Here is a 55,772-nt window from a genome sequence, read left to right on the forward strand (position 1 = left end):
GACGGTCACGATCACCCCCAGCACCGTCGCCGCGATGATCTGCGAGACCACGACCACGGTGAGCGCGGGCGTGCGCCGCGTCAGCAGACCGCCCCCGAAGTCGGCCAGTCCCCACAGGAGGCTGGTGGCCAGGGCGAACAACGCGGTCATGGGTGCCTCGCAGTACAGTGCGGTGAACAAGTGGGTGCACTCCACCGTAGTGCAGGATGCTCGACTACGTCATACAAAATATTGGACGGAATGTGACTGACCTCGATCAGCTGACGCAGTCCCTCGCGCGCAACCTCAAGCGCTGGCGCGGTGAGCGCGGCTTCACCCTGGACGCGCTGGCCGCCCGCGCGGGAGTCAGCCGGGGCATGATCATCCAGATCGAGCAGGCCCGCACCAACCCGAGCGTCGGCACCACGGTCAAGCTCGCCGACGCGCTCGGCATCAGCATCACCACGCTGCTCGACTACGAACAGGGCTCCCCGGTCCGCATGGTCCCCGCCGACCAGGCCGTACGCATGTGGTCCACCGAGGCGGGCAGCGCCACCACGCTGCTGGTCGGCACGGAGGCCCGCGGCCCCCTCGAACTCTGGTCCTGGCGGCTGATGCCCGGCGACGGCAGCCGGTCGGACCCGCACCCCGAGGGCACGGTGGAACTGCTCCACGTCACCGCCGGCACCCTCACCCTCGTCGTCGACGACACCCCGTACGCCGTGCCCGCCGGCACCTCCGCCACCTTCGAGGCGCACCACCCGCACGCGTACCGCAACGAGGGCACCGAACCGGTCGAACTCACCATGGCCGTCAGCATTCCGCCCGTCAGATGAGACGCCGCACACCCCCGCGCACGCCGCTGTTAGCGTGACGCGCATGCGCGCACCCATCGGCTCCTTCGAGAACGCCAGCCCCGCCGTCGACCGTCAGGACCTGCTCACCGCCCCGGTGGCCGAGGCGGTGCGCACCGGCTGGGGAGGCATCACCCCCGACCAGGTCCTGCACGTCGACACCGACCCGGAGATCGCCGACACCGCGGTCTTCGTCGCGCACCACGGAGCCGATCTGCTGGAGCGCTCGGCGAACTGCGTCGTCCTGTCGGGCAAGCGCGCCGGAGAGGTCACGCTCGGCGCCTGCGTCGTCCTGTCGCACTCCCGCGTCGACGTGAACGGCGTCGCCCGCAAGCACCTCGGCCTGCGCAAGGCACGCTTCGCCTCGATGGATACGGCCGTCGGCGAGACCGGCATGGAGTACGGCGGCATCACGCCCGTCGGGCTCCCTGCCTCCTGGCCGCTGCTGATCGACTCCGCCGTCGTGGACGAGGAGTGGGTCCTGATCGGCAGCGGCTCGCGCCGGGGCAAGCTCATCGTGACCGGCAAGGCGCTGGCCGCACTGCCGGGCGCCGTGGTTCTCGAAGGGCTGGGTGTCCGGGCCCCCGAAGCGTCCTAGCCGAGGCGCGGGATCTCGATGGCGGGGCAGCGATTCATCACCATGTCCAGCCCGGCCGCCCGGGTGCGCTCGTACGCCTTCTCGTCGATCACACCGAGCTGGAACCAGACGGCTCGCGCGCCGATGGCGGCCGCCTCGTCGGCCACCGCACCGGCCAGGTCGCTGTTGACGAAGACGTCCACCACGTCCACCGGGAACGGTATGTCCGCCAGCGAGGCGTACCCCTGCTCGCCGTGGACCCGTTCCGCCTTCGGGTGCACCGGCACCACACGCTTGCCGAAGCGCTGCAGCACCTCGGCGACCCCGTAGGCGGCGCGGGCACGGTTGCCGGACAGCCCCACCACGGCCCAGGTGTCGCCGGTGTCTTCCAGAATCCTGCGGATCGTCTCCGTGTCTGCGTCCATGATCCGCACAACCGGCGGCCCGCTCCGGCCATTCCCGCGAGGAAGCATAGGGTGGCGGGATGCAGGAGCAGTACCGGACCGTCGCCCGCGCGGGCGTCCACGAGAGCGAGATCAACCGCTCCCGCTTCCTCTGCGCGCTCGCCCCTGCCGCCACCGAGGAGGAGGCACAGGAGTTCGTCGCCCGCGTCCGCAAGGAGCATCCGACCGCCACCCACAACTGCTACGCGTACGTCATCGGCGCCGACGCCTCCGTGCAGAAGGCCAGTGACGACGGCGAGCCCGGCGGCACCGCCGGTGTCCCGATGCTCCAGATGCTGACGCGCCGCGAGGTCTGCTACGTCGTCGCCGTCGTCACCCGCTACTACGGCGGCGTGAAGCTGGGCGCCGGCGGACTGATCCGGGCATACGGGGGAGTGGTCGGCGAGGCGCTCGACGCACTCGGCACCCGCACCCGCCGCCGCTTCCGGCTCGCCACCGTCACGGTCGGCCACCAGCGGGCGGGCCGGCTGGAGAACGAACTGCGGGCCACCGGACGGACCGTGCGCGCGGTCCGGTACGCCGCCGACGTGACCATCGAGATCGGGCTGCCGGACGCCGAGGTCGAGGAGTTCCGCCGCTGGCTGGCCGACGCCACGGCGGGCGAGGCACGCGTGGAACTGGGCGGCGAGGCGTACGACGACGCGTGACCCGGCCGGTCACGGACCCGGCGGGACTTCACGGACGCGCCCTCGGTCCCCCGGCGTGATGGGACACTGTGGGACGTGAGGGCACAGGGGCGGAGGAAGCGCATGCGGACCGGAGCCGGGTCTTGAGGATTCTGCACACATCGGACTGGCACCTGGGCCGGTCGTTCCACCGGGTCCCCCTGCTCGAAGCGCAGGCCGCCTTCCTCGATCACCTGGTGGCCACCGTCCGCGAGCACGAGGTCGACGCCGTCGTCGTGGCGGGTGACGTGTACGACAGAGCGGTGCCCCCGCTCGGCGCCGTGCAGCTCTTCGACGACGCCCTCCACCGCCTGGCCGGCGCCGGGGTGCCCACCGTGATGATCTCCGGCAACCACGACTCGGCCCGCCGGCTCGGTGTCGGCGCCGGGCTCATCGGCCGGGCCGGCATCCACCTGCGCACCGACCCCGCGCACTGCGCCACCCCCGTCGTGCTCGCCGACGCGCACGGGGACGTGGCGTTCTACGGGCTTCCGTACCTGGAACCGGCCCTGGTCAAGGACACCCTGCGGGCCGAGCGCGCCGGGCACAAGGCCGTGCTGACCGCCGCCATGGACCGGGTCCGCGCCGACCTCGCCGCGCGCCCGGACTCCACCCGGTCCGTCGTCCTCGCCCACGCCTTCGTCGCCGGCGGCGAACCCAGCGACAGCGAACGCGACATCACCGTCGGCGGCGTCGCCTCGGTCCCCGCCGGAGTCTTCGACGGCGTCGACTACGTGGCCCTCGGCCACCTCCACGGCTGCCAGGCCGTCACCGACCGGGTCAGGTACTCGGGCTCCCCGCTCGCCTACTCCTTCTCCGAGTCCGCCCACCGCAAGACCATGTGGCTCATCGACCTGGACGCCTCGGGCGCCGTCACCGCAGAGCGCGTCGACTGCCCGGTGCCCCGCCGCCTCGCCCGGCTGCGCGGCCGGCTCGACGAACTGCTGAACGACCCCGCGCTCGACCGCCACGAGGACGCCTGGGTGGAGGCCACCCTGACCGACCCGGTCCGCCCCGCCGACCCCATGGCCCGGCTCACCGAACGCTTCCCGCACACCCTCGGCCTCGTCTTCGAACCGGAGCGGGCGCCCGACGACCCGGACATCTCGTACGCCCGCCGCCTGCGCGGCCGCGACGACCAGAGCATCGCGGAGGACTTCGTGGCCCACGTACGCGGCGGCTGCGGGACCGACGCACAGGAACGGGCGGTGCTGCGCGGCGCCTTCGACCACGTTCGGGTCGACGACGGCGTCCGCGAGGTGAACCGGTGAGGCTCCATACCCTCCGCATCACCGCGTTCGGCCCCTTCGGCGCCACCGAGGAGATCGATTTCGACGCGCTCTCCTCCGCCGGCCTCTTCCTGCTGCACGGACCGACCGGCGCCGGGAAGACCTCCGTCCTGGACGCCGTCTGCTACGCCCTGTACGGGGCGGTCCCCGGCGCCCGCCAGAGCCCCGGCACCTCGCTGCGCAGCGACCACGCCGCGGCGGACCTGCCGACCGAGGTGCGACTCGACCTCACCGTCGGCGGGCGCAGGCTGGAGATCACCCGGCGCCCCGCCCAGCCCCGCCCCAAGAAACGCGGCGGCGGCCACACCACGGAGAAGGCGCAGAGCTGGCTGCGTGGGTACGACCCCGACGACGGCTGGCAGGCGCTGAGCCGGTCGCACCAGGAGATCGGTGAGGAGATCACCCAGCTCGTCGGGATGAGCCGGGAGCAGTTCTGCCAGGTGGTGCTGCTGCCGCAGGGCGACTTCGCACGCTTCCTGCGCGCCGATGCCGAGGCCCGCGGCCGGCTTCTCGGCCGGCTCTTCGACACCCGCCGCTTCGCGGCCGTCGAGGACCGCCTGGCCGAGCTGCGCCGGACGGCCGAGGCACAGGTCAAGGCCGGTGACGACCAGATCCTCGGACTCGCCCAGCGCATCGCCCAGGCGGCGGGCCCCGCCGCGCGCGAACTCGGCCTGCCGGACGTCCAGCCGGGCGACCCCGGCCTCGCGGACGCGGTCCTCGGCTGGGCCGCGACCGCCCGCAGCGGCGCCCGCGAACGGCTCGACATCGCCGCGTCGGTCCTCGCCACGGCCGAGCACCGGCACGCCGACGCCCACCGCGCCCTGGACACCGAACGGGAACTCGCCGCGCTCCAGGAGCGGTACGCCGAGACCCGGCGCCGGGCCGACGCCGTGGAGACCGGCCGCGCCGCGCACGAGGGTGCGCTCGAACGCCTCGCGCGGGCCCGCAAGGCGGACCTCGTGGCCCCGGCGCTGGAGCTGCGCGAGGCGGCGGAGCGCGCGTACCGGCAGGCGCGCGAGGCCCGGGACCGTGCCGGGGACCGGCTGCCGGAGACCCTGGCCGACGCGGGCGCCGAACAGCTGGCGGGCCTGGAACACCGGCTCCGCGAGGAACGGGGCGGCCTCGAATCCGCGCGCCGCGCCGAGCGGCGCAGTGCCGAGATCGACGACGAGCGCGCCGCCCTGGAGCGACAGGCCGGGGCCGACGACGCACTGGTTCGTGACACCGAGGGCTGGTTGGCCGGCTGGGAGACCACCCGCCAGGACCTCCAGGCCCGACTCGACGCGGCGCTGGAGGCCGCGACCCGTACCGAACTGCTGGCCAGGCGCCTCGATCCGGCCCGCCGCCGCCTCGACGCGGCCCGCCGCCGGGACACCCTGGCGGCGCAGGTGACAACCGCCGGACTGCGGCTCGCCGACGCCCGCGAACACGCCCTCGGTACCCATGAGCACTGGCTCGACCTGCGCGAGCGCCGGCTGCGCGGCATCGCGGCCGAACTCGCCGCGCAACTGGCCGCCGGTGAGCCCTGCGCGGTCTGCGGCGCGACGGACCACCCGGCCCCGGCCCGCACCGGCGACGGCCATGTCGACCGGGCGACGGAGGAGGCGGCCGAACGCACGCACCGCGGCGCGGAGCAGGCCCGCGCGGACGCCGAGCAGGCCCTCGCGGTGGTCCGCGAACGCCACGCGACGGCTCGTGCGGAGGCGGCGGGGGCCGCCGGAACGGCGGACGGCGGGACGGACCCGGCCGGCGCCACCGGTGCGGCGACGGGTCCGGACGCCACCGGGCAGGCCGACGACGTGACCTCCGTCTCCACCGGGGCAGGGGACAGCGCCGATTCCGGCGTGGCGCCGACCGTCGCCGCGCTCGCCGCCCTCGTCGACGCCCTGGCCGGCGAGCACGCGGAGGCGTACCGGACCGCAGCCGGGGCGCACGCCGCGCGGGAGGCGCTGGCGGCGGCCGAGCGTGAGCAGCGCCGGCGCGCCGAGGACCGGCAGCGGGCCGAGCAGCGCGCCGCCGCCCGCACCTCGCGGCGCGAGTCGCTGGACGCCGAACGGGCCGCGCTCGACGAGGTCCTGGACCGGGCACGCGGCGGGTACGCGAGCGTCGCCGAGCACGCCGCCGTCCTGCAGCGACGGGTCGACCTGCTGGTCGAGGCGGCCGGCGCGGTGCGCGAGGAGGAGAGCGCGGCGGCACGGCTCAAGGAGGCCGACGACCGCCTCGCGGACGCAGCGTTCCGGGCCGGTTTCGAGACCCCGGAGGCCGCCGCCGCGACGCTGCTCGACGACGCGGGGCAGCGTACGCTCCAGCACCGGATCGACGCCTGGCAGGCCGAGGCGGCAGCGGTCGCGGACCGGCTGGCCGAGACCGCGGCCCGGGACGCCGCCGCGCGTCCGGCCGCCGCCCCGGACGCGGCGCGGGAGGCGTTCGACCGGGCCGAGCGCGCGCTGCGCGAGGCCGCGGCGGGACTCGACGCCGCCCGGGAACGCTGCGCCGAACTCGCCAGGCTCTCGCGCCGGGTGGCGGACGAGGTGCGCGCGCTGGGACCGGTGCGCGAGGAGTACGAACGGGTCGCCCGGCTGGCCGGGCTCACCGCCGGCACCTCGGCGGACAACGCGCGCAAGATGCGGCTGGAGTCGTACGTACTGGCCGCCCGGCTGGAACAGGTCGCGGCGGCGGCCACCGCCCGGCTGAGCCGTATGTCGGCGGGCCGCTACCAGCTCGTCCACTCCGACGCCCGTACCGGCGCCCGCAGATCGGGGCTCGGCCTGCACGTCATCGACGCCTGGACCGGTCGGGAGCGCGACACGGCCACGCTCTCCGGCGGCGAGACGTTCTTCGCCTCGCTCGCCCTGGCGCTCGGCCTCGCCGACGTCGTCACCGACGAGGCGGGCGGCGTACGCCTCGACACCCTGTTCATCGACGAGGGGTTCGGCAGCCTCGACGACCAGACGCTCGACGAAGTGCTCGACGTGCTCGACTCGCTGCGGGAACGGGACCGCAGCGTCGGCATCGTCAGCCACGTCGCGGATCTGCGCCGCCGCATCCCTGCCCAGCTCCAGGTGGTGAAGGAACGGCACGGATCGGCCGTGCGCCTCCGGGCGGAGGCCAACGGGCTCAGCGACTGATGGCGCGCCCCGGCAGGGGCGAGGAGTAGACGACGCTGGTGGTGACGGAACCGAGCGCGCCGATCTTCCCGGAGACGGTCTCCAGATGGCTCATGGAGCGGGCCGTCACCTTCAGCACGAAGCAGTCGTCGCCGGTGACGTGATGGGCCTCCACGACCTCCGGCGTGGTCTCCAACAGGTCGTGGAACGGCTTGTAGTTGCCGTTCGGGTACCGCAGCCGTACGAAGGCGAGGATCGGCAGCCCGAGCCGTTCCGGATCGACCACGGCCGCGTACCCGCTGATGACCCCGGCCTCCTCCAGCCGGCGGACCCGCTCGGTCACAGCGCTCGGCGACATGGCCACCGCACGCGCGAGCTCCGCGAACGAGGCCCGGCCCTCCCGTTGCAGCACGTCGAGAATGCGCCAGTCGGTGGCGTCCGGGGAATAGTCGCTCATGGGGACAGGGAACCGTGGATTCCCCGGCGGATCAACCCAGGTACCGGGGATCCCGCCTTCCGGGCCTGGCCGGACGATCATAGGTTTTCCGGCATGAGTCCTCAGCCCGGCGCCCTCGCCGACCACCCCGTCCTGCGCGTTCCGCCCGCCGCCCCGGCCGACGCCGTCGCCTACTTCGGCGCCTCGCTCGCCTTCCACGCCGACGTCTCGGACGTCGCGGCGGCCCTCGCCGCCGGCGGCGACCCCGGCTTCGTCCTGCTCGACTCCCGGTCCACCGAGTCCTGGGACCAGGGACACATCCCGGGCGCGGTGCACCTGCCGACCGCGCTCATCGCCGAGCAGGCGCCCCGGCTCCTCGACCCGGCGGTGCCGGTGGTCACGTACTGCTGGGGCCCCGGCTGCAACGGCGCCACTCGCGCAGCCCTCGCCCTGGCCGGACTCGGTTACCGCGTGAAGGAGATGCTGGGCGGCTTCGAGTACTGGGCGCGCGAGGGCTTCCCGTACGAGACCTGGCAGGGCGAGGAGCGGCGCGCGGCCGACCCGCTCACCGCCCCGGCCGGCACCGACGACTGCGGTTGCTGACGACCGCCGGTCCCCGGACACACCGTCCGGGGACCGGCAGCCGAGGGCTCAGAGCTTCGACAGCTCGTCGACCAGGTCGTCCAGGCCCAGCGGGCCCTGGGACAGGGCAGCCATGTGCCACGCCTTGAGGTCGAAGGCGTCGCCGTGCGCGGTCCGGGCGTTCTCCCGGCCCAGCAGCCAGGCGCGTTCACCGAGCTTGTAGCCGATCGCCTGGCCCGGCATCGACAGGTAGCGGGTCAGCTCGCTCTCCACGAAGTCGGCGGGCCTGCCGCTGTGGTTGCCGAAGAACTCCTGGGCCAGCTCCGGCGTCCACCGCTCACCCGGGTGGAACGGCGAATCGGCCGGGATCTCCAGACCCACGTGCATGCCGATGTCCACGATCACCCGGCAGGCACGCATCATCTGCGCGTCCAGGTAGCCGAGCCGGCGCTCCGGGTCAGGCAGGAAGCCCAGCTCGTCCATCAGCCGCTCCGCGTACAGCGCCCAGCCCTCGGCGTTGGCGCTGACGATGCCGATGGACGCCTGGTAGCGCGACAGGCTCTCCGCCACGTGCGCCCACTGCGCGAGCTGGAGGTGATGACCGGGAACGCCCTCGTGGTACCAGGTGGACACCAGGTCGTACACCGGGAAGCGGGTCTCGCCCATCGTCGGCAGCCAGGTGCGCCCGGGGCGGGAGAAGTCCTCGGAGGGGCCCGTGTAGTACGGAGCGGCCGCGCCGCCGGGCGGGGCGATCCGGGACTCCACCCGGCGGACCCGCTCGGCCAGCTCGAAGTGCGTCCCGTCCAGTGCGTCGATCGCCTCGTCCATCAGGCCCTGCAGCCACGCCTGGACCTCGTCGACGCCCTCGATGTGCTTGCCGTGCACATCGAGATGGGCCAGCGCCTCCCAGGGGCCCGCGCCCGGCAGCACCTTCGTTGCCTCGGTCTTCATCTCGGCCAGCAGCCGGTGGTATTCGGACCAGCCGTACGCGTATGCCTCGTCGAGATCGAGGTCGGTGCCGTTGAAGTAGCGCGACCAGCGGGCATACCGCTCACGGCCCACCGTGTCCGGCTCGCCCTCGATCGCGGGGGCGTACACCTCGCGCATCCAGCGCCGCAGCTCGTCCAGGGCGCCGGCGGCCTGCGCGGCGGCCTCGTCCAGGTCCGTGCGCAGGGCGTCCGGGCCGGCGGCGGCGAAGTCCTGGAAGAAGCCCTTCGTGCCGTCCCCGACCCACTCGTCGAGCTGGCCGACGAAGGTGGCCGTGGCACGCGGACCGCCGTACAGCTTGCGCTCCAGACCGAGCGCCAGGGACTCCTGGTAACCGGCGAGCGCCGCCGGGACCGCCCGCAGCCGCTCGACGACGGCCGCCCAGTCCTCGTCCGTCTCGGTGGGCGTCACCGTGAACACCTCACGGATCGAGTGGGCCGGGGAGTGCAGGTTGGAAACGGCGCGCAGCGCCTCATCGGCCTCGTGCACGGCCAGTTCGGCCGTCAGGCGTTCCCGCAGCAGCCGGCCGCAGCGGCGCTCGGCGTCCTCGGCCGCACCGGGCAGCTGCTCCGCGCGGTCGAGCCGCGCGAGGGTGTCCCGCGCCAGCGCGGCCAGCTGCTCCTGGCCGGCGGGGGAGAAATCGGGAAGGCGGCGCGAGCTTGCCGCGACACCGAGGTAGGTGCCGGAGATGGGGTCGAGTTCGATGAACGCGTCGACGTAGGCGTCGGCGACCTGGCGGGGCAGCGCGCTGCTGGAAGAGTCTGACATGGGGCCATCCTCGTACGTGCGGGGGTCCCGCGTCACTATCAATCGGCGGGACGGACCTGACCCGGAACCGGGACCGCAGCCGCCCCCGGCACGGGCGGCAGCAGCGGACCGCACTCCCACTGCTGGTAGATCAGCCGCGTCTCCACCCGGGCCACCTCCCGTCGCGAGGTGAACTCGTCGAGCACGAGCCGCTGGAGATCCGCCGTGTCCGCCACGGCCACATGCACCAGATAGTCGTCCGGGCCGGTCAGATGGAACAGGGCACGGGACTCCGGCAGCGACCTGATCCGTTCGACGAACGGCCCGATCAGCTCCCGGCGGTGCGGACGCACCTGTACGGAGAGCAGCGCTTCGAGCCCCCGGCCGAGCCGTGCCGGGTCGAGGCGCAGCTGGTGCCCGAGGATGACGCCGGTGCGGCGCAGCCGGGTCACCCGGTCCAGGCATGTCGAGGGTGCGACGCCGACCTCGGCCGCCAGCTCCCGGTACGTGGTCCGGGCGTCGTTCTGCAACAGCCGCAGAATGTGCAGGTCGACCGTGTCGAGAGCGACGGAATCAGTCATTCGCCGAACGTAGCACGGGCTTTCGGCCGCCCGGTCCGGTGAGCGTTCAGAGTGCGAGCATGGACACCGAATCCGCGCTGCCGCCCTCGACGACAACCCCGTCCAGGGCGCTCGCCACCGAAGCCGTGCACGCCGGACGCGACGACCTCGCGGCCCTCGGCCTGCACGCCGCGCCGATCGATCTGTCGACCACCTACCCCTCGTACGACTCCCGTGCGGAGGCGGAACGGATCGACGCCTTCGCCACCACCGGGGCGCGCCCCGACGGGCCGCCCGTCTACGCACGGCTCGACAACCCGACGACCGCGCGCTTCGAAACGGCGCTGGCCCGTCTCGAAGGCACCGCGAGCGCGGTGTCCTTCGCCAGCGGCATGGCGGCGCTGACCGCGGTCCTGCTGGCCCGCGCGAGCGTGGGGCTGCGCCATGTGGTGGCCGTGCGGCCCCTGTACGGATGCAGCGATCACCTGCTGGGCGCCGGGCTCCTCGGCACCGAGGTGACGTGGACGGACCCGGCGGGCGTCGCGGAGGCCATCCGGCCCGACACAGGTCTGGTCATCGTGGAGACGCCCGCCAACCCGACGCTCGCCGAGGTGGACATCCGAGCCGTCGCCCACTCCTGCGGTGCGGTGCCGCTGCTGGTCGACAACACCTTCGCGACCCCCGTCCTCCAGCGGCCCGTCGAGCACGGTGCGCGGATCGTGCTGCACAGTGCGACGAAGTACCTGGGCGGGCACGGGGACGTCATGGGCGGAGTCGTCGCCTGCGACGAGGAGTTCGCCGCCGTGCTGCGCCAGGTGCGTTTCGCCACCGGGGGCGTCCTGCACCCGATGGCCGGCTACCTGCTGCTGCGCGGGCTCTCGACCCTGCCGGTGCGGGTCCGGGCCGCCTCCGCGAGTGCGGCCGAACTCGCCCGCCGGCTCTCCGCCGACCCGCGCGTCGCCCGCGTCCACTACCCGGAGATCGGCGGTGCCATGGTGTCGTTCGAGGTCTACGGCGACCCGCACCAGGTGATCGCGGGGGTACGGCTGATCACGCCCGCCGTCAGCCTCGGCAGCGTCGACAGCCTCATCCAGCACCCGGCCTCCATCAGCCACCGCATTGTGGACGAGGGAGACCGGCACGCGTCCGGTGTCGGCGACCGGCTGCTGCGTATGTCGGTCGGTCTGGAGGACGTCGAGGACCTGTGGGCCGACCTGTGCCAGGCGCTGAGCGGCGAGGAACCCGTACGCCGTGAGGTCAGCGTTCAGCCTGTTCGTACGGCAGCGGCGGCAGGGAACGCGCCGGGGTCGTGGCAAGGCGCGCGGTGATCACGAGCGTGCCCTCCTCGATCTGGTAGTCGAGCGGCAGCGAGAGCGCGCGCATGGCGGCGACCATGCCGGTGTTCGACGCCTGGGTGACGGCGTAGACGCTCTCGCAGCCGGCCTCCCCGGCCATCGCCACCAGACGGGCCAGCAGTTCGGAGCCGATGCCGCGCCGCTGCCACTCGTCCTCGACGAGGAGGGCGACCTCGGTCTCGTCGCCGTCCCAGAGGAGGTGGCCGAGGGCGACCAGCCGGCCGGACGCCGTCTGCACGGCCAGGGTGCGGCCGAAGCGGGGGCTCAGCAGGTGGTCCAGGTAGCGGTCCGCGTCCCGGACCGGGCCGTGGTAGCGGAGCCGCAGCGTCTGCTCCGAGCAGCGCCCGTGCATGGCCACGGCCGCTCCGTGGTCGGCCCGGTCCGCCCGGCGCACGGTGATCTCGTTGCCCTCGGGCAGCGTGAGCACCTGTTCGCCGCGCGGGACGCGGGGGCCGAGCCGGGCGTCGAGCTCCACCAGCGCACGGGCCCGCGCGAACTCCGTGGGCGTGAACGGGAGGTAGGGCCGCTCGACGGTGATGACGCCGCCCGACGGGTCGCGCAGCCGCATCACCGTCTCCTCCAGCACTCCTTCCACCGGGGCGGTCTCGCCGGTGGCGCGTCCGGAGACCGACACGGCGGGCAGCGAGTGGATCGTGCACCGGCCGAGCAGCTGCCGCAGGGCGAGGGGGAGTTCGGCGGCGTCGAGCGCCGTACGGGTGGCGAGGCCGAGGACCCGCGTCGGGGCATCGACCAGGTCGTGGGCGTCGGCCCGCTCGGTCCAGGTGGAGCTGCCCCCGGCGGCGGACACCGCACGGGCCAGCTGCGGGGCCGGCAGCGACGCGGGCACCCGCAGCAGGAACTCGTCGACGGTGCCCTGCGCCAGCGGATGCGTCTGGAGCGTGAGGATGTCGATGCCGTGCCGGGCCAGCACGGTGCACAGGGCGGCCAGGCTGCCCGGGGCGTCCCGCACGGTGGTCCGCATCCGCCACAGGACGGTGTCGCCGGGGTCGGCGGTCGCGGTCGGCCGGCCCGTCTCGTCGGCCACCTCCACCTCCGTGCCCGCGGATTCGGGCGGCGGGGGCGGCGCGTGGCTGTGGCGCCGTGCCCACCAGGTGTGGAACGCGGCTGTCGCGGTCAGCGCCACCGCGGACGCGATGAGCAGGTACGGGCCGTCCGGCTGGTGCCCGATCAGGTTGGCGATCGCGTCGGCGACCGCCACCGCCGTGAACAGCGCGGCGAGTTCGATCATGTCCCGCCGCCAGTGGTGGGGGCGGCGGGCACTCTTCGCGGATGTCACATCAGTCATGAATCCACTGTGACCGCACCGTGTTGCCTGATCACGAACGCTCTGTGACCGATGGGTTAAAGGGTCATTGGGCTTCCTATCGTCGGTTTCGGGCGAGTTGGGCAGGCGTTTCGAAGGGAGCCCGGGGAGGCTTCAGGCCTCCCGCACGGTCATGCGGAGGCCCCCGGCCGGCACGCGGTCTCCAGGCGTATCGCCTGCCGCACCAGCTGGGTCGTCCCGCCACGCGCGGCCGTTTCGGCCAGACCCGCTAGGGGACCGGTCTCCGGCGGCCCGCAGCGCTCCGCGCACTCCGCCGCCACGGCGAGCAGATCGCTCAGCCCCCGGGGCGCCCGCTCCCGGGCCAGCAGCGCGGGCAGCACGGGCACCAGGACGGACAGGACGGTTCCGTACGCCCCGGTCCCCGCCGCCGTGCGGGCCGCGTCCGCCAGACGGCCGGGCTTGACCGAGTCCCGTTCGATGAGAGTGGCCAGCTCGCCTCCGAGGAGCCCGGCATCGAGCCGGCCCCGGGCGGCCAGCACCAGAAGGGCGTCCACCGCCGCGAGCCGGTCGTCCGAGTGCCGGGCGCCCAGCCCGTAGGCCAGAGCGAGATGCAGGGCCCCGGCGGCGGGTCCGCCGCTCTCGGCGAGCGCGGGCAGCAGCGACGTGGTCCCCCGCTGCTCCTCGACACACGTCGCGATGGTGGGCAGCAGCCAGGCCGCGAGCGTCTCGCCGTCCTCGGGCAGGGTGGCGGTCCAGTGCGGCGATTCCGGACTCCAGTGGTAGCAGCGCTGGTTCCGCGGGGAGTGCGGCCGCCCGAGCCAGTGGAAGGGGCGGGGGAACTTCCGCTGGACGAGCACGTTCTCCCTGGTGGCCAGCAGCACGCGCTGCACCTTGGTGACCGTTTGCAGCAGCCAGTCCCGGGCGACGGCCACCTCCGTGTCCACATGGCGGGGGACCACGGCGGCCACCGGCTCGTCCGCACGGAGCCACGCCGCCAGCCGGTCGCCCTCCTCGGTGCCCAGCGCGGCGGCATGGCTCGCGGCGTCCTCCTCGCCCGTGCGCCGCACCCGCAGCAGTGCCTGGGCGAAGTCGACGGGCCCGGCGAGGACACCCAGAGCCTTGTATCCGCGCAGCCGCTCGACCAGCTCCGGGGCATCGATGTGCCCCGTGTGCCAGGTGGGCGTGGCCAGCAGATAGGGCACTCTGCCCGTCCGGACCTCGGAGGCCGCCTCCCACAGGCGGGCGTACAGGATTCCGTCGAGCACTTCGTGGCAGCAGGCCCCCGGTGCCGTCCGCCGAGCCTGTCCCTCACCGATGGCCTGTTCCGAGACGTGTCCGAGCAGCGAGGCCGCGACGATGTGGAGGCCGTCGTGGTTGCGGGTCATCCGCCAGTCGACCTGTCCCCGTGGGAGCCCGTCCCACCACTGCCCGGACAGGGCGCTCCCCAGCGCCTCGGTCAGCTCCTCCCGCCCGCTGCGGGCGAACCGGATCAGCCCGTCCAGGGCCCGTTCGAACGCGGTGATGTCCTCGGGCGCCGAGCGGAGCAGGGCCACCACCTCCTCGGTCAGTTCGGCCACGGACGCCGGCGGCGGGCCGACGGGGCGCGGGGCCGGGGGCGGCGGCAGGATCTCCTCATAGGCGTCGGCCTCCGGCTCGTCCTCCAGCAGCTCCCCGAACACGGCACGCGCCGCCTCCCGGTGCACCGGCGCCAGCAGCGAGGCCATCCGGGCCGCCTCCTCCCGGACCCCGGCCGTCGCGGCGGGAACCGCGCGGGCGGCCAGCTTCAGCGCCCGCTCCTGCGCATCGGTGTCCGGATGCCCGAAGGCGTCGGCGATGACGGGGAGCAGCGCATCGGCCGTCGAGGGCTCCCGGCGCAGTACCTTCCCCAGCTGGACCAACTGGGCGCGCACCAGCTTCTTCTCCGTGCGGAACAGCACCGCGCCGGACACCTCGGCCAACTGACGGACGGAGAGCACGCCTTGCGCGTCGAGCCGGGCCAGTACCTCCTGGGCGTGGCCGGCCACCGGCGAAGGCCCGTCGGCGGCCATCGCCATCCAGTCGGCCACCCGCGCCGCCTCCTCGTCGGCGGTGGGTCCGAGACCACGCAGCACCAGCAGGCAGAAGCGCAGATCGGTGGGCTTCCCGCCGCGCAGCAGACGTGTGACGCAGCTGTCGAGCAGGGCGCCGCGATCGAGCAGGCCCTCTGCCACGAGGGCGGACAGAGCCGCCGGCCAGTACCCCTCGGGGGAGCGGCTGTCGACCCACGCCACCACCGGCGGCAGCTCCGGCATCGTCAGGAGGTGCGGAATCAGGACGTCGAGATGGGCGTCCGCGCGCAGGACGTCCACGAGCGCCTTCTCGGGCCGTGACTGCCACCGCGCACCGTTGATCGCCTCGGCCCACGTCCGGACCATGCCGTCGGAGGCGGGCAGCGGGCAGCCCGCCCTGAGGGACAGTTCCACGACGAGCCGGTACTCCGCGTCGGACTCCACGGCGCGCGCCGCCAGCCGCCGGGCGAGATCGGCCAGCCAGGCCGGATCGCGGTCGGCGAGCACCTCCAGTACCCACGGGTACGGCGAGTGCACCCAGTCGCGCATCTCCCGGGCGCCGAGCCAGGCCGCACAGCCGGCGGCCCCCGTGTGGCAGCCCGCGCCGGCCACCAGCAGGGCCTTCCGGGCCCTGGTGCGCTCGCCCCAGGCCCAGCCCCGCGCCTCCTTGCGCAGATCCTTCAACCCGTCGAGCGCCGCTTTGCGTTCGCCCCGGTCGAGCCGGGCCAGCAGGCCCTTGACGTCGTCCACACGGCCCTCGCGCACCGCGTCGAGCAGGGTGCTCACAGCGCACCTCCGGCGACCGTCGCGCCCCGGCGGACCATCCGCACGGCCAACGCGTGCTTGCACGGGCCCCGTCGGCCCCGGTAGTCCGCCCACCACTGACAGGTGCAGCTCAGCGCCCCGGATCGCTCGCGCACCTGGTAGCGCTGGTCGCCCGAACGCACCGCAGCCACCTCGCCGTCCAGGACCACCGCACCCTCACGGGCCAGCAGCCGAGCCGCCACCAGCCGCGGATTGTGCCGCTCGGCGCGGTCCGCGTCGTACGGCAGCTCGCGGTGGAAGTACGCCGCGTCCGCGAGGTCGTAGCCCACCCGGCCGGCCGTGCCCAGCCGGACCAGCGCGGCCCGGACCCGCTCCACCGGAAGCCCCGACTCCGCCGCCAGCCGGTCCGGCTCGATCCGCGGCTCCCACGCCAGCAGCACCGAGATCAGCTCCGCGTCGGCCGCTGCGTCGTCCGTGGCCAGCGCCTCCAGGACTCCGCCCTCACCGGAGAACCCGCGCGAAGCATCGGGCGACAGCGTCAGCGTGAGCCGCATCCCGGGCAGCACCACCTCCCAGGCACTCGCGGTGGCCGCGCCGTCGGCCGCCGGCCCGTACACGCGCAGCGCCGACGCGTACCGCAGTACCCGTTGCAAGGCGGCCAGCCGCTGAGGGCCGGGAAGGCAGACGGCACCGGACACCGGCCGGGTCGTGGGCCGCAGCGCCCGCCCGGCCGGCACCACCCACTGCGCGCCGCGTGTGGCGGCCCCCGACGACTTGGGCAGCGACCGCAGGAACCGTACGGCCTCCGCCGCCGGGAGTTCCGCCCGCAGATCGAAGGAGGCGGAGGCCACCTGCGCCTCGGCGAAGCCTCGCAGCCAGCGGTCCGGCAGCGGCACCTTCTTCTCCACGACAGCACCGTCCATCGTGGTCACCGCCATCTCCTGCGGGCCCACCCGCAGGTGCAGCGGTTCGTCGCCGCCGATCCGCGAAAGAGCCTCCCGCAGCGGATTGTTCACATCCACATTGGTGGTGCCGTGGCCCGTCCCGAGGCCTTCCAGACCCTCGCTCAGCACGTCGAGCCGTGCGTACACCCCGCAGCACCCGGAGAACGACTCGAAGCGCAGCCGGTCGCCGTTGCCCGTCACCACCGGGTCGAGCGAGGACAGCAGCGTCCGCTGGTAGTAGCGCGCGGCGGCGACGTCCGCCACGGCGAGCAGGCCTCGCGCGGCGATGTGCGGCGAGGCGAGGAAGCCCGCGAAGAAGCGCGGGTGGGCTTCGGCGCCGAGCGGAGTGGAGCCGCCGGCCGTCTCCAGGCCGAGCGACCGCCCTGCCTGCGAAGAAGCCAGCGCGGAGGGACGTGAGTAGGCCAGGGCCTGCACGGTTCGGGTCATGGAAAAACCGTAGAACCCGCCACTGACAATCGATCTTCGTCGCAGGTCAACGGGGGTTCCGGCCAAGGCCGGCGAGCGTGCGCACCCCACGGACGATGTCCGTCGTCGCCACGTGGGCGTAGCCGAGTACGAGACGGACACAGCCGTCCGTGGGCCGCGCCGTTCCGTAGTCGCGCAGCAGGCGCACGGCGATGCCCGCACCGGCCGCCCGCTCGGCGAACTCGCCCTCCGGCCCCCAGCGTTCCGGCAGCCGCGCGATGGCGTGCAGGCCCGCCGCGACACCGCTCACCTCGGAGCCGGGGAAGTGCTCGGCCAGCGCCCGTGTCAGCGTGTCACGCCGTTCGCGGTACGCACGCTGACAGCGCCTCAGCTGACGGTCGTAGCCACCGCCGGACACGAAGTCGGCGAGCACTGCCTGATCGAGGGCAGGGTTGCCGAGGTCCATCGTCCGCTTACGGTCGACGAGTTCGTCGGTCATCGAAGCCGGCGCCACCAGCCAGCCCAGACGCAGCCCGGGAGCCAGCGACTTGCTCACCGATCCGGTGTAGGCGACGCGTTCCGGATCAAGGCCCTGGAGGGCGCCGACGGGGGCGCGGTCGTAGCGGAAGTCACCGTCGTAGTCGTCCTCGACGACGAGCCCGTCCGTCGCCCGCGCCCAGGCCAGGAGCCGGCTGCGACGGGACGCGGAGTACGCGACGCCGGTGGGGAACTGGTGGGCCGGGGTCGTCACCACGGCGCGCACTCCGGAGCGCACCAGTGGCTCCAGGGCCAGACCCTCGTCGTCGAGCGGGACCGGGACCGTGGCGACCCCGGCGGAAGCGAAGAGCGCCGAGTGCTCGGGGCTTCCGGGGTCCTCCACTCCGACCGTGCGCATCCCGCGCCCGCGCAGGACGAACCCGAGCAGGGTCGTGGCCTGCGCGACTCCGGAACAGACCAGCAGCCGTTCCGGATCGGCGACCACTCCACGCCGCCGGGTCAGCAGGGCGGCGAGGGCGTCGCGCAGCTCCGGCAGACCGCGCGGATCCGGGTAGCCGAGGGCGGCGTGCGGCAGTCGGCCGAGCGCCGAGCGGTGGGCCGCGGCCCAGGCGCTGCGCGGGAAGAGGGAGAGATCGGGCGTACCGGGCCGGAAGTCGACGAGGACCCCGTGGGCGCGCGGCGCCAGGTCCCGCGCACCGCCCGCCGCCGCCCGCGCGGACCCGCCCACCCAGGTCCCCGCACCACGCCCGCTGCGCAGATAGCTCTCGGCCGTCAGCTGCTCGTACGCCTCGGTCACCAGGCCGCGCGAGACCCCGAGGTCGGCGGCCAGCTCACGGCTCGACGGCAGCCGCGTCCCCGCGGCCAGACGGCCGGAGCGGACCGCCTCACGCAGCGCCGACTGGAGCGCCCGGCCCCGGCCACGGACCGGAGCCGACGCCACCGGCAACAGCAACTCCCAGGCCGCTGAGACGGATTCATGGCCTCCGCCGCTGCTTCCGGCGGGCGAATTGGTCCCCGAAGTCGTCATGGAAGTGGACCTTAAACCGGACCATCCCGCTCCCTAGCGTCGGTCCCATGAACGTGACCTCTCTGCGCGGCCCTCTGCTCGCCGCCTTCGCCTGCGTCCTCGTCGGTGCCTCCTTCACCGCCAACAGCGTTCTCGGCGACTACCCGTACGCGGGCGGCCAGGCGCTGCGCTACGGCCTCGCGGCACTGCTCCTGCTGCCCCTGATCCACCGGGAGGGCGAGCCGCGCCCCGCCGTCACGCTGCGGCTGCTCACCGGCCGGCAGTGGGGGCGGCTCGCCCTGCTCGCCGCCGTCGGCATGGTCGGCTTCAATCTCGCCGTCCTGACCGCCGAACGCTCCGCGGAACCCGCTGTTCCGGGCGTCTTCGTGGGCTGTGCCCCGATTCTCGTGGCCGTGCTCGTACCCCTGTCGGAGGGGCGCCGGCCCACACGTCCCGTGCTGTACGCGGCGGCTCTGGTCGCCGCGGGTGCCTTCACGGTCCAGGGCTGGGGACGGACCGACCTGGCCGGCATCCTGTGCTCCGTCGGCGCGCTGGCCGGCGAGGTGGGCTTCGCCGTCCTCGCGGTGCCGGTGCTGCGTCCGCTGGGCCCGAAGCTGCTCTCCATGACGGTCTGCGTGATCGCGGCGGGCGAGTCGGCGGTCCTGGGCCTGGTGCTGGACGGCGGCGGCTTCCTGCGGGTGCCGACCGGGGCCGAGGCGCTGGCGCTGATCTGGCAGGCGGCCGTCGTGACCGTGATCGGGTTCGTCTGCTGGTACATGGGCATGCAGCGCATCGGCGCCGAGCGTGCCACCCTCTTCTCCGGCCTCATCCCGGTCTCCGCCGCGCTCACCGCCCCGCTGGTGGGCACCGGCTCCTACGGACTCGCCCAGGCCGCGGGCTCCTGCCTCGTCGGCCTCGGCGTGGCCATCGGCTCGGGAGTGCTGGGGCGGCGTGACGAAGACCGGGTGGCGGGTTCAGCGGCTGGTGTCGAGGATCACCCGGGCCACCAGAGCGGGGTCGTCGTTCATGGGGACGTGACCGCAGCCGGGCAGCCGGACCAGCCGGGCGCCGGGGAGGGTGTGCTTGGCCCTGACACCCTGGCGGCGCAGCAGGAGCCGGTCGCGGCCGCCCCAGGCGATGGTCACCGGTAGTCCCGGTATGTCGTCGGTGAACAGCACGTCGCGGCCGACGGTCAGGGTCTGGTGGAAGCCAGTCGCCTCGCGCAGCGCCAGCGTCTCGGAAACAGCCGCCGAGGGCGAGCGGCGGCCCGGCCGGGCGTAGATGGTGCTGGTCAGCGCCGTGCGCCCGGCCGCCGTGCGGGACAGCCGCTCTATGAGGGGCAGCGGCATCGACTCCGCGGCCAGCCGCATCGCGCGCAGGGTCCCGAAGGCGTAGACGCGCTCGCGCTCGGTCCAGAACCCGGCGGGCGAGAGGGCGGTCACCGACCGGACCGCCCCGGTACGCCCCAGCTCCAGCGCGAGGAGCCCGCCGAGCGAGTTGCCCGCCACGTGGGGGCGGTCCACGCCGATCGCCTCGCAGAACCCGGCGAGCAGCGGCGCCACGGTCGTCAGGTTGTACGGAACGTCCTCGGGAAGCGCGGGCGAGACGCCGAAACCGGGCAGGTCGACGGCGATGACATCCCGCTCCACGGCCAGGATCGGTATCACCGGGTCCCAGGCCTGCCGGTGGTGGCCGATGCCGTGGAGCAGCAGCAAGGGCTCCCCGGAACCGCTCCGTTCGTAGGCCACGGACACGGTCCGGGGCCCTCGGGGTGACTCGACGCTGAAAGAGACCGTGCTGGCCATGGCGGTGCTCCCGGTCGTTGCGACACGGGAAGCCGTGCCGGCAAGCGGCTAGACATTGCGTCAACAACAACTACCGCCAAGTAGCTTCCAGTTCAAGAGGTCCGTCCGTCTTTGCTCGACGTGATCCGACCCCTGGATTCTTTCGGCCGATATGGCCTATTCCGTATGGTCACGGCGGAATCGTTCCGCAGCCCCGCGTACCCGCCCCGACGTGGGGCTTTGTGCTGCGCGGGGCGCACCGGTCCGCGAACGTCCTGTGAACGCTGTGCGGCGGACCATCCATTCACAGGGTCCCCGGCGCAGGATTGGTCTTGACCAAGGGGGTGTGCCGTCCTATGGTCTCAACGTTAAGACAGGAACCTTTAATAAATAACGTCGCGGAAAAAGCCGCTGGGCGATTGCGGAGGACAGGGTGGGGACCACGCAGCTGGAAACGGTGCAGGAGCCGAAGTACTGGCACCTCAAGACCGTGCTCAGTGAGGCACTCGACTCGGACTTTGCGGTGGGGGAGATCCTTCCCAACGAGCGCGAGCTCGCCGCCCGGTTCGGCGTCGCACGGGCCACGCTCCGGCAGGCCCTGGAGCAGCTCGAACTCGAAGGCAGGCTGCACCGCCGCCGCGGCGTCGGGACCACGGTCGCCCCGCCGCGCGTGGGCGTGGCCGTCTCCACGGACCGCAACGACTGGAACGAGGGCGGGAACGGCGAGGCCTGGCAGCCGGTGGACTGCGAGAGCGCTCCCGCCCCGGCCGCCGTCGCCGCGACGCTGAACGTCGGCGCCGAGGAGCCCCTGCACATCGTGCGCCGCATCCGGACGAGCCACGGCCAGGTGGTCGCGGCGGAGCTGCTCTACGTGCCCTCGTCCTCGGTGCCCGACCTGTCCGGCATAGACGCCCCGACCGGCGCGGCCCGCGCCCGCAACATCGTGCGCGAACTGCACCGGCTCGGCCTCGACGGCCAGGACCGCTCCGTCGAGCTGGGCTCCGCCCGCGCCGACGACGCCAAGGAACTGGACCGGCTCCCCGGCGCCCCCGTCCTCGTGGTCACCACTCGCTACCTCGCCGCGGGCGGCACGGCGGCGGTCTCGATCGCCACGTACCGGGCCGACACCTGCCGCCTCACCTTCGGGGACTCGGGCGACCTGGAGATCAGCCACCCCGGGCAGGAGCGCCAGGCGTCCTGACACGGGGGCCGGCACCGGGTGCGAGCCCGCACGACAGGCAAGCTCGCACCCTGCGGCCGGTCGCACCACGATGGGCCGTAGCGGTGCTGCGCGACGCCGCCGGGGCGCGAGCCCGCATGACAGGGAAGCTCGCCCCCAGCGGCCGGTCGCACCGCGACGGGCCGTAGCGGTGCTGCGCGACGCCGCCGGGGCGCGAGCCCGCACGCCCCGCTCTTCACCCCACGGCCCGTCGCGCTCAGCGGCGGGCCGTCACCGTTCCCTCGACGGCGAACAGCTCTTCCTCCACGTGGTCCAGCGCGAGTCGCAGCGCCCCGGTCGCCACCGCGGCCTCCCCCAGGAGCGACAGGGCCACCCGGGGCGGGCGCAGGCAGTAGCGGGCCAGCTCGCCGCGGAGCGGGTCCAGCACGCCGTCCAGCCCGGCGGCCCAGCCGCCGACCACCACCAGCTCCGGGTCGAGCGCCAGCACCAGGGCCGCCACGTCGTGCACCAGGCGCTGGATGAACCGCTCCACCGCGGCCTGCGCCTGCTCGTCCCCGTGCCGGGCCTTCGCGAAGACCGCGGCGACCGCGTGCTCGTCGAGCGGATCCAGCGGGGTGTCCGTCGTCGACAGCAGGTGCTCCGGTGTCACGTCCCGGCCGAGCAGGTGCAGCGCGCCGATCTCCCCGGCCGCGCCGCCGAACCCCCGGTGCAGCCTCCCGCCGATCAGGGAGCCGGCCCCCGGGCTCAGCCCCGCCAGCACGAACACGATGTCGTCGGACTCCGTGGCCGCGCCCTTCCAGTGCTCGGCGACGGCGGCGGCGTTGGCGTCGTTCTCCACGAGGACGGGGCAGCGGAAGGAGCGCCTCAGCCGTTCGCCCAGAGCCAGGCCCGTCCAGTCCGGCAGCGCGGTGCCCAGCCGCACCGTCCCGTCGGCCTCCACGATGCCCGGACTGCCCACCCCCACCGCACGCAGGCTGCTGCGGGCCACGCCGGTGCGGCGCAGGACATCGGCGACCACGGCCCGGACCCGGTCGAGCCGGTCGTCGGCGTTCGCGGTCTCCGACACCTCGCGTGAGCCGGCACCGATGATCCGGCCGTCCAGCCCCGAGAGCAGAGCGGACACGCGGTGCGGGCCGATCTCGATGCCCAGCAGGTGCCCGGCCTCGGCCCGGAAGCGGAAGCGCCGGGCCGGTCGGCCCTGGCGGCGGGCCTCGGCCCCGTCGGGAGCGCACTCGACGACCAGGCCGGCCTCGAAGAGCCCTTCCACGACGCCCTCGACCGTCGGACGGGACAGGCCCGTGATGCGGGTCAGGTCCGTGAGGGTCGAGGAGGAGGCGCCCCGGAGGGCATGCAGTACCACCGCGGAATTGATCCGTCGCAGCAGCGACGGGTCCCCACCGGTCAGCCGGCCCACGGTGTGTCCTCCCAGCTCGTGCGCATGTCAGGCGGATGGTACTCGCTGCTCAGGGGGAGGGCGACCGTGGGTTGCGGTGCTGTGGGGCAAGGCCCGCGATCAGCCCGGAGCGACGAACCCCGACTCGTAGGCGGCGATCACCGCCTGGGTGCGGTCGCGCGCGCCCAACTTCGCCAGCACGGCGCTGACATGGGTTTTCACCGTCTCCACCCCCACCACGAGCTTGTCGGCGATCTCCGCGTTGGTCAGCCCTCGGGCCATCAGCCGCAGCACCGCTGCCTCACGCTGGGTGAGCGCGGCCCGCTTCAGCGCCTCGCGCGCCTTGTTCGTGCCGTATTCGGCGGCGAGCTGCCGGACCGCCGCCGGGAACAGGAGGGACTCTCCCTCCGCCACCAGCCGGACCGCGTGAACGATCTCCGCCGGCCGGGCCCGCTTGAGGAGGAAGCCGTCCGCCCCCGCGCGCAGCGCCTCGTAGACGTACTCGTCGTTCTCGAATGTCGTCACCACCAGGATCTTCGGAGGCTCGGGCACGGTGCGCAGCACTACCCGGGTGGCCTCTATGCCGTCCATGAGCGGCATGCGGACGTCCATCGCCACCACGTCGGGGCGCAACTGCCGTACCAGGGGGATGACCGCGGCGCCGTCGCCCGCCTCACCCACGACCTCGATATCGGGCTGGGCCTCCAGGACAGCCCGCAGTCCCGTGCGGACCAGGGGCTCGTCGTCGACCAGAAGAACGGTTACCGGCATCGCGTCAGCCTATTCCGTGCAGCGGGAGGCTCGCGTGCACCGTCCATTCCCCGTCGGACGGCCCTGTCCTGGCCCTTCCGCCCAGCAGCGCCGCGCGCTCCCGGATTCCCCGCAGCCCGCTGCCACCGCGGCCCGGTGCTCCCGGGGATACCGGGAGCGGGTTGCTCACCTCCAGCTCCAGCCTGCCGTCCGCGACACGGATGCGGACGCGGACCGGAACGGCTCCCGAGTGCCGCAGGACATTGGTGAGGGACTCCTGAAGGATGCGATACCCCTCCCGGGACACCGGCTCCGGCACCAGCTCCAGCGGCCCGGTCACCTCGGCGTCGACCTTGGCGCCGGAGCCCCGCGCGGAATCCAGCAACCTGTCGGCCTCGGTCAGCGACGGCCGCTGCCCGGGGGGTGCGTCCGTCTCGCGCAGCACTCGCAGCACCCTTTCCAGATCCTCCAGGGCGTCCCGTCCCGTCTCCTCGATCACCGCAAGGGCCCGGTTGGTGAAGTCCGGGTCCTGTGTCGCCCGTGCCGCACCCGCCTGCACCACGGCCACGGTCAGGGCGTGCCCGATCGAGTCGTGCAGTTCGCGTGCGATCCGATTGCGTTCGAGGAGCTGCTCGGTGCGCTCCTCCAGCGCGGTCAGGCGCTGTACCGGTGTCGGACCCAGCAGCCACCGGGCGGCGGCCGTGATGATCTCGCCGCAGCTCACCACCACGGCGAACAGCATCACGACAGGGACGGGGGACAGGAGAGCCGCCCACCAGTGCGCCCCCAGCCCGGTGGCGAACCCCTGACCGGTCGATGCCCAACCGAACGAGGACCGCACCAGGTCGACGGCGGTCGTCGACAGCAACACCGTGGCCAGCCCGGTAAGTCCTGTACCGAGCAGCCGTATCTCCAGCCAGAGAGCGGTCCTCCAGCGCTCCGACCACGACGTCGACGGAGCCACCGAGATGGTGGCGTCCGAATCACCGCGCTCCGCGGGAGTAAGCAGCAACTGCGCCTGGATTCCCTCCGCGAGGCGCATCCCAGGTATCAGGCCGACCATCGCGGCGAGAACCACGGGCACCCAGGGCGTGTCCATCGAGATGAACAGCCACACGCTCACGACGGCAGCGGGCATGAGCAGGTGCAGCCAGCGGGTGTACGTGACCGAGGCGGTCAACGGGCGAAGGAAGTGGTACATGCCGCCATCGTGCCAGTGGGAGGAACACGGCAACTCCCCCGAGCGAGGGAGGTGATCCACACGCGCGGGGGAGGAGAGGAGCCGGCCCGGAGACGAGGCTGAGGACATGACCAGCATCGATGTCCACGAGCTCACCAAGGACTACGGCGGGAACCTTGCCGTGGACCGCCTCACCTTCCAGGTGCGGCCCGGCCGCGTGACCGGGTTTCTCGGCCCCAACGGCGCCGGGAAGTCCACCACCATGCGGCTGGTCCTCGGCCTGGACCGCCCCACGAGCGGCACCGCGACGATCGGCGGGCGGCCCTACACGGCACTGACCGACCCGTTGCGGCGCGTCGGAGCCTTGCTCGATCCGCAGGCCGCCCACGGGGCTCGGACGGCGCGCAACCACCTGCTGGCCCTCGCCGTGAGCAACGGCCTGGGTGCCGCCCGGGTCGAAGAGGTGCTGGAGGAGACCGGTCTCGGGCCCGTCGGCGGGCGGAGGATCAGGACGTTCTCGCTCGGCATGCGCCAACGCCTGGGCATAGCGGCCGCCCTCCTCGGAGATCCGGACATCATCATGCTGGACGAGCCGTCGAACGGGCTGGATCCCGAAGGCATCGTCTGGATCCGCGAACTGATGAGGCGACTCGCCCGTGAGGGCCGCACGGTGCTGGTCTCCAGCCATCTGATGAACGAGACGTCCTCGTTCGCCGACCATCTGATCGTGCTCGGAAAGGGGCGGCTGCTGGCAGATCTCCCGATGCGTACGTTTCTGGACTCCCGCAGCCGGCCCCGTGTCCGGGTGCGCACGACCGAACCCACCCGCTTCGGGGAGGTCCTGACCCGCGAGGGATACCGGGCCGTGCCGAGCGAGGACGGCCGCTGGACGGTCGAGGGCGTCAAGGCCGAGGAGATAGGCGCAATGGCAGCGAGGGCAGGCATCCCGGTCGTGGAGCTGATGGACGAGCACACCACGCTGGAGCAGGCATACCTCGATCTCACCGCAGACGCGACGGAGTTCACGTCCGCCACCCGCCAGGAGGTCTGACCATGCCCGTTACCACCGTTCTGCACTCGGAATGGATCAAGATCAGGTCGGTGCGGTCCGTGCTCGGATCGCTGGCGGCCATCCTCCTTGTGACGATGGCGATCGCCGTGCTCACCGCCGCCACCGTGGGCCGGGCGGAGGCGGACGACGCCGATGCCGAGCTGCTCTTCGGAGCCTTCTACGCGCTGAACTTCGGCCAGATCGCGGCCATCAGCTTCGGCGCGACGGCGGTATCGACCGAGTACGCCAACGGCGCACTGCGCATGTCGCTCGCCGCGGTTCCGAATCGGACGCTCTTCTTCACGTCCAAGGTGTCCCTCATCGGGACGGCAGGGCTCGGGGTCGGGCTCGTCACCAGCTTCGGCGCTTTTCTCGTGGGCCAGTTGTTCATGGGGGACGACGCCATAGGGCTGAGCGAACCGGGCGCTCTGCGTGCGGCGTTCGGGGGAGGGGTCTACCTGGCACTGATGGCGTTGTTCGCGGCCGGTCTGACGTTCCTGCTGCGAAGCGCGGTAGCTGTCCTCAGCGTGCTCATCCCCTTCATTCTCATCGTGTCGTTCGTGGTCGGGGACGTCGCCGGCAGCGCTGCGGACTACCTGCCCGACCGGGCCGGGCAGTTGGTTCTGCACCAGCACACCGAAGGGAGCCTCGGCCCCTGGGCGGGACTGGCCGTCACCGCTGCATGGGCCGCCGCGGCCCTGCTCGCCGGCTGGTGGTGGCTGAAGCGCCGGGACGCCTAGGCAACCCTGTCCGGGGGACGAGGTGGATGAAACCGTCTCAAAGTGCGGAGCGAAACTCCGATTGTCAGTGGAGGGAGGTTTACTGACGGCATGACCACCGGACATCACCTCCGCCTCATCGACGGGATGCGCACCCGCGAGTTCCCTGTGGAACGTGTTCGGTCGGGTTCGGGAGTCAGCGGTCCCGGTTACCACACGGCGTTCCTCCACATGGACGACGCCTGGGAGGACGACGAGGCCGCGCGGCTGGAGCGCCGCGCCCAGTGCCTCGCGGACCACGAGGCGCTGGTCACGCTGCTCGGCAGCCGCTGGGGTGACCCGGAGCCGGTCAGCCTGTTCAGCGCCCAGGAGCGGCTGGTGTCCGGCGAGGAGATACCCGCGCCGTGGGCGGACACCGTCGCGGGGTGCGAGTACCTGCACCTCTGGCACATCGAGGAGCGCTGGATAGCGTTGGCGCTCTCCCTGGAAGAGGGCGGTTCCGGCTGCGAGCTGAGCGTGGTCGTGACGGAGATCGACCCGCCCTGACTGCTCCCGGGAGACACGGGACTGGCGCCGGGGAGAGACATCGGGCCGGCGCCTGGGCGGCGCGGGGCTGGAACCCGGGAGAGATACGGGGCCGGCACCAGGGAAGCGGGGCCGGTGCCCCGCAGGCGCGGGGCCGGCCGGGAGGCCCCGTCCTAAGGGGAGTCGGCCTCGACGGCGGTGCGCAGGCGGCCGTACTCCTCGGCCATGGTCCGGGCCGTCCAGTGGGCGTTGAGGCCACTCGGATTGGGCAGCGCCCATACGCGGGCTCCGCCGACCGTCCGCTCCTGGGGCCCGATGTGCGCCCGGCGGTCGCCGAACGCCGTGCGATAGGCGGTGATGCCCACCACGGCCAGCCATTGCGGGCGCAGTCGCTCGACCTTGGCGGTCAGAATCCGTCCGCCGGCCCGGAATTCCTCGGCGGACAGCTCGTCGGCCCGTGCGGTGGCCCTGGCGACGACGTTGGTGATGCCCAGCCCGTGGTCGAGCAGTTCGGCCTGTTCGGCGGGGAGCAGCTGTCGCGGGGTGAAGCCCGAAAGGTGGAGCACGGGCCAGAAACGGTTGCCGGGAAAGGCGAAGTGGTGCCCCGTGACCGCTGTGGTGAGGCTCGGGTTGATCCCGCAGAACAGGACGCGCAGGCCGCCCGCGACCACGTCGGGAACAACGCGGTCGCGGGCGGCCTGGAGCTCTTCGGGCGTCATCTGAGGGATGCGGTGACCGTTGCCGTCGCCGTCAGAGGATGGAGCCCGGGGCGTATGCGGCGGCCTCGGGGTGCTGCTTGGTGATCTCCTCGATCCGGGAGACGAGCGCGGTGACCTGGTCACCCGCGGCGCCGGTGAAGGAGAGCTTGTCGGCCATCAGCTCGTCCAGCTGGGCGCGGTCCAGGGGGATGCGCTCGTCGGCCGCGAGCTTGTCCAGCAGTTCGTTGCGCTCGGTTCCCTGCTCACGCATGGCGAGGGCGGAGGCGACGGCGTTCTCCTTGATGGCCTCGTGGGCGACCTCGCGGCCGACGCCCGCGCGCACCGCGCCCATCAGGACCTTGGTCGTGGCGAGGAAGGGGAGGTAGCGGTCCAGCTCGCGGGCCACGACGGCGGGGAAGGCGCCGAACTCGTCGAGCACCGTCAGGAAAGTCTCGACCAGCCCGTCGAAAGCGAAGAACGCGTCCGGCAGGGCCACCCGGCGGACCACGGAGCAGGAGACGTCGCCCTCGTTCCACTGGTCGCCGGCCAGCTCGCCGGTCATCGACGCGTAGCCGCGCAGGATGACCATGAGGCCGTTGACGCGCTCGCAGGAGCGGGTGTTCATCTTGTGCGGCATCGCTGACGAGCCGACCTGGCCCGGCTTGAAGCCCTCGGTCACCAGCTCGTGGCCGGCCATCAGCCGGATGGTCTTCGCCACCGAGGAGGGTGCCGCCGCCAGCTGGACCAGCGCGGTCACGACGTCGTAGTCGAGCGACCGCGGATAGACCTGGCCGACCGAGGTGAAGCCCTGGGCGAAGCCCAGGTGGCCGGCGATGCGCTCTTCGAGCTCGGCCAGCTTCCCGGCGTCACCGCCGAGGAGGTCCAGCATGTCCTGCGCGGTGCCGACCGGCCCCTTGATGCCGCGCAGGGGGTAGCGGCCCAGCAGGTCCTCCAGCCGGCCGTACGCCACCAGCAGCTCGTCCGCCGCGGTCGCGAAGCGCTTGCCGAGGGTGGTGGCCTGCGCTGCGACGTTGTGGGAGCGGCCTGCGACGACCAGCTCGCGGTACTCGGCCGAAAGCTTGCCGAGGCGGGCCAGGACGGCCACGGTGCGGTCGCGCATCAGCTCCAGGGAGAGCCGGATCTGCAGCTGCTCGACGTTCTCGGTGAGGTCGCGGGAGGTCATGCCCTTGTGGACGTGCTCATGACCGGCGAGGGCGTTGAACTCCTCGATCCGGGCCTTCACGTCGTGCCGGGTGACCTTCTCGCGCTCGGCGATCGAGGCCAGGTCGACCTGGTCGAGGACACGCTCGTAGTCGGCGAGGGCGGCGTCGGGCACCTCGATCCCGAGGTTCTTCTGGGCGCGCAGCACCGCCAGCCACAGCCGGCGTTCCAGCTTCACCTTCTGCTCGGGGGACCAGAGGACGGCCAGCTCCGTGGAGGCGTAGCGGCCGGCCAGGACATTGGGGATGCGAGGCTTCGCAGACACAGCAGTCACGTGTCCTGATTCTACTGGCGGTTTGTGCAGCTCAGCGCCGAGGTCCGGTTTGTGGGTTGCTACGAACCGGACGAGCGCCGCGCCTCAGTGCTCGCCGCTCTCCACCCGGCGCCACGCGGCCACCGGCGCCGCCGCGCCCTCCTCGTGCGGGGTGACCCAGAACGCCCGGCCCAGCTCGGCGTTGAACTGCGCTCCCGCCCGTCCGTCGCCGGACGAGCGCCCCGTGAGCCGCCTGCCGATCCAGGGCAGCAGGTGCTGCCGGGCGAAGCGCACGTCCTCCACCCGCCGGGCGGCCCAGCGCGGCGGGGCGGAGGCGGGAAGCGGGGTCTGCCAGTCGCTCTCCTGCGGCAGCCCCAGGGACTGCCAGACCGCCTCGGCGACCCGGCGGTGCCCTTCGGCCGTCAGGTGCAGCCGGTCGACGTCCCACATGCGCTGATCGCCCAGTGCCGGAGCGCCGTACAGGTCGACGACCACGGCGTCGTGGCGCGCCGCCAGCTCGTCGACCAGGGTGAACAGCTCCTCCATGCGCGGCCGGAACCGCTCCATCACGGGGCCGTTGCGGCCGGGGCTGCGCATCAGCACCAGCTTCTTGCAGGTTGGCGCCAGGCGCTCCACCGCCTCCTCCAGCCGTCCGCGCACCATGCCCATGTCGCACTTGGGGCGGAGGGTGTCGTTGAGGCCGCCGACCAGCGTCACCACATCCGCCCGCATCGCCGCCGCCACGTCCACCTGCTCGTCCACGATCTGGCTGATGAGCTTGCCGCGTACCGCGAGGTTGGCGTACCGGAAGCCGGGCGTGCGGGCGGCGAGCCGCGAGGCGAGCACATCGGCCCATCCCCGGTACGAGCCGTCGGGCAGTAGGTCCGACATTCCCTCGGTGAACGAGTCGCCGACCGCGACGAGACTGGTGTAAGAGGCATTGAATTCCATGGCGAGGCGATCGTATCGCGGTGCGCCACGGTGCCGCCGGGTGATCGGTGGCTCCGGGAGCCGGGCCCCGGAGCCACCGATCAGGGTTCAGCGGCTCTGGGGACGCCCCACCAGTTCCCGGAGCACGTCCTCCATGGTCACCATGCCGGCCAGCCTGCCGTCGTCGTCGAGCACCGCCGCCAGGTGCGTACGGCTGCGCCGCAGCGCGGTCAGCGCGTCGTCCAGCGGTGTCGCCGCCCGCACCCGGGCGATCGGCCGCATCGAGGAGACCGGGAACGGCATGTCGCGCGGGGTGACGTCGAGCGCGTCCTTCACGTGGAGGTACCCGAGGATGCGCTGCTCGGCGTCCATCACCGGGAAGCGCGAGAACCCCGTCTCGTACGACAGCCGCTCCAGATCCTCCGGCGTCGCCCCGACCCGGATGTACATCACCCGGTCCACCGGCAGCACCACGTCACGTACCGGCCGCCGTCCCAGCTCCAGCGCATGGCGCAGCCGCTCGGCCGCCCGGTCGTCGACCAGCCCGGCATCGCCGGCGTCCTTCACCAGACGGGCCAGTTCGTCGTCCGAGAACGTGGCCGCCACCTCGTCCTTCGTCTCCACCCGCAACAGCTTCAGCAGCGCGTTGGCGAAGGCGTTGATCGCGAAGATCACCGGGCGCAGCGCCCGCGCCAGCGTCACCAGCGGCGGGCCGAGCAGCAGCGCGGACCGTACCGGCTCGGCCAGTGCGATGTTCTTCGGCACCATCTCGCCCAGCAGCATGTGCAGATAGGTCGCCACCGACAGCGCGATGACGAACGAGATCGGATGGACCAGTCCGTGCGGCACACCCACCGCGTCGAAGACGGGCTCCAGCAGATGCGCGATCGCGGGCTCGGCGACGATACCGAGGACCAGGGTGCACAGCGTGATGCCCAGCTGCGCCGCCGCGAGCAGGGCCGAGACGTGTTCGAGCCCCCAGATGACGCTGCGCGCCCGCCGGTTGCCCTCCTCGGCCTGTGGTTCGATCTGGCTGCGGCGCACCGAGATGAGAGCGAATTCCGCGCCGACGAAGAACGCGTTCACCACCAGTGTCAGCAGACCGATGAAGAGCTGTACGGCGGTCATCGCTCATCCTCCGACGGCTGGTGGGAACCTGTCAGCGGCGCGTGCAGCAGCGCTCGGGCGGCGCGGCGCCCGGAGGCGTCCACCACATCGAGCCGCCAGCCGGCCAGCTCGATCGAGTCGCCCACGGCGGGGATGCGGCCGACCTCCGTGGCGATCAGGCCCGCGAGGGTTTCGTAGGGGCCGTCCGGCACCCGCAGCCCGATCGCTTCCAGCTGGTCCGTGCGGGCGGCGCCGTCCGCCGACCACAGGACCCGTCCGTCGGCGTCCTCACCGGCCGGTGCGAGGTCCGGCGTCTCGTGCGGGTCGTGCTCGTCCCGCACTTCACCGACGACCTCCTCGACGATGTCCTCCAGCGTCACGACGCCCGCCGTGCCGCCGTACTCGTCGATCACCACCGCCATGGCGAGCTTGCCCGACAGCCGGTCGAGCAGCCGGTCCACGGTCAGTGTCTCGGGGACGAGCACCGGCTCACGCAGCATCTCGGACACCCGCTTGCGGGGCCGCTGCTCGGCGGGGATCGCCAGGACGTCCTTGATGTGGGCCACGCCCACGACACTGTCGAGGCTGCCCCGGTACACGGGGAAGCGGGAGAGACCGGTGGCCCGGGTCGCGTTGGCGACGTCCTCGGCGGTCGCGCCGACCTCCAGTGCGGTGACCTGGACGCGCGGGGTCATCACGTTCTCCGCGGTGAGCTCGGGCAGGCTGAGGGTGCGGACGAACAGCTCGGCGGTGTCCGCCTCCAGCGCCCCCTCCTTTGCGGAGTGCCTGGCCAGCGCCACCAACTCCTTGGGGCTGCGTGCAGAGGCCAGCTCCTCGGTGGGTTCGAGGCCGAAGCGGCGCACGATCCGGTTGGCCGTGTTGTTGAGGTGGCTGATGAAGGGCCGGAAGACGGCCGTGAAGGCCCGCTGCGGGGTGGCGACGGCCTTCGCCACCGCGAGCGGCGAGGAGATGGCCCAGTTCTTCGGGACCAGCTCGCCGACGACCATCAGGAACACGGTCGACAGGGCCGTGCCGATGACGAGCGCCACGGACGACGCGACGCCGGAAGGCAGGCCGACGGCCTCCACCGGCCCCCGGATGAGCTTGGCGATGGAAGGCTCGGAGAGCATGCCGACGACCAGGTTGGTGACGGTGATGCCGAGCTGGGCCCCGGACAGCTGGAAGGTGAGACCGCGTACCGCCTTCATCGCGCTCGCGGCCCCGCGCTCGCCCTGCTCGACGGCCTTCTCCAGCTGGCCGCGCTCGACCGTGGTCAAGGAGAACTCCGCCGCGACGAAGGCGCCGCAGGCGAGGGAGAGCAGTACCGCAACGAGCAGCAGAAGCACTTCGGTCATCGGTTCACCTCCGTCCCATGATCGGGCAGGGACTGGTGGACCGCGCGATGTCGGCGGCTGCGGCTACTGGGAGGCTCGCCCATGGGCGGACGCTCACACCTCTCGTCGGAAGGGAAGGACTGAACCCTCATAGTAAAGGATCGGCAAAGTGGCGTACTTCTCGGTCACCTGCCCCTGTTCCCGCCCCCGAGTGGCTTCACCCATCGCCGCCAGTGGTTCTCGCGGTCGTAGCCGGCCGCCTGCCAGGTGTGGTGGGCGCGCGCGTTCTCCTCCAGGACCATGGCGTCCACCCGTCGGCCGCCCAGCTCGGTGAAGCGCTGCTCCGCCGCCTCCAGCAAGGCGGTCGCGATGCCCTGGCGCCGGTGGTCCGGATGCACGGCCAGCCGGTAGGCGGAGCACCGCCAGCCGTCGAAGCCCGCGATGACCGTCCCCACGAGCGTGCCCCTCCGCTCCGCGAGCAGCAGCGCGCCGGGATCGCGGGTGATGAGCAGAGCCACGCCCTCGTGGTCGTCGCTGATGCTCGTGCCTTCCGCCGCCGTGCGCCAGAACGCCAGCACGGCGTCGATGTCGGACGGGACTGCGCGGCGTATGTCGAGATCACTCATGCGGTGAGCCAATCAGATGATCGTTTTCCTGTGCGAGCGGATTCCCGCCCGGTACGGGGGCGGCTCGACGCCGTACAGGACGGCTCGCGGCTGGTACGGGCCGGCTCAGCGCAGCCGTACCGGCAGGGCGTCGATGCCGTAGACGATCGACAGCTTGCGGAAGGCCAGGTCCTGCGGCTGGGCGGCGAGCCGCATCTCGGGAAACCGCCTGACCAGGGCCGGAAAGGCGGAACGCAGCTCCATCCGGGCCAGCTCCGCGCCGATGCAGCGGTGGATGCCGTGCCCGAAGGCGAGGTGGCCGGCCGGAGTGACCCGGTCCACATCGAAACGCCCGTCGTCCGTGACGTACGCCGGGTCCCGGTTGGCCCCGCTCAGCGAGCAGAGCACCATGTCGCCGCGCGGGATGACCACCCCGGCGATCTCGATGTCCTCGCGGGCGAACCGGGGGAAGGCGATCTGCACGGCGGAGAGGTAGCGCAGCACCTCCTCCGCGAAGGGCGCCGTCACGCCGTCGTCCGTACGCAGCCGCGCCGCCACCTCCGGGTTCCGCAGCAGGACGAGGGCGCCGAGCGCGATCGTGCTGGCGGTCGTCTCGAACCCGCCGGTGAGCACCCCGTCGGCCAGGCCCGCCAGTTCCTCGTCGTCGACGCTGTCCCCGTGCTCCCGCACGATCATGCCGAGCAGGCCGTCGCCGGGGTCGCGCCGCTGGGCCCGGACGACGCCCCGGAAGTAGTCGAGCGACGCGGACATGGCGCCGAACGGCGCGGTCGTCCCGGCGAACAGGTCGAAGCGGTCCATGGCCAGCTTCTGGAAGTCGTCGCGGTCCTCGTACGGAACCCCGAGCAGTTCGCAGATGGTCAGGGACGGCACGGGCAGCGCGAAGGCGTGCACCAGGTCGACCGGTCCCGGCGCGGCGGCCATCGCGTCCAGGCGCTCCGCGACGATGGCGTCGATCCTCGGCGTCAGGCGGCGCAGCCGGCGCATCGTGAACTCCGGGGTCAGGATGCGACGCAGCCGCGTGTGCACCGGCGGATCGCTGAAGCCCAGCCCGCCGGGGCTGTGTTCGGCGACTATGCCCGCGTTGCCCGCGAGATGGGCGAAGTCGGTGCTGAAGCCCTCGGTGGAGCCGAGCACGGCCTTCGACTCCTCGTAGCCGGTGACCACCCAGGCGTCCATGCCGAACGGCAGGGCCACCCTGGTCACCGGCGAGCTCGCCCTGACGTCGGCGAGCTGCCGCACCGGGTCGAGCCCTTCCCTGCGCAGCGGCATCAACAGCTGCTCGGGGAGGAGCTTGATGGTGGAGGACCCGAGTCCGTGCTTCTGGATCCGGGCCAGGTAGCTGCGTCCGAGCCGGGCGGTGATGCGGGAACGGAACGTCGTCGTACTCAATGTCACTCCATGAGTCGTCGCGAGATCTGGTCGGTTGGCGCACCTGCGGCGCCGAGACGTGGCCGACTGCGGTGACTTCGGCTACCTGAGCAGGAATTATGACCACGTGTTCGAGCACTGGGGGGCCGGGGTGCGGAATAGGTCCGCGACATCCCGGCGGGACGGGCGCGCGGCGGCCGCCGGACTCCCGCCCGCGTCCCTCCTCTTGCCGGTGCTAGCGATTGCGCGCTAGCGTGAGGGGGTGCCCAAGACACAGCTGAACGTTCGAGTGGACGAGGCCACCGCGGAGGCCGCGAGGCAACGCGCGCTCCAGAGGGGGATGAGCGTGAACCGCTACATAGAGGAGCTCGTCAAACAGGACGCGGGCGAGGTGGGACACACCTTCGTCGAGGCCGCGGCGGACTTCATGAAGCAGTACGAATCGGTGTTCGCCGAGGAGTTCGGCACGGAGGGCAAAGGCACCCGTTGAACCTCCGGATCCAACTCTCCTGGCTGCTCATGGTCGCGGAGCACAAGACGCCCGGCGACCCGCAGGTGACCGACTGGGGCGCCCTGGTCGCGGCCGTCGCGCGCCACGAGGCGGAGATCTTCGGCAGCCCCGTCTACAGCGATCCGCACTCCAGGGCCGCGGCCCTGCTGCAACTGCTGCTGCACGTCCCGGCACTGGAACGTTCCAACGCCATGTTCGCCTCCGCCGTCGCCTACGGCTATCTGGTGGCGTCCGGACTCAAGGTCATCACGTCGCCCGAGCAGGTGCGGGATCTGGCCCTGCTGGTGAAACAGGGCGAGGCCGATGTCCGGGCCATCGCCGACGAACTGCGCCAGTGGAGTCTGTGAGCGAGGGTGTGGCCTACCGCCGTGTCGTCACGACAGGTCCGCGTGCCACGCCCAGCACGCAGGACGAGGTGGGCAGCCGGATGCCCCCCTCAGGCAGGTTGACCCGCCGGTACGACTCCACCGTGAAGCCGGCCGCCGTGATCGCTGCGAGCGTGTCGCGCGAGGTGTGACAGCCCCCGGCCACCCAGGGCCAGAAGGTACGGTCCAGGGCGCGCTGGGTCGCCGCCATGGCCCGCTCGTCCGCCCGGACGTGCTCGAAGAACCGCAGCTCGGCACCCGGGCGCAGTACCCGCCGGATCTCCGCGAGCGACCGCTCCACGTCCCTCACGGTGCACAGCACCAGCGAGGCCACCGCCCCGTCGAAGGCCTCGCTCTTCACCGGCAGCGCCTCCGCCGTCCCCGGCACCACATCCACCGGGATGCCCGCCCGCAGCGCCGAGCGCACGGCCAGGCGGCGCAGCGTGCGCTCGGGTTCGATCGCCACCACCTCCGACACCGGGGGCGGGTAGTGGGCGAAGTTCAGGCCGTTGCCGACGCCGATCTCGATGACCCGCCCGGTGAGCCCGGCCAGCAGCTCCGCCCGGATCGCCGCCAGACCGGCGGCGGACTCGGCGGCCACGCTCATCCGGGCGTAGCAGCGCGCGAAGACGGGGTGGTGCACCGCGTCCCTGGGGGTTCTCGTACTCCGCAGCCGCATGGCGACCTCCTCGAAGGACCGGATCGCCCGCGCCGGCGGCGGCGTACGCCCCGCGCGGCCCGAGCGGCCGGGAAAGGCAAAGGTCCGGCACCTTCGATTCTGCCCCGTTACGGGCGACGTAGCCGGGCGGCGAAGGAGCACGAGCCGGGGGTCCCGCGGCCGAGCCGGACGGGGACGCCCGAGACCATGGCGCCCCGCCGGACACCGCGGCCCCCGGCATGCGCTCCGCTCAGCCCAGCGGCCTGTGCCCGCCCAGCGGTTCCGCCAGCCAGTCCGCCGCCCGCGCACGGAAATCCGCCGGTGCGAGCGACCCCGCACCTTCGGGAACGATGCCGAGCAGCGGGGCCCCCGCGGCCACCGGCAGGTCCGCCACATTGCAGCGCTCCGCCAGGTCCGGCGCGCCCGGCATGCTGCCGATGACCACGCCCGGGCAGTCGAGTTCCCGGGCCCGCAGCGCCTCCGCCGTCAGCGCCGTGGAGTTCAGCGTGCCCAGACCGGCCGGGGCCACCACCAGGACCGGGGCCGCCAGCAGCCGGGCCGCGTCCGCCAGGGTCGCGCCCTCGTCGTCGAACCGTACGAGCAGCCCGCCCGCGCCCTCGACCAGGACCAGGTCGTGGTCGGCGGCCAGCTTCGCCGCCGCCTCGGCGATCTCGTACGGGCGTACCGGCTCCATTCCGGCCCGCCGTGCCGCCGTCGCGGGCGCCAACGGCTCGGGGAAACGCGCCAGTTCGACCGCCGTCACATGCGTGCCCGCCAGCCGCGCCACCTCGGCCGCGTCGCCCGGCTCGCCCGGCTCCAGACCGGTCTGGGCCGGCTTGAGCACCGCCACCCGACGGTGCGCGGCGGCCGCCGCCACGGCGGCCGTCACGATCGTCTTGCCGATTTCCGTGCCGGTGCCCGTCACCACCAGAACGCCCATGTCTCAGCCCTCCCGCGCCGCAGCGCACACGGCGCGGCAGATCCGTGCCACGTCGTCGTCACCGGTCACATACGGCGGCATGGTGTAGACGAGGTCGCGGAACGGCCGCAGCCACACCCCTTCGCGCACCGCCGCCGCTGTCGCCGCCGCCATGTCCACCTCGTGGTCCAGCTGCACCACGCCGATCGCGCCGAGGACCCGCACATCGCGGACCCCGGGCAGCGCCCGCGCCCCAGCCAGCCCCTCGGTCAGCCCGGCCTCGATGCGCTTGACCTCCTGCGCCCAGTCCTGGCCGAGCAGCAGGTCGATGGAGGCGCAGGCCACCGCGGCGGCGAGCGGATTGCCCATGAACGTCGGGCCGTGGGCGAGCACCGGCACCTCGCCGCGCGAGATGCCCTCGGCCACCTCGCTCGTGCACAGCGTCGCCGCCATGGTCAGATAGCCGCCGGTCAGCGCCTTGCCCACGCACATCACGTCCGGGGAGACCCCCGCGTGGCCGGCGGCGAAGAGCTGTCCCGTACGGCCGAAGCCCGTGGCGATCTCGTCGAACACGAGCAGCACGCCGTACGCGTCGCACGCCTCGCGCAGCACCCGCAGATAGCCGGGGGAGTGGAAGCGCATCCCCCCGGCGCCCTGGACCACCGGCTCCACGATCACGGCCGCCAGCTCGTCCGCGTGCCGTTCGATCAGCTCGTGCAGGTGTGCCGCGTACGCGGGGTCGGGCTCGGCGTCGTATCCGGCGGGCGGTTCGTCGGCGAAGACCTGACGCGGCAGTGCGCCCGACCACAGCTCGTGCATCCCGCCCTCGGGGTCGCACACCGACATGGGCTGCCAGGTGTCCCCGTGGTACCCGCCGCGCCAGGTCAGCAGCCGCTTCTTGGCCGGCCGCCCGGCCGAGCGCCAGTACTGCAGGCACATCTTCACGGCCACCTCGACCGACACGGAGCCCGAGTCGGCGAGGAAGACGTGGCGCAGCGGCTCCGGGGTGATCTCCACCAGCCGGGCAGCCAGCCGCACGGCGGGCTCGTGCGTGAGCCCGCCGAACATCACATGGCTCATCCGGTCCAGCTGACCGCGCGCCGCCTCGTTCAGCACCGGGTGGTTGTAGCCGTGCACGGCGGACCACCAGGACGACATCCCGTCGACCAACTCGTGCTGCCCGTGGGCGGGTTCGGCGAGCCGCAGCCGGACCCCGGACGCGGACTCCACGATCAGCGGCTCCTGCCGGCCCGGCATCGGGCCGTAGGGGTGCCAGACGTGCGTCCGGTCCAGGTCCCGGAGTACGGCGGGGGAGAGCGGCTCAGGCATTGGGAGCGAGATCCGTGCCCGCGCCGCGGCGGCGGACCGCTACCAGATCCGTACGGGCACCCGGAACCTGCGGCTCCGAAGCCTCCGCAGCGGCGGCGACGGTCTCGGCCTCCGCCGACGGCGCCTCGCCGCAGGGGCCGCAGCCACCTCCGTGCGAACCGCAGCCTCCCGACTCCGATGCCGCATCACCGGCGTGCGAGCCGCAGCCGGCCGCCACGTCCGCGCGGTGCCGGGGGAGCGTCGTCGTACCCGCACCCTCCACCTCGAAGCCGGCGTCCGCGATCATGTCCAGGTCCGCCTGGCCCGCCTGGCCCTCGCTGGTCAGATAGTCGCCCAGGAAGATCGAGTTGACCAGGTTGAGGGCGAGCGGCTGCATCGAACGCAGATGGACCTCGCGCCCGCCCGCGAGCCGCACCTCGACGTCCGGGCAGACGAACCGCACCATCGCCAGGATGCGCAGGCAGCGCTGCGGCGTCAGGTTCCACTCCTTGGCGAGCGGGGTCCCCTCGAACGGGATCAGGAAGTTGACCGGCACCGAGTCCGGGTCCAGCTCGCGCAGCGAGAAGACCACGTCGACCAGGTCGCCGTCGCTCTCGCCCATGCCCGCGATCAGCCCCGAGCACGCGGAGAGACCGGCGGCCTGCGCCTGGTGCACCGTGTCCACACGGTCGGCGTAGGTGTGGGTGGTGGTGATCTCCCCGTACGTCCCCTCGGACGTGTTGAGGTTGTGGTTGTACGCGTCGGCGCCCGCCGAGCGCAGCCGGTCGGCCTGCCCCTCGGAGAGCAGACCGAGGCAGGCGCACACCTCGACGCCCTCGTTCTGCTCCTTGATGGCCTCGATGGTCTTCGAGACCCGGTCGACGTCCCGGTCCGTCGGGCCCCGGCCGCTGGCCACCAGGCAGACGCGCTTGGCGCCCCCGGCCACCCCCGCGGCCGCCGCCTTCGACGCCTCGTCGGGCTTCAGCCAGGTGTACTTGAGGATCTCGGCCTTGGAGCCGAGCCGCTGCGAACAGTACGAGCAGTCCTCGGGGCAGAGCCCGGACTTCAGATTGACCAGATAGTTCAGCTTCACCCGCCGCCCGAACCACTGACGGCGCACCTTGCCGGCCGCGGCCACCACGTCGAGCAGTTCGTCGTCCGGGGTCGCCAGTACGGCGAGCGCTTCTTCACGGGTCGGCAGCTCGCGCCGCAGCCCCTTGTCCACCAGCGTGTTCAGGAGGTCCATGGCGACGATCCTGACGCACGGCACCGCCCGTAGCCAAGGAGGAACCGGACAACAGAGCTCACGGGGGGTGTGTGCATTGCCACACCGTGTCTCGTCGTGAGCGCGGTTAGGGTCTGTGAACTGCCTACAAGAGGGACGCCCATGCCCGCCACCCCGTTCGACTGGATCGACGACGAGGCCCGCCGGCGCGCGGACGCGGGGCTGGTCCGCAGGCTGCGGCCCCGGGACGCCGACGCGGAGCTGCTGGATCTCGCGAGCAACGACTACCTCGGCCTGACCCGGCACCCCGAGATCACCTCCGCCGCGGCGGACGCGGCACGCCGCTGGGGCGGCGGATCGACTGGCTCCCGTCTCGTCACGGGCTCGACCGCGCTTCACGCGGAACTCGAACGCGAACTCGCCGCGTTCTGCGGCTTCGAGGCCGCTCTCGTCCTCTCCTCCGGTTACGCCGCCAACCTCGCGGCCCTCACCGCACTCACCGGACGCGGCTCCCTCATCGCGTCGGACGCGGGCAACCACGCCTCCATCGTCGACGGCTGCCGGCTCTCCCGGGCCGAGACAGCCGTCGTCCCGCACGCCGACCCCGAAGCCCTCCGCAAGACGCTCGGCGGGCACCCCGGCCGGAAGCTGGCCGTCACCGACTCGGTCTTCTCCGTCGACGGCGACGCCGCGCCGCTGGACCGGCTGGCCGCCGTCTGCCGGGCGGAGGACGCCGCGCTCCTGGTGGACGACGCGCACGGGCTCGGCGTCCTCGGCGACGGCGGACGCGGCGCGCTCGCCGCGGCGGGACTCGCGGGCGACGAGGACGTCGTCGCCACGCTCACCCTCTCCAAGTCGCTGGGCAGCCAGGGCGGCGCGGTCCTGGGCCCCGCCCGGGTCATCGACCACCTGGTCAACACCGCCCGTACGTTCATCTTCGACACCGGGCTCGCCCCGGCGGCCGTCGGCGCGGCCCTGGGCGGACTGCGGCTGCTGCGCCGGGAACCGGAGCGCGCGCTCCGGGCGCGTACGGTCGCCACCGCGCTGTACGAGGGGCTGACGGCGGCCGGTCTGACCGCCGTGCGGCCCGACGCGGCCGTCGTCTCGGTCCGGGCGCCCTCGCCCGACGCCGCCGTCCGGTGGGCCGCCGACTGCAGGGCGGCCGGGATGGCGGTCGGCTGCTTCCGCCCGCCGTCCGTTCCCGACGGCATCTCGCGGCTGCGGCTCACCGCCCGCGCCGACCTGACGGACGGACAGATCGCGCGGGCGGTGGCGACGGTGCGGCAGACCGCGCCCCGGGACTGAGGCGCGGTCCGGTTCAGCGTTTCAGGCCGGAGACGAAGGACGTCCAGGCCGGGGTGGAGAACTCCAGGGGTGTCCTGGCCACGTCCTTGGAGTCGCGCACGGCCAGCAGCCGTCCGCTCTCGAACGGAGCGGTCTCCACGCAGTTGTTCATCCCTGTGCTGCGGCTGCTGCGCCGCCACCGTAAGACGTGCTGGGCGAGGCGATCGGGCATGACGCTTCCTCCGGGCGGTGGGGGGTCACCGATCGTCGCGGTCGATCGCGGCGATCAGGTCCAGCGTGTGCTCCGGCGACAGCGCGTGCGTCTGGAGGGTCCGGAAGGCCGAGCTGTACGCCGCAAGGTCTTCTTTCCGTTCCAGATAGAGGCTACTCGTCAAGTGGTCAAGTACGACCACGTCAAGATCAGAAGCGGTCGGAAAGGAGAAGATGACGAAAGGACTGGTGAGGCTCACATACCCGCCGACCGAGAACGGAAGTAACTGGATTTGCACGTGGGGAAGTTGGGCCACCCGCGCGAGATGGCGCAGCTGTTCCCGCATCACTCTTCGGCCACCCACCTCCCGGCGTAGCACCGCCTCGTCGAGCACCGCGCTCAGGCGCAGCGGCGGGTCGTTCCGCAGCACGCCCTGCCGGGTCAGCCGTACCTCCACCAGGGAGTCCAGCTGACCGGACGGCAGCCCGTCGAGGGTGGCCCGGGTCACCGCGCGGGCGTAGTCGGCCGTCTGCAACAGGCCCGGTACCACGGAGGTCTCCAGGGTGCGGGCGGTGCGCGCCTGCGACTCCAGGCTGATGAAGTCGCGGTACTGCGGCGGGATGAGACCGCGGTACGCGTGCCACCACCCGGCGCCGCCCCCGCCCGCCGATCCGGCGAGCGCGCCCAGGACCTCGCGCAGCTTCGGATCGTCCATGCCGTACGCGTCCAGCAGCCGGTTCACGTCATCCGGCCGCACCCCGCTGACACCTGTCTCGATTCTGCTCACCTTCGACTGGTGCCAGCCGAGCAGTCCCGCGGCCTCCCGGCTCGTGAGACCCGACGCGTGGCGCAGACTCCGCAGCTCCTCCCCGAGCTTGCGGCGCCGCACCGCAGGACCGTGCTGCATCTGATGGCTCCCTCCCGCTGCCTGACGAGGGGACAGTGTGGCTCCGGCGGGAGGCCTTGCGGGAAGAGTTCACCGGTTTGAGCGACAGATATATGCATATCTTGGCCGATCGCCCCCGCGCGGGGCAGCATCGGTGGCAATCTGGCGCGAAGCGCGACCGGACGGCTTGCCGGGCCGGTACTGGGTGGGAAAGGGACGGCTCGCCATGGCAGACCATCAAGAAGCACGTGTCACTCTGCCGAGCGAGCCGGTCTCGGTCTCCGCGGCCCGGAGATACGTGGCCCGGGTACTGGCCGAGTGGGGCATGCCCGACGACGCGGAGGCCGCCGACTCCCTGCGGCTGATCATCTCGGAGCTGGCCACCAACGCCGTTCTGCACACCTTCGGCCAGTCACCCACCTTCACCATCGACCTGCGGCTGGAGCGGGAGGAGCGGCTGCGCCTCGGCGTGACGGACAGCCATCCCCGCCGGCCCCAGCGGCTGCCCGCCGCCGTCCAGCAGGACAACGGGCGCGGCATGGTCATCATCCGCTCGCTGGCCAAGGAGCACGGCGGCCGGCTGACCGTCACACCCACCGCCGACGGGGGCAAGACCGTCTGGGTGGAACTCCCGTGGCAGGTCCCCGTCCAGCCCTGAGGCCGGGCACGCCCGCCCCGCCGGCGTCAGCCGACCCGGCCGTAGTAGACGCTCCTGGTCCAGATCTTCTCCAGGCGGACCACGGCACCGGTCTTCGGCGAGTGCCAGATCTTCCCACTGCCGGCGTAGATGCCCACGTGGTAGACGCTGCGCCCGGCATGGAAGAAGACCAGGTCACCTCGTTGCCGCTTGGACGCCGAGATGTGCCTGGTCCTGTTGTACTGCTGCTGGGCCGTCCGGGGGAGTTTCTTGCCGGCCTTCTTGAACGAGTAGAGCGTCAGGCCCGAACAGTCGAAACTGCCGGGCCCGGTGGCACCCCAGCGATAGGGCGCCCCCTTCTTCGACGCTGCGATCTTCAGAGCCTTCATCGCATGGCCCGCCGCCTGCGCCTCGGACGCGGCACCGGGGACGAACAGCGTGCCGCCGACGGCGGCGAGAGTCATGACCGAGGCCGTGGTGGCTCGGGCGAGCAGAGACGGGACCTGAACCTGCGCACTCATGCGCAACCCTTCGTCAGCCGCCTGTGAAGGATGACCTGTCGGGTTCGGGCTGGCGAAGTTGCCCGGCCGCGCTCGGCGGCTTCACCCCGAGGGACAACCGGAGATCCGGCGGTCCCGTAGTGCTCGGGTCCTCCACTCCTGCCGATCCACTCCTGTCGACCAGTCATCCGGACGGCGGCAGGACTCGGCGTCCGCCCGGACCGCCCCGCCGCGGTGGCGGGGGCTTGTCGTCCCACGGATCTTGACTCACCTCGGGCCCGTTTTCCGAGGCGAAACAGCCATAAGTGAAGATCGTCACGGATGGTCCGTTCAGGTGGACAGGGGGCTTTCCGGCTGTTCGCCCGCCTCCCGCGGCCGTGGCCGTACCAGCGGTGTCGCGAAGGAATCCACCCCGCGCGCATCAGGAAAAGGCAAATCGGGCCGTCGCTCGTGAGGGGGAACGCCTACGCCGAACGAGCGAAGAAAACCCGTTCGCCCGTCGGGCGTGTCGGCGCGATCCGCTCCGTCAACTCGGCGGAGCGGGCGGCAGGGTGACTCGGGCCGCCCGCCGCTCCCCGTCCAGCGTCCGCAGCGCCCGGGTCAACGTGGTGCTGTGGATGCGTGTTTCGCCGCGCCGGTGCATCAGCGCGAGCGCGTCCCTCAGGGCCGCCGCGTGCGAGGCGAGCGCCTGGGCGGCTCGCAGGGCGGTGTACGTGTCGTCACCGCGGGCCGGGTTGATCCGGCCCAGCTCGTCGAGGACATGCAGATAGCGGTCGATGAACTCGCACTCGGCCCCCGTCAGGGCGGGCAGCGGCGAGAACTCCGGTGGCTGCATCCCCGGTTCACCGCTCGGAGTGCGGCGGCACCGGGACCCGGTCCCGCACGATGTGGTCGACGATCCCGTACGCCAGCGCGCCCTCCGCGTCGAGGACGAGGTCGCGTTCGGTGTCCTCGGAGACCTGCTCGGCGGAGCGGCCGGTGTGCCGGGCCAGCATGCCGGTCATCGTCTCGCGCATCCGGGCCAGTTCGCGCGCCTCGATCTCCAGGTCGGACGGCTGCCCCCGCAGGGGCTCGTCGAGCGCGGGCTGGCTCACGACCACCTTGGCGCCCGGCAGCATGTGCCGTCGGCCCGGCGCGCCCGCGGCGAGCAGGACCGCCGCGCCGGCCCCAGCCCGGCCGAGGCAGTAGGTCTCCACCTCGCAGCTGAGGAAGGCCATCGTGTCGTAGAGGGTCGTCATCGCCCCGTACGAGCCGCCCGGCGAGTTGATGTACAGCGAGACGGGCCGGTCCGGTGCGTCGTGCTCCAGATACATCAGCTGCGCGACCAGATCGTTGGCGGCGGTGTCGTCGAGGTCCGTGCCGAGGAAGACGACGCGCTCGGCCAGCAGCTTGGAGTACGGGTCGAGGGTGCGGGTCCCCCGGGAGGTGCGCTCGGTGAACTCGGGCAGGACGTGACGGGCGGCGGGACGGTACACGGCTGTGCCTCTCCTCCGGTGGCGCGGGCGCAGCGGAGCACCCGCACACGCTTCCGTAAAAAATGTACAGGACGTACAGAAGGTTATGATGGGAGCATGGCTTACGAGATTCCGGTGACGCAAGCCCGTGCTGAACTCGCCGAACTGATCAACCGCGTCGTCTACGGCGGCGAGCGCGTGGTCGTCACGCGGCACGGAAAACCGCTCGTCGCCCTCGTGTCGGCCGCTGACCTCGAACGACTCGAGAAGGAGGAGGCGGCGGAGCAGGAGCACGTGATCAGCTCGGTCTCCTCGATCGACTCCGGGGCGTCCGCTCCGGGCGAACGGCAGCGCTTCGGCATCGCGGCTGAGCACCGCGGGCACCACGGCCGGGACGACTGACCTCCGCACACGGCAAGGCGCCCCCGCCCGCAGGGGCGGGGGCGCCTTGCCGTGGTGTGCGAGCGGATCAGCCCGCCAGTGCGGGCTCCCGCGCGGCCGGGGCCGGCGAGGCGCCCTCCATCGTGGTCCTGCGGCGGCCGCCGGCGAGTACGGCGGCGAGTCCGAGCACCGCCCACACGGAGAGCGTCAGGGCCGCGCCGCCCGCCGTCGCGCCGTCGAAGAACGCCACCGACCGCAGCAGTGACCCGCCGGCCCCCGGCGGCAGCAGCTGGCCGAGCGTGCCGACCGGCCGGGGCAGCAGCTCGGGCGCGCTGGTCACTCCGGAGAACGGGTTGCCCAGGAACACCATGAGCAGGGCGCCGAGGCCGATGCCCGGTGTCCCGATCAGGGCGGCGAGCCCCGCCACCGGCGCGCCGATGGCGAGTACGGTCAGGGCGATGCTCCCGGCCTCGGCCCACCAGTCGCCGGTGAGGGCGCCGAGCCAGCTGTCCGTCACGGCGGTGGCGAGGAGCCCCACCGCGACGGACACGCCGAGCAGTGCGGCACCGCCCCGTGCGCCGCGCACCCGCAGCAGGGTCACGGCCGCACCGGCGGCGACGCCTGCGATGGCCAGCGGCATGATGCTGGAGCCGAGCACCGCGCCCCTGGGGTCGGCGGCGGGGGCGGCCACGACGTCGGTGACCGGGACGACGGAGCCGGCCGGTGCGCCGGCGCTCACCGCCTCGTGCAGCAGCTGGGCGACCACGGGGCCGGCGGCGCTCGCCGTCAGGAGCGCGGGGCCCTTCTCGGAGACGACGACCGCGCCGTACACGGTCCGGTCCTCGATCGCTTCCCTGGCGGCGGCCTCGGAGGCGTAGTGGTGGATCTCGAAGGCGCCGTCGTGCTCCTCGAACCGCTGCTGGACCTGGTCCGCGGCCGGCGCGGATCCGGCGATTCCGATGGGCAGGTCGCGCGGTGCCGTCCGGGCGGCGGGCCAGGCGAAGGCCCACAGGGCGAGGGTCACCACCACCGGCACCAGCAGGACGACCCCCACCATGCGGCGGTTCGGGGTGAGGGACATGGCACAGACCTCGATTCAAAGAGAATGATCGTTCGTTTTATGTCTCTGTCACTGTCGCCCCGCCCTCGCTTCCTTGTCAAGAATGAATGTTCGTTTTAGTTTGGGCGCATGGCACGCGTATCCCAGGAGCACCTCGACGCCCGCCGCCGGCAGATCCTCGACGGCGCCGCGCGCTGCTTCGCCCGCGACGGATTCCACGGCACCTCGATGCAGGATGTACTGGGGGAGGTCGGCCTGTCGGCGGGCGCCGTCTACCGCTACTTCAGCGGCAAGGAGGACCTGATCGCGGCCATCGCCACCGAGGCGGTCGACGGAGTGCGCCGGGCCTTCGAGGGGGCGGCGCGGGACACCCCCGTCCCCGCACCGGACGTTCTCATCGGCCGGGTGGCGCGGTCCCTGTTCGGGAACGGCCTGGAATCGGGGCGGGGGCTCGAGCCCCGGCCGTACGCGGGGCTGATCATCCAGGTGTGGTCCGAGACCCTGCGCAGCGAGCGGCTGGCGGCCACCCTCACCGAGGCGTTCGGCGGGCTGCGCGGGGCCTGGACCGAGCTGGTCGGGCTGTACCGGGAGGCCGGTGTGCTCCGGGCCGAAGTGCCCGACGAGCACGTCGCCAGAGCCCTGATCGCGACGGCCCAGGGGTTCATCGCCCAGCTCGCCATGTTCGGCGACACCGGCCCGGAGGTCCTGGAGAACGGCCTGCGCGGGCTGATGTCGATGGACGCGGTGAAGGCGGGCTGACCCCGCCCGGCCTCACCCCTTCCGGTCGTGCTCCGCCAGCCAGGCGTCCTCCGCCGCGTAGTCGAACAGGCTCGTGCCGTACGACCGCAGCATGGCCGGGTACGCGTCCCGCCAGTCCCGTCCCGCGAGCTGCCCGGTGATCCACTCGACGGTCTCCGGCAGCGACTCGGCGTACCCCGTCACGGGCCGGTAGCCGAGTTCCCGCTCGGCCGCCGACATGTCGAAGACGATGGAGTGCGGCGCGCTCCAGGGCGTCGAGCCGACGTCATCGGGGGACGGCTCGCCGGGCATCAGCACCGTTTCCGTGCTCCGGCCCAGCACCGCGTCCACCGCCTCGCCGATCTCCGCGACCGTCGGCGCCTGCGGATCGGCGGCGTTCAGCACCCGGGAACCGGGCCGGGCGGCGGCCAGCCGGATCAGCTCGGCCATGTTCGCCGAGTGGACCGGGTGGAAGCGGGACGCCCCGCCGTACGCCAGTACGCGACGGGTCCGGCCGTCCAGCGCCCGCTTGACGAAATACAGCTCACGCGGTGACCGGCAGTGCGGGCCGTGCACCGCGCCCGCCCGGAGCAGCGTGGTGGGCAGCGCGTCCCCGGCCTCGAGGAGGTCGCGTTCCAGCTGGATCTTGCGCGTCGCGTAGGTGGCCTCGCCCGGCGCCACGGTGTCCAGCGACTCCGGGATCGGCACCGGATAGCGGGGCGCCCCGCCCGGCTCGCCCTGCGTGTCGAAGCTGTGGCCCTTCTCGTCCTCGTACACCGCGCCGCTGGAGACCACCACCGCCGAACCGATCCGGTCCGCGAGAGCGGTCAGTTGCCGGGCGTGCTGCCGCCCGTACGCCACCATGTCCACCAGGACGTCGCATCCGGGGCCGAGCGCCGATGCCAGCGCGCCCTCCTCGTCGCGGTTCAGGGCGACCGCCCGGACCCCCTCGTCCCACGTCTCGTCGCGGCCACCGCCGCGCGAGGCCGCCGTCACCTCCCAGCCGTCCTCCGACAGCGCGCGCACGGCGGCCCGCCCTATCTGTCCCGTCGCTCCCAGTACCCATGCGTGTCCTTTGTTCACGCTCCGCACGCTAGGGCAGGAACAAGGCGCTGACCAGGCAGTTTCACCGCTCGCGAATCCGCTCTCAGCGTCGCAGCTTCGGGAACCGGCCAGGCTGCTTCTCCTCGGCCGCCTGCTTGACCTTCACGGCGTACTCGTCGACGTACTCCTGACCGGAGAGGCGGAGGATCGCGTACATGATCTCGTCGGTCACCGCGCGGATGGCCGCCTTCTCGTTCTCCAGGCCCTCGTAGCGAGAGAAGTCCAGCGGTTCACCGAAGCGGATGGTGACCGGCTTGATACGGGGGAGGCGCCTGCCGGGCGGCTGGATCTCGAAGGTGCCGACCATGGCGCACGGCACCACCGGCACCTGCGCCCGGATGGCCATGACCGCGACCCCGACCTTGCCCTTGTAGAGCCGCCCGTCGTGCGAGCGGGTTCCCTCCGGGTAGATGCCCAGCAGCTCGCCCCGGCCCAGCACGCCGAGGCCCTCGCGGATCGCGGCCTGCCCGGCCTCCTTGCCCGACCGGTCCACCGGGATCTGGCCGGCGCTGCGGAAGAAGGCGGCGGTCAGCCGGCCCTTCAGCCCCGGGCCGGTGAAGTACTCGGCCTTGGCGAGGAAGGTGATGCGCCGCTTGATGATCGCGGGCATCAGGAAGTGGTCGGAGAACGACAGGTGATTGCTGGCGACGATCGCGGCGCCGTCGTCCGGAATGTGCTCCGCACCCTCGATGACCGGCCGGAACAGCAGCCGCAGCACCGGCCCGAGAACGACGTACTTGAGGACGTAGTAGAACACGGTGTCTCCCCGGTGTGCGGGATCAGCGGGTCATTGCATCGCCGTGCGGGCGGTCCGCTCCTTCCCGGCGGTCGATCGTAGCCCGCTGTGACATGTACCCCGCACTCAGGACGGGAAGCCGGACGGCCCCTCACACGGCCGTTCCCTCACATGGCCGCGCCGAAGTCCTGCGTCCAGACGATGCCGCCGGGGCTGTCCTGGATGCCCACGCCCAGCTCCTTGAAGGAGCAGTTCAGGATGTTCGCCCGGTGGCCGGGGCTGTTCATCCAGGAGTTCATGACGTCGGCGGGCGTGCGCTGGCCCTTGGCGATGTTCTCGCCGTACGTGCTCCACCGGTAGCCGGCGGCCGTGATCCGCTCGCCCGGACCCGACCCGTCCTGCGAGGTGTGCGAGAAGTAGTCGTGCGCGGCCATGTCCTCGGAGTGCCGCTGCGCGGCGGTCGTCAGCTGATCGTTGCCGGTCACCGGACCGCAGCCCTCCTTGGCCCGCTCGGTGTTGACGAGCGCCAGGACCTGGTCCGCGTCCGACGACGCGCTCGGCGTGGGCTGTGCCGGGGCCGGCCGGGTCGCCGGGGCCGACTTCGGCGCCGACGGGTGCTTGCTCGCGGGCGCGGTCTTCTTCGGCTTCGGAGCGGCCTTCGTCTTCGTGGCCTTCGGGCTCGCGCTCCTGCCTGCGGAGTGCGAGGGGGATGCGGACGGCGTCGGGGAGCCGGAGGTGTCGCCCGACGCGGCGGCGGTGGGGGGACCGGAGGCCTCGGGGGCGGTCGCCACGGAGACCTCGTCGTCGCTGTCACCCGTCGACAGATGGACGACGGCGCCGCCGGTGCCCAGGACGCCCACCGCGATGACGGACGCCACCACGGCGTTGCGCCGGCGGCGGCGCTGCGCCTGGCCCCGTCGCAGCGCCGCCCGGCCGGGGCGGCCGGACGCGGACAGGGGCATTGTGGCGGCGACCTCGGTCAGCCGCGGCGCCTGGCCCGCCGCGACGGCCGCGAGCGGCACCAGCGCCAGCCCCACCAGCAGGCCCTCGGCCGGGACGAGCCCCGAGCCGAAGCCGGAGCAGACGGTGCAGCCGCGCGCGTGCCGTGCGATGCGCTTGCGCCACAGCGGCGAGGGCGCCCCGTCCCATCCGATGAGGATGTCGTCGAGGAGCACGCACCTCGGCTGCGCGGCCAGCGCACCCACCACCACCCGGGCGGTGTCCAGCTGCGCCTTCATCCGCTGCACGCGTACTGCGGTGTGCTCGGGGGACAGGTTCATCGCGGCGGCCACCTCGGCCCGCGTCAGCTCGCCCGCCGCCTCCAGCCACCACAGGGAGAGCAGCGCCCGGTCGTCCTCGTCCACCCACCGGGTCGCCTCCGCGACCTGCCGGCGCTGCCCCGAAAGACCGAGCCGCAGGATGGTCACATCGACGAAGTCGGCAGCCGGGTCGACCCGGTCCTGGCCGTGTGTCATGGGTTCCACGGGTATCGCCGCGGTCTGCCGGTCGCGCCAGTGCCCGCGTATCTCGTTCATCGCGATGGCCACCAGCCAGGAGCGGAAGCTCTCCGGATGCCGCAGGCCCGGCAGCGCCCGCAGCATGCGCAGGACCGTCTCCTGCACGACGTCGTCCACGTCCGCGTGCCCGTTCAGCGCGCGGCCGACGATGTTGTAGAGCAGCGGCAGACAGGACGCGACAAGGTGGTCCTTGGCGCGGGCGTCCCCGGCTCTCGCCGCCTTGATCAACGCCCGTTCGCGGTCCTGGCCCATGCTGTGCTCACTCTTCCGGAGTCCTGTTCTGGCTTCACGCACACCTGGGAGATGCGGCCCGGCGGGGACCATAACAAAAACCCGTCGCTCATCTGTACGTAAAGAGGCTCGGTCGCTGTGCGGGAAAGCGGTCCGGCCCCGCCACACAGGTGGCGGGGCCGGACGCGGTCACCGGATCATCCAGTGGGTGTTTCAGGGAGCGGTGCCCCAGGAGAGCGCACCTGCCGTGTACACGCCGACCTTCGAAGCGTCGGCGAACGAGGTGCCCGTGCCGTGACTGTAGTCGTCCGCCTCGTTGAAGTTGGACCAGTCGCTCTTGTTCAGCCGCAACTGCATCTCACCGGTGGAGGCGCCTGCCGCGAGGCTGCCGCTGCCGAAGGAGACCTCCAGGTAGTGGCTGGCACCCGCCGCCGAACCGTTCGTCTTCACCGCCAGGCTCAGCTTCCCGCAGCCCAGGACCGCGTAGTCGCACGAGGTGCCGAAGGTGGAGGAGCCGGACTCGGGGGTGAACCAGTAGCGCAGCTTCACCGTGGACAGGTCCACCGCCGTGCTGCCGGTGTTGACCAGCTGGAGACCGAACCGGATCTGGTTGTCGGTCGCGGAGGAGTCGTTGTTCTTGTACTGGACCTTCAGCGAGCCGGTTCCGGTGCCACCCCCGGCGGAGGTGGTGACGGAGAGGGCCGAGGAGGCCGCCGAGACGTTACCGGCCGCGTCCTTCGCCTTGACCGTGTAGCTGTACGCCGTCGAGGCCGACAGACCCGTGTCGGTGTACGAGGTCGTGGTGGTCGAGCCCACCTTGGCGGAGCCCCGGTACACGTCGTAGCCGGTCACCGCCTTGTTGTCGCTCGACGCGGACCAGGACAGCGAGACGCTGCTGCTGGTCTTCGCCGTGGACGTCAGACCGGTGGGCGCGGTGGGCGCCTGGGTGTCGGTGCCACCGCCGGGGTTCTCGCCGCCGCCGTCGATCGGCGGGTAGGCGTTGCGCACCAGCTCCTGGAACTGCGCGGAGAACCAGTGACCCGCCAGCGGCGAGTTCGGCAGCGCGCCCGTCTTGCTGTTGCCGTTGCGGCCGTTGCCCTCGTACGTCGGGTCGCACATCCGGTCGAAGCCCTTGCCCTCGTCATTGTCCTCGGGCTGGCTGTTGCCGTCCGACTCCCCCGGGGGCTTCGCCCACACGTAGGCGTCGATCCCGGGCTCGGGGGCGGTGGTGGGACGCTCACCGATGCCGGCACCGCTCTGGTTGCACCAGTTGCCGGCGTGGATGCGCCGGTCGACGCGGCCGCCGTTGACGTAGTCGTCCACGCTGGTCAGCGGGCCGGCGGAGGTGGGCCGGTCGGCGCCGCCCCAGCCGTTGCGGGCGGTGTCGATCAGCATGCCGATGTTCGAGTTGAAGCCCTGGCCCACCAGCTGGGTGCGCAGCGCCTGGGCGAATGACAGCTCGTCGACGTAGTAGTTCCAGTCGACCCACTTGGACTGGCGCACGGTGGTGCCGTTCACCGAGTCGGTGACCTTGAAGTTCGGCTCCTTGAGGGCCGAGTAGTTGGCCGTGTTCACGATGAAGCCGGCGACATCGTCGACGGTGGCACCCTCGGACGTCGCGGCCTTCTTGAACTCGACCCCGGCCGGGACCATGTTGCTGTCCCAGCCCAGCCAGCCGTGGTGCGCCGCGTCCACGTAGTTGTAGACGTTGGGGATGGCGCCCAGGGTGTGCAGGGCGTAGCCGATGCCCTTCTCGTAGTTGCCGTTTGCCTTCATCGTCGCGCATGCGTCGGTCGAACCGGCCGTACCGCCCGCGTTGGTGACGATGTTGGGCAGCGAGTCGGGCTCGATGATCGTGACGATGCGCAGGTTCGCGTACGCCGGGTCGGCGAGGATCTCGGAGATCGGGTCGATGTACTCGTCCTTGTAGCGGTCGAGCTCCGTGGGGCCGAGCTCGCCGTTGGACGCCAGGGCGGCACAGTCGCGTCCCGGCAGGTCGTAGATGACGACCTGGAAGAGGTTCGCGCCCTGGTCGAGGGCGGTGTCCAGGTGCTCGCGCAGGCTCATCGCCCCCGGCGTCCCGCCGATGGCCGCGATGCGGTCCATCCAGACGAAGGCCGGCGTGTCGGCGATGGCAGACCCGCCCGGCTCTGCCGCCGCCTTGGCGGACCAGTCCGGGTTCACATATGCCTTGGCGCCCACATAGGGGTTGTCGACCCGGGCCGCCGCGGCGTCGGCGGTGGTGGGGAGGGCCACCGCCAGGGCCGCGCCCATGGCCAGGGCGGAGGCTGCGGCCAGCCTCCTGCGCAGCCGGTTCTTGATGGTGCCTCTGGTACTCATTGCGGCTCCGTGCTCCTCTCGTACGCCTGCGGAAACTCCCCGCAGACGGGTACATGGGGGGTGCGGCCCGATGGCGGGCTCAGCGGGGTGAGTGTGTGACCCGCCATCGGGAGTGGGTGGGTGACCGGCCCTCCGGCCGGTCACGGGGTGGTGCCGACCGCCTGTTACGGCTCGACTCCCCAGGCCAGCGCGCCGGCGACGTAGGCGCCGACCTTCGTGGAGTCCGCGTAGGAGGTGTTGGTGGCCCGGCTGTAGTCGTTGCTCTCGTTGAAGTTCGACCAGTCGCTCTTGTTGAGCCGCAGCTGGATCTCACCGGTGGACGCGCCGGCGGCCAGGGTGCCCGCACCGCCGGTGAAGCCGACCTCCAGGTAGCGGTCGGCACCGGTCTTCGGGCTGGAGACGGCGGCCACCGTGTGCGTGACGGTGGAGGAGCCGAGTGCGGCGTAGTCGCAGTACGTGCCGAAGGTGCTCGGCCCGCCGTCCGCGGTGAACCAGTACCGGACCTTGACCGTCGACAGGTCGACGGGTGCGCTGCCGGTGTTCACCACCTGGAGGCCCAGCCGGATCTGGTTGTCGCTCGCGGAGGAGTCGGTGTTCTTGTACTGGACCTTCACCGCGCCGGTGCCGCCCGAGCCGCCGGACTTGGTGGTGGCGAGCACCGCGTCGGACAGTGCCGAGGTGTTGCCGCCCGCGTCCCGCGCCGCGACCGCGTAGGTGTACTCGGTGGCGGCGGCGAGCCCGGTGTCGGTGAACGTCCGCCCGGTCGCGTTGCCCGCCAGCACACCGTTGCGGTACACGTCGTAGCCGGTCACCGCGACGTTGTCGGTGGACGCCGACCAGGAGAGCGAGACGCTGTCCTTGGTGGTCGCGCTCACCGTGAGACCCGCCGGCGCGGTCGGCGGCTCGGTGTCGCCGCCCGGCTCACCGCCGCCGCCCTCCACCAGCAGCTCCGCGTAGATCGCGAAGGCCAGGGCGAGCGCGGCCTGCGCCCAGAAGCGGTGGTACGTGAAGACGGGCGCGTCACCGCCGTCCAGGTACGCCTCCACCTTGGGCCAGTCCGGGTCGTCCTTGTACCAGCTGCGGATGCCGATGAAGGTCGAACCGGGCCGGACCGGGTCGCCGTTGGGCATGGTGCCCGACCAGCCGGAGGGGATGTACACCTCGTCGTCGAACCGGTTGTAGTCCAGCCGGGTCTCCGGCACCGAGATGCCCTTGTCCGTGGTGTTCGTCGCCATCGCGTCCAGCAGCGCCTTCGCCAGCGCCGCCGCGTCCTCGTCACCCGACTTGGCGGCGTAGTAGGTGAGCGTCTTGACGTACGCGGCGCCCACGCCGACGTCGTTGGCGTAGTCCACGACCGAGACGTGCAGACCGGAGTTGTCCCCGGGCGAGGTGGCGTTCCAGGTGTCCGGCTCGCCCGTCCAGTTCAGCGTGGAGGGGAAGCGGAAGCTGCCGTCGGCCCCGATGGTCGTCTCGCTCGACGCCCAGGCGACCCACTTCGAGAGGACGGCCCCGGCGGTCGCGTTGCCGGTCACGTAGTAGTACGCGGCGACACGCTCCATGCCCCAGGCCTGGAAGCCGAACCAGTTGTTGCTCGCCGGGTCGTGGTACACCGGCTGCCAGTCGTACGCCATCCCGTAGAAGGTGGGTGTGCCGGCCGGGGGCGCGCTGTAGCTGCCCTCCCAGCTGTTGGTGCAGCCGCCCGCGAGGGCGCCCTCGCTGGACTGGAGCCAGGTCAGGAACTCCAGCTGCCGGGTCAGGCTCTTGGACCAGTCCGACCTGGCCGTTGCGGACTTGGGGGTGAGCGAGGGCACGTTGGACAGCGCCCAGGCGGCCAGCGGGTTCTGGTAGCCCTGGTGCGACGCGCCGTCACCGATGCGCCAGGCCCAGCCGCCGCCGCTGCCCGCCGCGGCCCCGCCCCAGGCGTAGTACCACGACAGCAGGTAGTGCTGGGAGTCCCGGCCCGACGCGGCCGGGCAGGAGTTGGGGTCGGTGCAGTTGCCGATGCGCTTGAAGTACTTGTCGAACATGGCGTAGCGGAGGTAGTCGCCCATCTTGGCGGCCTTCGCCACCGAGGCCGCGACCTGGCTCTCCTTGCCCTGCTCGGCGGCCCAGCGGTACGCCCAGTAGGCCGCCTGCACCGCGCGGGCGTCGGCGTCCGGCGCGTTGGTGTACTTCCACTGCTTGGCGTAGCTGGAGTCCTTGACGAACAGGTCGAGATACCCGTTGGGGCCGCCGTACTTGAAGAGGTCGGTGGTCGGTTGCGGGACGGTCTCCCACACCGACTCCTGCGCACCGCGCTGGTAGGTGTTGATGAAGGAGGCGCCGGCGCCCGGCCCGGACTCGCCCCCGGTGCCCGGCTTGTTGCCGTAGCCGTAGACATTGTCCAGGTCCATCAGCCAGTGCATGCCGTAGACGTCCATCGTCCCGTAGGACGAGGCGAGTTCGGCCGACAGCGGGTCGGTGCCCACGGGCACCGTGCCGTCCAGCGCGGAGGGGTAGCCGCTCGGCAGCGGGTGCTCGGGTGCGTAGGTGGCGGGCGCCGAGGGGTTGTACGAATCGCTGGTGGACTGGTCGGCGTGCTGCGGAATGATGGTCTTCTCGGCCACCGCCCAGGCCGCGTTGAACGGCGCCCAGTCACCCGTCACCCGGCCGTAGGCCGCCTCCAGCCACATCCAGAAGCTGACGGCCTCCGACGTCGTCTGGTGGCCGTGGTCCGGCGCCTCGACCATCAGGGTCTCGACCGAGTGGTACGGGAGACCGTCGGGGCTGAAGTAGCCGTTGGCGGCGTCCTTGATCTTGCCGTACTGGGTGAGGAAGGCCTGGGTGTACGGGTCGTCGGCCGCGGCGGCCTTCCGGGACCCGGTATCCGCCTGTGCCGAGGCGGGGCCGGCGACCGCGGTGCCCTGGGTCAGACCGAGGGCCAGCACGCTGCCGCCGAGGGCGCTGCTGAACGTTCTACGTGATATCGACACAAATCCTCCAGTGGCGGGTGTCGTCGAGGGGGAGGGGAGGAG

General features: G+C 72.4%; 52 protein-coding genes, 1 pseudogene and 1 riboswitch (1 of these 54 cut by a window edge). Of the genes and pseudogenes, 18 read left to right on the forward strand and 35 right to left on the reverse strand.

Annotated elements, in window-relative coordinates; all coding sequences use genetic code 11:
- Positions 1–150, reverse strand: the 5' portion of a protein-coding gene (locus EAO73_RS28485) for an EamA family transporter (protein WP_147974480.1). The gene continues 717 nt to the left of window position 1, outside the view; only the first 150 of its 867 coding nucleotides appear in the window; it begins with the start codon at positions 148–150; the stop codon falls past the left edge of the window.
- Positions 151–242: 92 nt separating this feature from the next.
- Between EAO73_RS28485 and EAO73_RS28490 the strand changes: the two genes are divergently transcribed.
- Positions 243–815, forward strand: coding sequence for a helix-turn-helix domain-containing protein (locus tag EAO73_RS28490; RefSeq protein ID WP_147974384.1), 573 nt, complete (start codon positions 243–245; stop codon positions 813–815).
- A gap of 43 nt (positions 816–858) precedes the next feature.
- A complete protein-coding gene (locus EAO73_RS28495) occupies positions 859–1,431 on the forward strand; it encodes a YbaK/EbsC family protein (protein ID WP_147974385.1) in 573 nt (190 codons plus the stop codon).
- On the opposite strand, the gene EAO73_RS28500 is transcribed toward EAO73_RS28495, so the two are convergent.
- Complete coding sequence (locus EAO73_RS28500) at positions 1,428–1,835, reverse strand: CoA-binding protein (protein WP_147974386.1); 408 nt, start codon at positions 1,833–1,835, stop codon at positions 1,428–1,430. The two genes, EAO73_RS28495 and EAO73_RS28500, sit on opposite strands and share 4 nt — an antisense overlap.
- A gap of 59 nt (positions 1,836–1,894) precedes the next feature.
- Here EAO73_RS28500 and EAO73_RS28505 point away from each other — a divergent pair, with 59 nt between their 5' ends.
- The 3 genes from EAO73_RS28505 (at position 1,895) to EAO73_RS28515 (ending at position 6,956) form a co-directional block, all read left to right on the forward strand.
- Positions 1,895–2,521: a YigZ family protein gene (locus EAO73_RS28505; protein WP_147974387.1), complete on the forward strand. Its 627-nt coding sequence runs from the start codon at positions 1,895–1,897 to the stop codon at positions 2,519–2,521.
- Between the two features lie 122 nt (positions 2,522–2,643).
- Complete coding sequence (locus tag EAO73_RS28510; protein WP_147974388.1) at positions 2,644–3,810, forward strand: exonuclease SbcCD subunit D; 1,167 nt, start codon at positions 2,644–2,646, stop codon at positions 3,808–3,810.
- Positions 3,807–6,956 (forward strand): AAA family ATPase, encoded by a 3,150-nt coding sequence (locus EAO73_RS28515; protein ID WP_147974389.1) that lies wholly within the window; start codon positions 3,807–3,809, stop codon positions 6,954–6,956. The genes EAO73_RS28510 and EAO73_RS28515 overlap by 4 nt, the downstream gene beginning before the upstream one ends.
- On the opposite strand, the gene EAO73_RS28520 is transcribed toward EAO73_RS28515, so the two are convergent.
- Entirely contained in the window at positions 6,946–7,392 is a 447-nt protein-coding gene (locus EAO73_RS28520) for an Lrp/AsnC family transcriptional regulator (protein WP_147974390.1), read from the reverse strand. The two genes, EAO73_RS28515 and EAO73_RS28520, sit on opposite strands and share 11 nt — an antisense overlap.
- A gap of 93 nt (positions 7,393–7,485) precedes the next feature.
- Between EAO73_RS28520 and EAO73_RS28525 the strand changes: the two genes are divergently transcribed.
- Complete coding sequence (locus EAO73_RS28525) at positions 7,486–7,974, forward strand: rhodanese-like domain-containing protein (protein WP_147974391.1); 489 nt, start codon at positions 7,486–7,488, stop codon at positions 7,972–7,974.
- Positions 7,975–8,022: 48 nt separating this feature from the next.
- On the opposite strand, the gene EAO73_RS28530 is transcribed toward EAO73_RS28525, so the two are convergent.
- The gene (locus EAO73_RS28530; protein ID WP_147974392.1) at positions 8,023–9,708 is read right to left on the reverse strand and encodes a DUF885 domain-containing protein; all 1,686 of its coding nucleotides are present in this window, start codon (positions 9,706–9,708) and stop codon (positions 8,023–8,025) included.
- A 38-nt stretch (positions 9,709–9,746) separates the two neighbouring features.
- Positions 9,747–10,268: an Lrp/AsnC family transcriptional regulator gene (locus EAO73_RS28535; protein WP_147974393.1), complete on the reverse strand. Its 522-nt coding sequence runs from the start codon at positions 10,266–10,268 to the stop codon at positions 9,747–9,749.
- 59 nt (positions 10,269–10,327) lie between these two features.
- Between EAO73_RS28535 and EAO73_RS28540 the strand changes: the two genes are divergently transcribed.
- Positions 10,328–11,575, forward strand: coding sequence for a trans-sulfuration enzyme family protein (locus EAO73_RS28540; RefSeq protein WP_147974394.1), 1,248 nt, complete (start codon positions 10,328–10,330; stop codon positions 11,573–11,575).
- On the opposite strand, the gene EAO73_RS28545 is transcribed toward EAO73_RS28540, so the two are convergent.
- From EAO73_RS28545 to EAO73_RS28560, 4 genes are all read right to left on the reverse strand, one after another.
- Positions 11,505–12,899, reverse strand: a complete 1,395-nt coding sequence (locus EAO73_RS28545) for a GNAT family N-acetyltransferase (protein WP_191134271.1) — start codon at positions 12,897–12,899, stop codon at positions 11,505–11,507. The genes EAO73_RS28540 and EAO73_RS28545 overlap by 71 nt on opposite strands.
- A gap of 158 nt (positions 12,900–13,057) precedes the next feature.
- The gene (locus tag EAO73_RS28550) at positions 13,058–15,721 is read right to left on the reverse strand and encodes a DUF6493 family protein (protein WP_147974395.1); all 2,664 of its coding nucleotides are present in this window, start codon (positions 15,719–15,721) and stop codon (positions 13,058–13,060) included.
- Positions 15,718–17,091, reverse strand: coding sequence for an SWIM zinc finger family protein (locus tag EAO73_RS28555; RefSeq protein WP_191134260.1), 1,374 nt, complete (start codon positions 17,089–17,091; stop codon positions 15,718–15,720). Before EAO73_RS28555 ends, EAO73_RS28550 begins: the two co-directional genes overlap by 4 nt.
- Positions 17,092–17,137: 46 nt before the next feature.
- Positions 17,138–18,595 carry a PLP-dependent aminotransferase family protein gene (locus tag EAO73_RS28560; protein ID WP_191134261.1) on the reverse strand — a complete coding sequence of 486 codons (1,458 nt, stop codon included), beginning with the start codon at positions 18,593–18,595 and terminating at the stop codon, positions 17,138–17,140.
- A 47-nt stretch (positions 18,596–18,642) separates the two neighbouring features.
- Here EAO73_RS28560 and EAO73_RS28565 point away from each other — a divergent pair.
- Positions 18,643–19,491: pseudogene (locus EAO73_RS28565) on the forward strand (DMT family transporter); the annotation flags it as partial.
- A 57-nt stretch (positions 19,492–19,548) separates the two neighbouring features.
- Here the strand turns inward: EAO73_RS28565 and EAO73_RS28570 are convergent.
- Positions 19,549–20,379, reverse strand: coding sequence for an alpha/beta fold hydrolase (locus EAO73_RS28570; RefSeq protein ID WP_147974396.1), 831 nt, complete (start codon positions 20,377–20,379; stop codon positions 19,549–19,551).
- A gap of 412 nt (positions 20,380–20,791) precedes the next feature.
- Here EAO73_RS28570 and EAO73_RS28575 point away from each other — a divergent pair, with 412 nt between their 5' ends.
- The gene (locus EAO73_RS28575) at positions 20,792–21,559 is read left to right on the forward strand and encodes a GntR family transcriptional regulator (protein ID WP_147974397.1); all 768 of its coding nucleotides are present in this window, start codon (positions 20,792–20,794) and stop codon (positions 21,557–21,559) included.
- Between the two features lie 235 nt (positions 21,560–21,794).
- On the opposite strand, the gene EAO73_RS28580 is transcribed toward EAO73_RS28575, so the two are convergent.
- The 3 genes from EAO73_RS28580 to EAO73_RS28590 form a co-directional block, all read right to left on the reverse strand.
- Entirely contained in the window at positions 21,795–22,952 is a 1,158-nt protein-coding gene (locus EAO73_RS28580; protein WP_147974398.1) for an ROK family protein, read from the reverse strand.
- Positions 22,953–23,051: 99 nt separating this feature from the next.
- Complete coding sequence (locus EAO73_RS28585) at positions 23,052–23,702, reverse strand: response regulator transcription factor (RefSeq protein WP_147974399.1); 651 nt, start codon at positions 23,700–23,702, stop codon at positions 23,052–23,054.
- Positions 23,703–23,706: 4 nt separating this feature from the next.
- Positions 23,707–24,882 (reverse strand): sensor histidine kinase, encoded by a 1,176-nt coding sequence (locus tag EAO73_RS28590; protein ID WP_147974400.1) that lies wholly within the window; start codon positions 24,880–24,882, stop codon positions 23,707–23,709.
- A 106-nt stretch (positions 24,883–24,988) separates the two neighbouring features.
- On the opposite strand from EAO73_RS28590, the gene EAO73_RS28595 reads away from it, so the two are divergent.
- The 3 genes from EAO73_RS28595 (at position 24,989) to EAO73_RS28605 (ending at position 27,177) form a co-directional block, all read left to right on the forward strand.
- On the forward strand, positions 24,989–25,912 hold the full coding sequence (locus EAO73_RS28595; protein ID WP_147974401.1) for an ATP-binding cassette domain-containing protein: 924 nt from the start codon (positions 24,989–24,991) through the stop codon (positions 25,910–25,912).
- Positions 25,913–25,914: 2 nt separating this feature from the next.
- Entirely contained in the window at positions 25,915–26,652 is a 738-nt protein-coding gene (locus EAO73_RS28600; protein WP_147974402.1) for an ABC transporter permease, read from the forward strand.
- Positions 26,653–26,742: 90 nt separating this feature from the next.
- The gene (locus tag EAO73_RS28605) at positions 26,743–27,177 is read left to right on the forward strand and encodes a hypothetical protein (protein WP_147974403.1); all 435 of its coding nucleotides are present in this window, start codon (positions 26,743–26,745) and stop codon (positions 27,175–27,177) included.
- 152 nt (positions 27,178–27,329) lie between these two features.
- On the opposite strand, the gene mug is transcribed toward EAO73_RS28605, so the two are convergent.
- From mug to EAO73_RS28640, 7 genes are all read right to left on the reverse strand, one after another.
- The gene (gene mug / locus EAO73_RS28610; protein ID WP_147974404.1) at positions 27,330–27,875 is read right to left on the reverse strand and encodes a G/U mismatch-specific DNA glycosylase; all 546 of its coding nucleotides are present in this window, start codon (positions 27,873–27,875) and stop codon (positions 27,330–27,332) included.
- A gap of 31 nt (positions 27,876–27,906) precedes the next feature.
- Positions 27,907–29,349, reverse strand: coding sequence for an adenylosuccinate lyase (purB, locus tag EAO73_RS28615; protein ID WP_191134262.1), 1,443 nt, complete (start codon positions 29,347–29,349; stop codon positions 27,907–27,909).
- Between the two features lie 84 nt (positions 29,350–29,433).
- A complete protein-coding gene (locus EAO73_RS28620) occupies positions 29,434–30,279 on the reverse strand; it encodes an SGNH/GDSL hydrolase family protein (RefSeq protein ID WP_147974405.1) in 846 nt (281 codons plus the stop codon).
- A gap of 87 nt (positions 30,280–30,366) precedes the next feature.
- A complete protein-coding gene (locus tag EAO73_RS28625; protein WP_147974406.1) occupies positions 30,367–31,386 on the reverse strand; it encodes a hemolysin family protein in 1,020 nt (339 codons plus the stop codon).
- On the reverse strand, positions 31,383–32,720 hold the full coding sequence (locus tag EAO73_RS28630) for a hemolysin family protein (protein ID WP_147974407.1): 1,338 nt from the start codon (positions 32,718–32,720) through the stop codon (positions 31,383–31,385). Before EAO73_RS28630 ends, EAO73_RS28625 begins: the two co-directional genes overlap by 4 nt.
- 164 nt (positions 32,721–32,884) lie before the next feature.
- On the reverse strand, positions 32,885–33,325 hold the full coding sequence (locus EAO73_RS28635; RefSeq protein WP_147974408.1) for a GNAT family N-acetyltransferase: 441 nt from the start codon (positions 33,323–33,325) through the stop codon (positions 32,885–32,887).
- A 105-nt stretch (positions 33,326–33,430) separates the two neighbouring features.
- Positions 33,431–34,714 carry a cytochrome P450 gene (locus EAO73_RS28640; protein WP_147974409.1) on the reverse strand — a complete coding sequence of 428 codons (1,284 nt, stop codon included), beginning with the start codon at positions 34,712–34,714 and terminating at the stop codon, positions 33,431–33,433.
- A gap of 241 nt (positions 34,715–34,955) precedes the next feature.
- Here EAO73_RS28640 and EAO73_RS28645 point away from each other — a divergent pair, with 241 nt between their 5' ends.
- Both EAO73_RS28645 and EAO73_RS28650 read left to right on the forward strand, forming a co-directional pair.
- Positions 34,956–35,183, forward strand: a complete 228-nt coding sequence (locus tag EAO73_RS28645) for a hypothetical protein (RefSeq protein WP_026242932.1) — start codon at positions 34,956–34,958, stop codon at positions 35,181–35,183.
- Complete coding sequence (locus EAO73_RS28650; RefSeq protein ID WP_147974410.1) at positions 35,180–35,551, forward strand: fic family toxin-antitoxin system, toxin component; 372 nt, start codon at positions 35,180–35,182, stop codon at positions 35,549–35,551. The genes EAO73_RS28645 and EAO73_RS28650 overlap by 4 nt, the downstream gene beginning before the upstream one ends.
- A 13-nt stretch (positions 35,552–35,564) precedes the next feature.
- Here EAO73_RS28650 and EAO73_RS28655 read toward each other — a convergent pair whose 3' ends face one another.
- From EAO73_RS28655 to bioB, 4 genes are all read right to left on the reverse strand, one after another.
- Positions 35,565–36,248, reverse strand: coding sequence for a class I SAM-dependent methyltransferase (locus tag EAO73_RS28655; RefSeq protein WP_147974411.1), 684 nt, complete (start codon positions 36,246–36,248; stop codon positions 35,565–35,567).
- A gap of 229 nt (positions 36,249–36,477) precedes the next feature.
- Positions 36,478–37,167 carry a dethiobiotin synthase gene (gene bioD / locus EAO73_RS28660; RefSeq protein ID WP_147974412.1) on the reverse strand — a complete coding sequence of 230 codons (690 nt, stop codon included), beginning with the start codon at positions 37,165–37,167 and terminating at the stop codon, positions 36,478–36,480.
- A 3-nt stretch (positions 37,168–37,170) separates the two neighbouring features.
- Entirely contained in the window at positions 37,171–38,475 is a 1,305-nt protein-coding gene (locus EAO73_RS28665; RefSeq protein WP_147974413.1) for an adenosylmethionine--8-amino-7-oxononanoate transaminase, read from the reverse strand.
- A complete protein-coding gene (bioB, locus tag EAO73_RS28670) occupies positions 38,468–39,700 on the reverse strand; it encodes a biotin synthase BioB (RefSeq protein ID WP_147974414.1) in 1,233 nt (410 codons plus the stop codon). The genes EAO73_RS28665 and bioB overlap by 8 nt, the downstream gene beginning before the upstream one ends.
- 141 nt (positions 39,701–39,841) lie before the next feature.
- On the opposite strand from bioB, the gene EAO73_RS28675 reads away from it, so the two are divergent.
- Positions 39,842–40,984, forward strand: a complete 1,143-nt coding sequence (locus EAO73_RS28675) for an 8-amino-7-oxononanoate synthase (RefSeq protein ID WP_147974415.1) — start codon at positions 39,842–39,844, stop codon at positions 40,982–40,984.
- Positions 40,985–40,997: 13 nt separating this feature from the next.
- Here EAO73_RS28675 and EAO73_RS28680 read toward each other — a convergent pair whose 3' ends face one another.
- The gene (locus EAO73_RS28680) at positions 40,998–41,195 is read right to left on the reverse strand and encodes a DUF397 domain-containing protein (RefSeq protein WP_147974416.1); all 198 of its coding nucleotides are present in this window, start codon (positions 41,193–41,195) and stop codon (positions 40,998–41,000) included.
- Between the two features lie 25 nt (positions 41,196–41,220).
- On the reverse strand, positions 41,221–42,081 hold the full coding sequence (locus EAO73_RS28685; protein ID WP_147974417.1) for a helix-turn-helix domain-containing protein: 861 nt from the start codon (positions 42,079–42,081) through the stop codon (positions 41,221–41,223).
- A 205-nt stretch (positions 42,082–42,286) separates the two neighbouring features.
- On the opposite strand from EAO73_RS28685, the gene EAO73_RS28690 reads away from it, so the two are divergent.
- Positions 42,287–42,718, forward strand: a complete 432-nt coding sequence (locus tag EAO73_RS28690) for an ATP-binding protein (RefSeq protein ID WP_147974418.1) — start codon at positions 42,287–42,289, stop codon at positions 42,716–42,718.
- 26 nt (positions 42,719–42,744) lie between these two features.
- Here EAO73_RS28690 and EAO73_RS28695 read toward each other — a convergent pair whose 3' ends face one another.
- The 3 genes from EAO73_RS28695 to EAO73_RS28705 form a co-directional block, all read right to left on the reverse strand.
- Complete coding sequence (locus EAO73_RS28695; protein ID WP_147974419.1) at positions 42,745–43,218, reverse strand: C40 family peptidase; 474 nt, start codon at positions 43,216–43,218, stop codon at positions 42,745–42,747.
- A 3-nt stretch (positions 43,219–43,221) separates the two neighbouring features.
- Positions 43,222–43,418: riboswitch (cyclic di-AMP (ydaO/yuaA leader) on the reverse strand.
- A gap of 305 nt (positions 43,419–43,723) precedes the next feature.
- On the reverse strand, positions 43,724–44,032 hold the full coding sequence (locus EAO73_RS28700; protein ID WP_147974420.1) for a hypothetical protein: 309 nt from the start codon (positions 44,030–44,032) through the stop codon (positions 43,724–43,726).
- 7 nt (positions 44,033–44,039) lie between these two features.
- The gene (locus tag EAO73_RS28705; RefSeq protein WP_147974421.1) at positions 44,040–44,672 is read right to left on the reverse strand and encodes an ATP-dependent Clp protease proteolytic subunit; all 633 of its coding nucleotides are present in this window, start codon (positions 44,670–44,672) and stop codon (positions 44,040–44,042) included.
- Positions 44,673–44,768: 96 nt separating this feature from the next.
- On the opposite strand from EAO73_RS28705, the gene EAO73_RS28710 reads away from it, so the two are divergent.
- Entirely contained in the window at positions 44,769–45,053 is a 285-nt protein-coding gene (locus EAO73_RS28710; protein WP_147974422.1) for a type II toxin-antitoxin system Phd/YefM family antitoxin, read from the forward strand.
- 67 nt (positions 45,054–45,120) lie between these two features.
- Here EAO73_RS28710 and EAO73_RS28715 read toward each other — a convergent pair whose 3' ends face one another.
- Positions 45,121–46,113: an ABC transporter permease gene (locus EAO73_RS28715; RefSeq protein WP_147974423.1), complete on the reverse strand. Its 993-nt coding sequence runs from the start codon at positions 46,111–46,113 to the stop codon at positions 45,121–45,123.
- Positions 46,114–46,221: 108 nt separating this feature from the next.
- Between EAO73_RS28715 and EAO73_RS28720 the strand changes: the two genes are divergently transcribed.
- Positions 46,222–46,851, forward strand: a complete 630-nt coding sequence (locus EAO73_RS28720) for a TetR/AcrR family transcriptional regulator (protein ID WP_147974424.1) — start codon at positions 46,222–46,224, stop codon at positions 46,849–46,851.
- A gap of 12 nt (positions 46,852–46,863) precedes the next feature.
- Here the strand turns inward: EAO73_RS28720 and EAO73_RS28725 are convergent, their stop codons facing one another.
- The 5 genes from EAO73_RS28725 to EAO73_RS28745 all read right to left on the reverse strand — a co-directional run bounded on the left by EAO73_RS28725 (position 46,864) and on the right by EAO73_RS28745 (position 55,685).
- On the reverse strand, positions 46,864–47,913 hold the full coding sequence (locus EAO73_RS28725; RefSeq protein WP_147974425.1) for an NAD-dependent epimerase/dehydratase family protein: 1,050 nt from the start codon (positions 47,911–47,913) through the stop codon (positions 46,864–46,866).
- A gap of 64 nt (positions 47,914–47,977) precedes the next feature.
- Entirely contained in the window at positions 47,978–48,691 is a 714-nt protein-coding gene (locus tag EAO73_RS28730; protein WP_147974426.1) for a lysophospholipid acyltransferase family protein, read from the reverse strand.
- Positions 48,692–48,837: 146 nt separating this feature from the next.
- Positions 48,838–50,439, reverse strand: a complete 1,602-nt coding sequence (locus EAO73_RS28735; RefSeq protein WP_147974427.1) for a sigma-70 family RNA polymerase sigma factor — start codon at positions 50,437–50,439, stop codon at positions 48,838–48,840.
- Between the two features lie 192 nt (positions 50,440–50,631).
- Positions 50,632–52,758 carry a glycoside hydrolase family 6 protein gene (locus EAO73_RS28740; RefSeq protein ID WP_318153294.1) on the reverse strand — a complete coding sequence of 709 codons (2,127 nt, stop codon included), beginning with the start codon at positions 52,756–52,758 and terminating at the stop codon, positions 50,632–50,634.
- A gap of 164 nt (positions 52,759–52,922) precedes the next feature.
- Positions 52,923–55,685, reverse strand: coding sequence for a glycoside hydrolase family 48 protein (locus tag EAO73_RS28745; protein WP_147974486.1), 2,763 nt, complete (start codon positions 55,683–55,685; stop codon positions 52,923–52,925).
- Between the last annotated feature and the right edge of the window lie 87 nt (positions 55,686–55,772).

This window comes from Streptomyces sp. col6 (assembly GCF_008042035.1).
In the GTDB taxonomy this organism is placed as follows: domain Bacteria; phylum Actinomycetota; class Actinomycetes; order Streptomycetales; family Streptomycetaceae; genus Streptomyces.

Excerpts from the sequence above, each read along its gene's own strand:
- EAO73_RS28495 (WP_147974385.1), top strand. The coding sequence starts at position 859 with ATGCGCGCACCCATCGGCTCCTTCGAGAACGCCAGCCCCGCCGTCGAC.
- EAO73_RS28500 (WP_147974386.1), bottom strand. The coding sequence starts at position 1,835 with ATGGACGCAGACACGGAGACGATCCGCAGGATTCTGGAAGACACCGGC.
- EAO73_RS28505 (WP_147974387.1), top strand. The coding sequence starts at position 1,895 with ATGCAGGAGCAGTACCGGACCGTCGCCCGCGCGGGCGTCCACGAGAGC.
- EAO73_RS28520 (WP_147974390.1), bottom strand. The coding sequence starts at position 7,392 with ATGAGCGACTATTCCCCGGACGCCACCGACTGGCGCATTCTCGACGTG.
- EAO73_RS28525 (WP_147974391.1), top strand. The coding sequence starts at position 7,486 with ATGAGTCCTCAGCCCGGCGCCCTCGCCGACCACCCCGTCCTGCGCGTT.
- EAO73_RS28530 (WP_147974392.1), bottom strand. The coding sequence starts at position 9,708 with ATGTCAGACTCTTCCAGCAGCGCGCTGCCCCGCCAGGTCGCCGACGCC.
- EAO73_RS28535 (WP_147974393.1), bottom strand. The coding sequence starts at position 10,268 with ATGACTGATTCCGTCGCTCTCGACACGGTCGACCTGCACATTCTGCGG.
- EAO73_RS28540 (WP_147974394.1), top strand. The coding sequence starts at position 10,328 with ATGGACACCGAATCCGCGCTGCCGCCCTCGACGACAACCCCGTCCAGG.
- EAO73_RS28555 (WP_191134260.1), bottom strand. The coding sequence starts at position 17,091 with ATGACCCGAACCGTGCAGGCCCTGGCCTACTCACGTCCCTCCGCGCTG.
- EAO73_RS28560 (WP_191134261.1), bottom strand. The coding sequence starts at position 18,595 with ATGACGACTTCGGGGACCAATTCGCCCGCCGGAAGCAGCGGCGGAGGC.
- EAO73_RS28570 (WP_147974396.1), bottom strand. The coding sequence starts at position 20,379 with ATGGCCAGCACGGTCTCTTTCAGCGTCGAGTCACCCCGAGGGCCCCGG.
- EAO73_RS28585 (WP_147974399.1), bottom strand. The coding sequence starts at position 23,702 with ATGCCGGTAACCGTTCTTCTGGTCGACGACGAGCCCCTGGTCCGCACG.
- EAO73_RS28590 (WP_147974400.1), bottom strand. The coding sequence starts at position 24,882 with ATGTACCACTTCCTTCGCCCGTTGACCGCCTCGGTCACGTACACCCGC.
- EAO73_RS28595 (WP_147974401.1), top strand. The coding sequence starts at position 24,989 with ATGACCAGCATCGATGTCCACGAGCTCACCAAGGACTACGGCGGGAAC.
- EAO73_RS28600 (WP_147974402.1), top strand. The coding sequence starts at position 25,915 with ATGCCCGTTACCACCGTTCTGCACTCGGAATGGATCAAGATCAGGTCG.
- EAO73_RS28605 (WP_147974403.1), top strand. The coding sequence starts at position 26,743 with ATGACCACCGGACATCACCTCCGCCTCATCGACGGGATGCGCACCCGC.
- mug (WP_147974404.1), bottom strand. The coding sequence starts at position 27,875 with ATGACGCCCGAAGAGCTCCAGGCCGCCCGCGACCGCGTTGTTCCCGAC.
- EAO73_RS28620 (WP_147974405.1), bottom strand. The coding sequence starts at position 30,279 with ATGGAATTCAATGCCTCTTACACCAGTCTCGTCGCGGTCGGCGACTCG.
- EAO73_RS28625 (WP_147974406.1), bottom strand. The coding sequence starts at position 31,386 with ATGACCGCCGTACAGCTCTTCATCGGTCTGCTGACACTGGTGGTGAAC.
- EAO73_RS28630 (WP_147974407.1), bottom strand. The coding sequence starts at position 32,720 with ATGACCGAAGTGCTTCTGCTGCTCGTTGCGGTACTGCTCTCCCTCGCC.
- EAO73_RS28635 (WP_147974408.1), bottom strand. The coding sequence starts at position 33,325 with ATGAGTGATCTCGACATACGCCGCGCAGTCCCGTCCGACATCGACGCC.
- EAO73_RS28655 (WP_147974411.1), bottom strand. The coding sequence starts at position 36,248 with ATGCGGCTGCGGAGTACGAGAACCCCCAGGGACGCGGTGCACCACCCC.
- bioD (WP_147974412.1), bottom strand. The coding sequence starts at position 37,167 with ATGGGCGTTCTGGTGGTGACGGGCACCGGCACGGAAATCGGCAAGACG.
- EAO73_RS28665 (WP_147974413.1), bottom strand. The coding sequence starts at position 38,475 with ATGCCTGAGCCGCTCTCCCCCGCCGTACTCCGGGACCTGGACCGGACG.
- bioB (WP_147974414.1), bottom strand. The coding sequence starts at position 39,700 with ATGGACCTCCTGAACACGCTGGTGGACAAGGGGCTGCGGCGCGAGCTG.
- EAO73_RS28675 (WP_147974415.1), top strand. The coding sequence starts at position 39,842 with ATGCCCGCCACCCCGTTCGACTGGATCGACGACGAGGCCCGCCGGCGC.
- EAO73_RS28680 (WP_147974416.1), bottom strand. The coding sequence starts at position 41,195 with ATGCCCGATCGCCTCGCCCAGCACGTCTTACGGTGGCGGCGCAGCAGC.
- EAO73_RS28685 (WP_147974417.1), bottom strand. The coding sequence starts at position 42,081 with ATGCAGCACGGTCCTGCGGTGCGGCGCCGCAAGCTCGGGGAGGAGCTG.
- EAO73_RS28690 (WP_147974418.1), top strand. The coding sequence starts at position 42,287 with ATGGCAGACCATCAAGAAGCACGTGTCACTCTGCCGAGCGAGCCGGTC.
- EAO73_RS28695 (WP_147974419.1), bottom strand. The coding sequence starts at position 43,218 with ATGAGTGCGCAGGTTCAGGTCCCGTCTCTGCTCGCCCGAGCCACCACG.
- EAO73_RS28700 (WP_147974420.1), bottom strand. The coding sequence starts at position 44,032 with ATGCAGCCACCGGAGTTCTCGCCGCTGCCCGCCCTGACGGGGGCCGAG.
- EAO73_RS28710 (WP_147974422.1), top strand. The coding sequence starts at position 44,769 with ATGGCTTACGAGATTCCGGTGACGCAAGCCCGTGCTGAACTCGCCGAA.
- EAO73_RS28715 (WP_147974423.1), bottom strand. The coding sequence starts at position 46,113 with ATGTCCCTCACCCCGAACCGCCGCATGGTGGGGGTCGTCCTGCTGGTG.
- EAO73_RS28720 (WP_147974424.1), top strand. The coding sequence starts at position 46,222 with ATGGCACGCGTATCCCAGGAGCACCTCGACGCCCGCCGCCGGCAGATC.
- EAO73_RS28735 (WP_147974427.1), bottom strand. The coding sequence starts at position 50,439 with ATGGGCCAGGACCGCGAACGGGCGTTGATCAAGGCGGCGAGAGCCGGG.
- EAO73_RS28740 (WP_318153294.1), bottom strand. The coding sequence starts at position 52,758 with ATGAGTACCAGAGGCACCATCAAGAACCGGCTGCGCAGGAGGCTGGCC.